General features: G+C 61.0%; 56 protein-coding genes (1 of these 56 cut by a window edge). 16 read left to right on the forward strand and 40 right to left on the reverse strand.

Features of this window, described 5'->3' with window-relative positions:
• Together dnaA and NBG89_RS00010 are read left to right on the forward strand one after the other, a co-directional pair.
• Complete coding sequence (gene dnaA, locus NBG89_RS00005) at window positions 1-1548, forward strand: chromosomal replication initiator protein DnaA (RefSeq protein ID WP_431321186.1); 1548 nt, start codon at window positions 1-3, stop codon at window positions 1546-1548.
• Window positions 1549-1667: 119 nt separating this feature from the next.
• Entirely contained in the window at window positions 1668-2747 is a 1080-nt protein-coding gene (locus tag NBG89_RS00010) for a saccharopine dehydrogenase C-terminal domain-containing protein (RefSeq protein WP_431321187.1), read from the forward strand.
• Here NBG89_RS00010 and NBG89_RS00015 read toward each other — a convergent pair.
• The 4 genes from NBG89_RS00015 to gcvA form a co-directional block, all read right to left on the reverse strand.
• Complete coding sequence (locus NBG89_RS00015) at window positions 2744-3871, reverse strand: ABC transporter substrate-binding protein (RefSeq protein ID WP_431321188.1); 1128 nt, start codon at window positions 3869-3871, stop codon at window positions 2744-2746. The genes NBG89_RS00010 and NBG89_RS00015 overlap by 4 nt on opposite strands.
• Complete coding sequence (gene fhuF, locus NBG89_RS00020; protein ID WP_431321189.1) at window positions 3868-4617, reverse strand: siderophore-iron reductase FhuF; 750 nt, start codon at window positions 4615-4617, stop codon at window positions 3868-3870. The genes NBG89_RS00015 and fhuF overlap by 4 nt, the downstream gene beginning before the upstream one ends.
• A 4-nt stretch (window positions 4618-4621) precedes the next feature.
• Complete coding sequence (locus tag NBG89_RS00025) at window positions 4622-6802, reverse strand: TonB-dependent siderophore receptor (protein WP_431321190.1); 2181 nt, start codon at window positions 6800-6802, stop codon at window positions 4622-4624.
• 136 nt (window positions 6803-6938) lie between these two features.
• Window positions 6939-7823 (reverse strand): transcriptional regulator GcvA, encoded by an 885-nt coding sequence (gene gcvA, locus NBG89_RS00030; protein WP_431321191.1) that lies wholly within the window; start codon window positions 7821-7823, stop codon window positions 6939-6941.
• Between the two features lie 216 nt (window positions 7824-8039).
• Here gcvA and NBG89_RS00035 point away from each other — a divergent pair, with 216 nt between their 5' ends.
• A complete protein-coding gene (locus NBG89_RS00035) occupies window positions 8040-8957 on the forward strand; it encodes a DMT family transporter (protein WP_431322739.1) in 918 nt (305 codons plus the stop codon).
• Here the strand turns inward: NBG89_RS00035 and hemW are convergent.
• The 4 genes from hemW to rph are packed head-to-tail and all read right to left on the reverse strand — an operon-like array spanning window position 8954 to window position 11949.
• On the reverse strand, window positions 8954-10156 hold the full coding sequence (hemW, locus tag NBG89_RS00040) for a radical SAM family heme chaperone HemW (RefSeq protein WP_431321192.1): 1203 nt from the start codon (window positions 10154-10156) through the stop codon (window positions 8954-8956). The two genes, NBG89_RS00035 and hemW, sit on opposite strands and share 4 nt — an antisense overlap.
• Window positions 10157-10164: 8 nt before the next feature.
• Complete coding sequence (gene rdgB / locus NBG89_RS00045) at window positions 10165-10809, reverse strand: RdgB/HAM1 family non-canonical purine NTP pyrophosphatase (RefSeq protein WP_431321193.1); 645 nt, start codon at window positions 10807-10809, stop codon at window positions 10165-10167.
• Window positions 10810-10816: 7 nt separating this feature from the next.
• Entirely contained in the window at window positions 10817-11233 is a 417-nt protein-coding gene (locus NBG89_RS00050; protein WP_431321194.1) for a VOC family protein, read from the reverse strand.
• Window positions 11230-11949, reverse strand: a complete 720-nt coding sequence (gene rph / locus NBG89_RS00055) for a ribonuclease PH (RefSeq protein WP_431321195.1) — start codon at window positions 11947-11949, stop codon at window positions 11230-11232. The genes NBG89_RS00050 and rph overlap by 4 nt, the downstream gene beginning before the upstream one ends.
• Before the next feature lie 175 nt (window positions 11950-12124).
• Here rph and hrcA point away from each other — a divergent pair, with 175 nt between their 5' ends.
• Entirely contained in the window at window positions 12125-13213 is a 1089-nt protein-coding gene (gene hrcA / locus NBG89_RS00060; protein WP_431321196.1) for a heat-inducible transcriptional repressor HrcA, read from the forward strand.
• Between the two features lie 5 nt (window positions 13214-13218).
• On the opposite strand, the gene NBG89_RS00065 is transcribed toward hrcA, so the two are convergent.
• Window positions 13219-13653, reverse strand: a complete 435-nt coding sequence (locus NBG89_RS00065) for a GFA family protein (RefSeq protein WP_431321197.1) — start codon at window positions 13651-13653, stop codon at window positions 13219-13221.
• Window positions 13654-13870: 217 nt separating this feature from the next.
• On the opposite strand from NBG89_RS00065, the gene grpE reads away from it, so the two are divergent.
• The gene (gene grpE, locus NBG89_RS00070; RefSeq protein WP_431321198.1) at window positions 13871-14491 is read left to right on the forward strand and encodes a nucleotide exchange factor GrpE; all 621 of its coding nucleotides are present in this window, start codon (window positions 13871-13873) and stop codon (window positions 14489-14491) included.
• Window positions 14492-14514: 23 nt separating this feature from the next.
• Here grpE and NBG89_RS00075 read toward each other — a convergent pair whose 3' ends face one another.
• On the reverse strand, window positions 14515-15459 hold the full coding sequence (locus tag NBG89_RS00075) for a nucleoside hydrolase (RefSeq protein ID WP_431321199.1): 945 nt from the start codon (window positions 15457-15459) through the stop codon (window positions 14515-14517).
• A gap of 262 nt (window positions 15460-15721) precedes the next feature.
• On the opposite strand from NBG89_RS00075, the gene NBG89_RS00080 reads away from it, so the two are divergent.
• On the forward strand, window positions 15722-16153 hold the full coding sequence (locus tag NBG89_RS00080) for an Hsp20 family protein (RefSeq protein ID WP_431322740.1): 432 nt from the start codon (window positions 15722-15724) through the stop codon (window positions 16151-16153).
• A 49-nt stretch (window positions 16154-16202) separates the two neighbouring features.
• Window positions 16203-16460, forward strand: a complete 258-nt coding sequence (locus NBG89_RS00085) for a DUF1150 family protein (RefSeq protein ID WP_088691155.1) — start codon at window positions 16203-16205, stop codon at window positions 16458-16460.
• 7 nt (window positions 16461-16467) lie between these two features.
• Here the strand turns inward: NBG89_RS00085 and trmB are convergent, their stop codons facing one another.
• From trmB to NBG89_RS00170, 17 genes are all read right to left on the reverse strand, one after another.
• A complete protein-coding gene (gene trmB, locus NBG89_RS00090; RefSeq protein ID WP_431321200.1) occupies window positions 16468-17169 on the reverse strand; it encodes a tRNA (guanosine(46)-N7)-methyltransferase TrmB in 702 nt (233 codons plus the stop codon).
• Window positions 17166-18419 (reverse strand): methionine adenosyltransferase, encoded by a 1254-nt coding sequence (gene metK, locus NBG89_RS00095; protein ID WP_431321201.1) that lies wholly within the window; start codon window positions 18417-18419, stop codon window positions 17166-17168. Before metK ends, trmB begins: the two co-directional genes overlap by 4 nt.
• Before the next feature lie 184 nt (window positions 18420-18603).
• Entirely contained in the window at window positions 18604-19023 is a 420-nt protein-coding gene (locus NBG89_RS00100; RefSeq protein WP_088691158.1) for a helix-turn-helix domain-containing protein, read from the reverse strand.
• Window positions 19024-19175: 152 nt separating this feature from the next.
• Window positions 19176-20777 (reverse strand): apolipoprotein N-acyltransferase, encoded by a 1602-nt coding sequence (gene lnt / locus NBG89_RS00105; protein ID WP_431321202.1) that lies wholly within the window; start codon window positions 20775-20777, stop codon window positions 19176-19178.
• 77 nt (window positions 20778-20854) lie between these two features.
• Complete coding sequence (locus NBG89_RS00110) at window positions 20855-22003, reverse strand: hemolysin family protein (protein ID WP_431321203.1); 1149 nt, start codon at window positions 22001-22003, stop codon at window positions 20855-20857.
• Window positions 22000-22515: an rRNA maturation RNase YbeY gene (gene ybeY, locus NBG89_RS00115; protein WP_431321204.1), complete on the reverse strand. Its 516-nt coding sequence runs from the start codon at window positions 22513-22515 to the stop codon at window positions 22000-22002. Before ybeY ends, NBG89_RS00110 begins: the two co-directional genes overlap by 4 nt.
• Window positions 22515-23567 (reverse strand): PhoH family protein, encoded by a 1053-nt coding sequence (locus tag NBG89_RS00120; RefSeq protein WP_088691162.1) that lies wholly within the window; start codon window positions 23565-23567, stop codon window positions 22515-22517. Before NBG89_RS00120 ends, ybeY begins: the two co-directional genes overlap by 1 nt.
• An 18-nt stretch (window positions 23568-23585) precedes the next feature.
• Entirely contained in the window at window positions 23586-24995 is a 1410-nt protein-coding gene (gene miaB, locus NBG89_RS00125) for a tRNA (N6-isopentenyl adenosine(37)-C2)-methylthiotransferase MiaB (RefSeq protein WP_431321205.1), read from the reverse strand.
• 48 nt (window positions 24996-25043) lie between these two features.
• Complete coding sequence (locus NBG89_RS00130) at window positions 25044-25841, reverse strand: lysophospholipid acyltransferase family protein (RefSeq protein ID WP_431321206.1); 798 nt, start codon at window positions 25839-25841, stop codon at window positions 25044-25046.
• Window positions 25842-25871: 30 nt separating this feature from the next.
• Entirely contained in the window at window positions 25872-26300 is a 429-nt protein-coding gene (locus NBG89_RS00135; protein WP_431321207.1) for a Fur family transcriptional regulator, read from the reverse strand.
• Window positions 26301-26337: 37 nt separating this feature from the next.
• Window positions 26338-26838 (reverse strand): GNAT family N-acetyltransferase, encoded by a 501-nt coding sequence (locus tag NBG89_RS00140; RefSeq protein ID WP_431321208.1) that lies wholly within the window; start codon window positions 26836-26838, stop codon window positions 26338-26340.
• Window positions 26835-27494, reverse strand: coding sequence for a tRNA (adenosine(37)-N6)-threonylcarbamoyltransferase complex dimerization subunit type 1 TsaB (gene tsaB / locus NBG89_RS00145; RefSeq protein WP_431321209.1), 660 nt, complete (start codon window positions 27492-27494; stop codon window positions 26835-26837). Before tsaB ends, NBG89_RS00140 begins: the two co-directional genes overlap by 4 nt.
• A 101-nt stretch (window positions 27495-27595) precedes the next feature.
• Window positions 27596-28162 (reverse strand): NifU family protein, encoded by a 567-nt coding sequence (locus NBG89_RS00150; RefSeq protein ID WP_431321210.1) that lies wholly within the window; start codon window positions 28160-28162, stop codon window positions 27596-27598.
• 110 nt (window positions 28163-28272) lie between these two features.
• Window positions 28273-28764 (reverse strand): universal stress protein, encoded by a 492-nt coding sequence (locus tag NBG89_RS00155; RefSeq protein ID WP_007789346.1) that lies wholly within the window; start codon window positions 28762-28764, stop codon window positions 28273-28275.
• Between the two features lie 80 nt (window positions 28765-28844).
• Entirely contained in the window at window positions 28845-29270 is a 426-nt protein-coding gene (locus tag NBG89_RS00160) for a cupin domain-containing protein (protein ID WP_431321211.1), read from the reverse strand.
• 107 nt (window positions 29271-29377) lie between these two features.
• Window positions 29378-30442: a tryptophan--tRNA ligase gene (gene trpS, locus NBG89_RS00165; protein WP_088691168.1), complete on the reverse strand. Its 1065-nt coding sequence runs from the start codon at window positions 30440-30442 to the stop codon at window positions 29378-29380.
• A gap of 97 nt (window positions 30443-30539) precedes the next feature.
• A complete protein-coding gene (locus tag NBG89_RS00170; protein ID WP_431321212.1) occupies window positions 30540-30935 on the reverse strand; it encodes a VOC family protein in 396 nt (131 codons plus the stop codon).
• Between the two features lie 859 nt (window positions 30936-31794).
• On the opposite strand from NBG89_RS00170, the gene NBG89_RS00175 reads away from it, so the two are divergent.
• Window positions 31795-32220 (forward strand): YcbK family protein, encoded by a 426-nt coding sequence (locus NBG89_RS00175; protein WP_431321213.1) that lies wholly within the window; start codon window positions 31795-31797, stop codon window positions 32218-32220.
• 17 nt (window positions 32221-32237) lie between these two features.
• Here NBG89_RS00175 and murJ read toward each other — a convergent pair whose 3' ends face one another.
• The 4 genes from murJ to mutS all read right to left on the reverse strand — a co-directional run bounded on the left by murJ (window position 32238) and on the right by mutS (window position 39856).
• A complete protein-coding gene (gene murJ / locus NBG89_RS00180; protein ID WP_088691171.1) occupies window positions 32238-33818 on the reverse strand; it encodes a murein biosynthesis integral membrane protein MurJ in 1581 nt (526 codons plus the stop codon).
• 10 nt (window positions 33819-33828) lie between these two features.
• A complete protein-coding gene (locus NBG89_RS00185; protein ID WP_431321214.1) occupies window positions 33829-36738 on the reverse strand; it encodes a [protein-PII] uridylyltransferase in 2910 nt (969 codons plus the stop codon).
• 105 nt (window positions 36739-36843) lie between these two features.
• Window positions 36844-37119, reverse strand: coding sequence for a hypothetical protein (locus NBG89_RS00190; RefSeq protein ID WP_431321215.1), 276 nt, complete (start codon window positions 37117-37119; stop codon window positions 36844-36846).
• Window positions 37120-37123: 4 nt separating this feature from the next.
• Entirely contained in the window at window positions 37124-39856 is a 2733-nt protein-coding gene (gene mutS, locus NBG89_RS00195) for a DNA mismatch repair protein MutS (RefSeq protein ID WP_431321216.1), read from the reverse strand.
• 111 nt (window positions 39857-39967) lie between these two features.
• Between mutS and NBG89_RS00200 the strand changes: the two genes are divergently transcribed.
• The gene (locus tag NBG89_RS00200; protein ID WP_431321217.1) at window positions 39968-42250 is read left to right on the forward strand and encodes an NADP-dependent malic enzyme; all 2283 of its coding nucleotides are present in this window, start codon (window positions 39968-39970) and stop codon (window positions 42248-42250) included.
• A 57-nt stretch (window positions 42251-42307) separates the two neighbouring features.
• Here NBG89_RS00200 and NBG89_RS00205 read toward each other — a convergent pair whose 3' ends face one another.
• The 5 genes from NBG89_RS00205 to NBG89_RS00225 all read right to left on the reverse strand — a co-directional run bounded on the left by NBG89_RS00205 (window position 42308) and on the right by NBG89_RS00225 (window position 48074).
• Window positions 42308-43183 carry a GNAT family N-acetyltransferase gene (locus NBG89_RS00205; protein ID WP_431321218.1) on the reverse strand — a complete coding sequence of 292 codons (876 nt, stop codon included), beginning with the start codon at window positions 43181-43183 and terminating at the stop codon, window positions 42308-42310.
• Between the two features lie 110 nt (window positions 43184-43293).
• Window positions 43294-45561, reverse strand: a complete 2268-nt coding sequence (locus NBG89_RS00210) for an ATP-binding protein (protein ID WP_431321219.1) — start codon at window positions 45559-45561, stop codon at window positions 43294-43296.
• 55 nt (window positions 45562-45616) lie between these two features.
• A complete protein-coding gene (lspA, locus tag NBG89_RS00215; RefSeq protein ID WP_431321220.1) occupies window positions 45617-46120 on the reverse strand; it encodes a signal peptidase II in 504 nt (167 codons plus the stop codon).
• Window positions 46117-46977, reverse strand: coding sequence for a TrmH family RNA methyltransferase (locus NBG89_RS00220; protein ID WP_431321221.1), 861 nt, complete (start codon window positions 46975-46977; stop codon window positions 46117-46119). The genes lspA and NBG89_RS00220 overlap by 4 nt, the downstream gene beginning before the upstream one ends.
• Window positions 46974-48074, reverse strand: a complete 1101-nt coding sequence (locus tag NBG89_RS00225) for a class I SAM-dependent methyltransferase (RefSeq protein ID WP_431321222.1) — start codon at window positions 48072-48074, stop codon at window positions 46974-46976. The genes NBG89_RS00220 and NBG89_RS00225 overlap by 4 nt, the downstream gene beginning before the upstream one ends.
• 118 nt (window positions 48075-48192) lie before the next feature.
• Here NBG89_RS00225 and NBG89_RS00230 point away from each other — a divergent pair, with 118 nt between their 5' ends.
• Both NBG89_RS00230 and NBG89_RS00235 read left to right on the forward strand, forming a co-directional pair.
• Window positions 48193-48645 (forward strand): SRPBCC family protein, encoded by a 453-nt coding sequence (locus NBG89_RS00230; protein ID WP_431321223.1) that lies wholly within the window; start codon window positions 48193-48195, stop codon window positions 48643-48645.
• A gap of 9 nt (window positions 48646-48654) precedes the next feature.
• On the forward strand, window positions 48655-49128 hold the full coding sequence (locus tag NBG89_RS00235; protein ID WP_431321224.1) for a GNAT family N-acetyltransferase: 474 nt from the start codon (window positions 48655-48657) through the stop codon (window positions 49126-49128).
• Between the two features lie 16 nt (window positions 49129-49144).
• Here the strand turns inward: NBG89_RS00235 and NBG89_RS00240 are convergent, their stop codons facing one another.
• From NBG89_RS00240 to sppA, 4 genes are all read right to left on the reverse strand, one after another.
• Window positions 49145-50050 carry a S1C family serine protease gene (locus NBG89_RS00240; RefSeq protein WP_431321225.1) on the reverse strand — a complete coding sequence of 302 codons (906 nt, stop codon included), beginning with the start codon at window positions 50048-50050 and terminating at the stop codon, window positions 49145-49147.
• Window positions 50051-50215: 165 nt separating this feature from the next.
• Complete coding sequence (locus NBG89_RS00245; protein WP_431321226.1) at window positions 50216-50548, reverse strand: DUF1049 domain-containing protein; 333 nt, start codon at window positions 50546-50548, stop codon at window positions 50216-50218.
• A 123-nt stretch (window positions 50549-50671) separates the two neighbouring features.
• Complete coding sequence (locus NBG89_RS00250) at window positions 50672-50971, reverse strand: integration host factor subunit beta (protein WP_160007056.1); 300 nt, start codon at window positions 50969-50971, stop codon at window positions 50672-50674.
• 29 nt (window positions 50972-51000) lie between these two features.
• Entirely contained in the window at window positions 51001-51951 is a 951-nt protein-coding gene (sppA, locus tag NBG89_RS00255; protein WP_431321227.1) for a signal peptide peptidase SppA, read from the reverse strand.
• Window positions 51952-52163: 212 nt separating this feature from the next.
• Here sppA and lptC point away from each other — a divergent pair, with 212 nt between their 5' ends.
• The 5 genes from lptC to hpf all read left to right on the forward strand — a co-directional run.
• Window positions 52164-52829 carry an LPS export ABC transporter periplasmic protein LptC gene (lptC, locus tag NBG89_RS00260; protein WP_431321228.1) on the forward strand — a complete coding sequence of 222 codons (666 nt, stop codon included), beginning with the start codon at window positions 52164-52166 and terminating at the stop codon, window positions 52827-52829.
• Between the two features lie 13 nt (window positions 52830-52842).
• Window positions 52843-53451: an LptA/OstA family protein gene (locus NBG89_RS00265; protein ID WP_431321229.1), complete on the forward strand. Its 609-nt coding sequence runs from the start codon at window positions 52843-52845 to the stop codon at window positions 53449-53451.
• Window positions 53452-53490: 39 nt separating this feature from the next.
• Window positions 53491-54276, forward strand: a complete 786-nt coding sequence (gene lptB / locus NBG89_RS00270) for an LPS export ABC transporter ATP-binding protein (protein ID WP_431321230.1) — start codon at window positions 53491-53493, stop codon at window positions 54274-54276.
• Between the two features lie 156 nt (window positions 54277-54432).
• The gene (gene rpoN, locus NBG89_RS00275) at window positions 54433-55992 is read left to right on the forward strand and encodes an RNA polymerase factor sigma-54 (RefSeq protein ID WP_431321231.1); all 1560 of its coding nucleotides are present in this window, start codon (window positions 54433-54435) and stop codon (window positions 55990-55992) included.
• Window positions 55993-56244: 252 nt separating this feature from the next.
• On the forward strand, window positions 56245-56431 hold the start of the coding sequence (gene hpf, locus NBG89_RS00280; RefSeq protein WP_007787745.1) for a ribosome hibernation-promoting factor, HPF/YfiA family. 389 nt of this gene lie beyond the right edge of the window; the window shows 187 of its 576 coding nt (coding positions 1-187); the start codon lies at window positions 56245-56247; its stop codon lies off the right edge, out of view.

Here is a 56431-nt window from a genome sequence, read left to right on the forward strand (position 1 = left end):
ATGCAGATGAATACAATGACGGCGGATGTCCTGGAGAGTGGGGACAATGAACCGCAGGCGTTTGGCTCTATGTGCGCCGAAGCGGCAGGGGAAAAGGGAGACATGAAGCATGGTGTACTTTTTGAGCGTGTCAGCGCCCGCCTGAAGGCGCAAGTCGGTCCGGATGTCTATGCAAGCTGGTTCGCGCGGCTGAAATTGCATTCGGTTTCAAAGAGCGTCGTGCGCCTGACGGTGCCGACGACTTTCCTGAAGTCCTGGATCAACAACCGGTATCTTGAGCTGATCACCAACCTGTTCCAGGCAGAAGACTCCGAAATCCTGAAAGTCGAAATTCTTGTTCGCACGGCAACGCGTGGCGTTGGCAAACCCGCTGAAGAGCCGGTTTCTCCAGAGCCTGTCGCCACTGCGCAGACGCGCCGCCCAGCGGCGCAGCATGCCGGCCAGATTGTACAGCAGGCGGTTTCGTCTGCAGCCGCAGCCCGTCCGGCCACTTCCGGCCAGCCGCTCTTTGGCTCGCCGTTGGACTCTCGCTTCACCTTCGACACCTTCGTCGAGGGCAGCTCCAACCGTGTGGCTCTTGCCGCTGCCAAGACGATTGCGGAAGCTGGACAGGGCGCTGTCCGCTTCAATCCGCTCTTCGTCCATTCCAGCGTCGGTCTCGGCAAGTCGCATCTTCTGCAGGCGATCGCCAATGCCGCGGTTCAGAACCCGCGCGCACTGCGCGTCGTCTATCTGACAGCAGAGTATTTCATGTGGCGTTTCGCAACCGCGATCCGCGACAATGATGCTTTGACGCTCAAGGACTCGCTGCGCAACATTGACCTCCTGATCATCGACGACATGCAGTTCCTGCAGGGCAAGATGATCCAGCATGAGTTCTGCCACCTGCTGAACATGCTGCTCGACAGCGCCAAGCAGGTCGTCGTCGCTGCCGATCGGGCTCCCTGGGAGCTGGAATCGCTCGATCCACGCGTCCGCTCGCGTTTGCAGGGCGGTGTGGCCATCGAACTCGACGCTCCGGACTACGAGATGCGTCTCGAAATCCTGAAGCGTCGCCTCGCTGCTGCTCGTGTCGAGGATCCGTCTCTGGAAATCCCGGCCGATCTGCTGAACCACGTTGCCCGTAACATAACGGCAAGCGGCCGCGAACTGGAAGGCGCCTTCAACCAGCTGCTTTTCCGCCGCTCCTTCGAGCCGAACCTGACGGTCGAGCGCGTCGATGAGCTTCTTGCTCATCTCGTTGGCTCGGGCGAGCCGCGCCGTGTCCGCATCGAGGACATCCAGCGCATCGTCGCACGGCACTATAATGTGTCGCGTCAGGAGCTGGTCTCGAACCGCCGCACCCGCGTCATCGTCAAGCCGCGCCAGATCGCCATGTATCTGTCGAAGACGCTGACGCCGCGGTCCTTCCCGGAAATCGGCCGTCGCTTCGGCGGTCGCGATCATACGACCGTGCTGCATGCCGTTCGCAAGATCGAGGAGTTGATTGCCGGTGACACGAAGCTCTCGCATGAGATCGAGTTGCTGAAGCGCCTGATCAACGAATAGTCGGGAAACCTTCTGTGCAAGTTGACGGCCGGGCATCGCTCCGGCCGTTTTCTTTTGCGCACAATCTTCTGTAGGCTGGCTTGGAGGAGCATGGGCTGGCGGTACAGGGAGGGAGCCGGATGAGTTTCGACAGGATCGCTGTTCTCGGGCTGGGCAAGGTCGGGCGATTGGCCGCAACGCTCTTGCACGAGGGAGGCTTCGACGTTCTCGGCGTCGATGTTCAGGCGTCGACGGAGGGCCTGCCGTTCGAATGCAGGAGTGAAGACATCTCCGATCCTGCTGTCATCGGCGAACTGCTATCGAGCGTCGAGGCGGTGCTTTCCTGCCTGCCCTATCACCTCAACATCGGCCTGGCGCGCGCTGCCCATCTTGCGGGCATTCACTATTTCGACCTGACCGAGGACGTGCCGACCACAAATTTCATTATCGAACTATCCAAGACCGCGCGCGGGCTGATGGCACCGCAATGTGGCCTCGCCCCTGGCTTCGTCGGCATTGTCGGGGCGAGTCTTGCGGATGGATTCGACAAATGCCGGTCCATTCGCATGCGGGTCGGCGCCCTGCCGCAGCATCCGACCGGTCTCCTCGGCTACGCCTTCAACTGGTCGCCAGAGGGCGTGGTCAACGAGTATCTGAACGACTGCGAAGTGATCGAGGGGGGCATTCGCAAGCTCGTCTCGCCGATGGAGTGGCACGAGACGATCTATGTCGAAGGCGTCAAGCTCGAAGCCTTCACAACGTCAGGCGGCCTCGGAACCATGTGCGACACCATGCTCGGCAAGGTCGAGAATCTTGACTACAAGACGATGCGCTATCCCGGGCACATGGATCTGATGAACTTCTTTTTCCATGAACTCCTGATGCGCGACAGGCGCAAGCTCGCCGGCGAAATCCTCACCAACGCCAAGCCGCCGGTCGAAGACGATGTCGTCTATGTCCATGTGGCGGCGGAGGGCACGGAGAACGGCAACCTGCGCCGCAAGGAATTTGTCCGCGCCTACTATCCGATCGAGATCGCTGGCGCTCGCCGCACGGCGATCGCCTGGACGACGTCGGCGTCGGTGGTTGCCGTGATCGAGATGGTGCGCGACGACTTGCTGCCGTCCACCGGTTTCCTGCATCAGGAATACATTCCGCTGGAGATGTTCCTGAACACGCCGACTGGCAGCCTTTTCAAGACCGGCGCGCCAGGTCGCTAGCTTCTCAGGCTCGTCCAGTATGCCCCCTCGAAGGGCACAGCGGCGAAGCGCTCGTTGATCTCGGCGAGACTGCCCAGGGGATCGACATCGCCGAACAGGTCGGGCCTTACCCAGGATGCGATGGCCTCGGCGGCCAGTACGTTCAGCGGCACGGCGTTGAAGAAGTTCCACATGCCGTGAACATTTCCCTCACGCACCGCCTTCAGCGGGGCAAGGGCGGGCGCCTTGACGGTTTCCTGCAGCGACCGACGGGCTTCTGCAGGATCGACGCCGGGACCGATCGAGAAGACGGTGTAGTTGCTGCCCGGCGAGCCTGTGGCGATATAGATGTCCGGCTCAGCTGCGATGACATACTCCGCCGTCACCGGTCCGCCCTGCGGCGGCAGGTTCTTGTCGGCGATGTTGCGTCCGCCGGCAAGCGTGATCAATTCGCCGAGGCCGGTTCGGCCGTATGCCCAGCTGCCCCGGGTTGCGCTCGGGAAGGCATCCATCAGCACCAGCGGCCCATCCTCGCCTTTCCCCGTCGCTCCCGCTCTGATGCGCTGCACCCGCTTTTCGAAAAACTGCGCATAGTTCTCAGCCTGCTGATCACACTCCAGGATACGACCAAGGAGACGGATGTCCCGCGGGGTGCTCTTCAGTGGATCGACATTGAAATCGACGACGATGACAGGCACGCCAGTCAATTGGAAATAGTCGATAGCACGTTTCCCTTGCTCACCTTCTGCCTGCCACATGCCCATAACCGCCAGATCGGCCTCCAACGAGAGGGCGGCTTCGAAGTTCATGCCATCCGCCAGGCCGTTGCTGACGAGCGGGACGTCGGCGAGGGCCGGGAACTTGCCGCGGAAGGCATCGTAGATGAACGGGTTATCCGTCTTCATGTCAGTCGCCCAGCCGGCCAGCAGGCTGACCGGATCCGGATGGATCAGCGATAGTGCGACAAGATTGAAGCCTGTGCCGAGGATGATCGACTTCGGTTTCCTCGATATTGTCACGGTTCGCCCGACGGCATCAGTTACAGTCAACGGCCATTGCATCTCGGCCTTCAGCAGAGTCGGCGCGCAGAGCATGGCGGACGCCGCACCGAGAAAGCCGCGTCTTGTAATCGTGGTGGGGATCATTGCACGTTCCTCTGGCTGGGAAGAGCACAAAGCTTGCCGCAGCTCTGAACGCCTGGCAGCATGTAGCGCAGGCAGCATATCTTCCGACGGGCGACACGCTCTCCGTCTTCCTCGACATACCGGAGGCTGCCGCAAAGAGGATTGACGCCACCATCGGGCAGGCAGCCGCGCACAAAGATCGTGAGATCCGGACTTTCAGGCGGCCGTGTCAACCGCAGCACGTAGTCGAGATACACAGCAGCATTGTTCCAGCACAGCTTGGCCGAAATGGCGGAGGTGGTGAGCTTCCTGACGGCCTCCGGAAGATGCTCTTCCAACAACGGCCCGATGGCTTCAAAGCCGTCCTCCTTGTCGCCCTCGGTATTTCGGCCGCGATGCGGCACGCCGAACGCCCGTGGCAGGCCATCGTCCTGCAATGCGATTGTCATCCCGTCGAAGGCGACGGGAAGCTGCTGCGCCGCAAGGCGGCGAGCCAGCACATAGGGAATGGAGAGGGCGGAGAAGTAGTACAACGACCACATCGAGACGATGGCGCGCCGGTCACTGTCGCCGCAGGCCTCTGCATAACGGTCAATCGCCTGCTCGAACCCACCATCGCCGAAGAACAGCGGCAGCAGTACTCCGTCGGGCAAATCGGCGGCAAGGGCCATCTTCTCACGGCACCACGTATGCTCGCCGGCAAAGGCCGGCGAGAGAACCGAGGCGCTGTGGCCCGGATCAGCGATATGGTGCCGCGCGCTTGCCATCAGCTCACCATGTGTAACGCAGGCTGCCGATCACAGTGCGGCCCTGGTCGCGGTAGCAGAAGCCAGCCGAGCAGATGGGCTCACGGCGATCGACGAGGTTGGTGGCGTTGAGCTGCAGGCTCAGGCCCTCGTATTTCTTGTCGAGCGCCGCGAAATCATAGCTGACGGCGGCGTCGAAGAGGACGCGTGAACCGTTCTGGGCCATGTTGGCGTCGCTGGTGTAGCTCTTGCCGAGATACCGGGTGCCGAAACCGATGCCGAGACCGTAGATAGGGCTACTCTCCTGGAAGGTATAGTTCGCCCAGAGCGAAGCCATGTGCCTCGGAACCGACGAGACGGAATTGCCGACCGTCCCGGTCGTTCCCTCCAGGATTTCAGTGTCGGTGTAAGTGTAAGACGCCACTAGCGACAGGCCGTTGTCGAGGCTCGTATTGGCTTCGAGCTCGAAACCACGGGAACGAATCTTGCCGCGCTGCACCTGTATATTGGCCGGTCCGGTCGCAAGGTTCACGACCTCGTAGTAGAGGCTGTTCTTCTGGTCGATATTGAACAGCGCTGCCGTGAGCAGCGTATTGCTGTTCGGCAGCAGGTACTTGACGCCGATCTCTTCCTGTTCGCTTTCCGTCGGTTTGAAGGGCTGGTCCGTCTCTTGGTTGATGCCGGCATTGGGCGCGAAGGCGGTGGAGTAGCTGGCATAAGGTACAACACCGAAATCGGTCTCGTAGCCCAAGCCGACACGGCCGGAAAATGCCTTGTCCTTTTGCGAAATGCTCGTCAGCGCATTCGTGCTGAGGTCGGTATTGTCAGTGTCCGTCGAGACCCAGTCGTAGCGACCTCCAAGGGTCAATATCCATGCGTCATAGCGGATCTGATCCTGTAAATAGGTACCGACTTGCCATTGGTCCTGGACGGTACGCGTGTCGAAATCGATCGGTGCAACGAAAGCTCCTGCCGTCGGGTTGTTGGTATCGAGCGGCGGCGAGACGCCCCGGCCATCGAGCGAGCGCCAGCGCAGCTTGGTCAGGTCCAGGCCCGCAAGCAGTGTATGGTCGACCGCGCCCGTCTCGAACTGGGCTTCCAACTGATTGTCGATGACGAAAGCCGTCAGCCGTTCGTCGAAGGTGCCGGCGCTACTGTCGAGGAGACTCGGGTTAACCGCATTGGGTGCGTAGGCGAAGGCCCAGTCGGCGTCGATGTTGAGTGTCGAGACGCGGGCGTTCTGACGGAAGATGAAGACGTCGTTCAGTCGATGCTCGAACTCATAGCCTATGCGGGCCTGGTTCTGGACCGAGTCGTTGAAGGCCGGATTGCCGGCGAAATAATCCGTGACGTTGCCGGCTGGATCATTGTAGTAGGCCGCCGTTCCGCCGGTCTTGGTTCGGGAATATTCGCCGAGAATGGTTAGTTTCGTGTCCTCGTCCGGCTTCCACATGAAGGCTGGCGCGATATAAACGCGGTCGTCGGGAACGCTGATCTGCTCCGTGTTGGCATCGCGGTAGAGGCCCGTCAGACGATAATAGAAGGGGTCCGTATCGTTAACCGGACCCGAGACGTCAAACTGGGTTTGATAGCGCTGTTCGGTGCCATACTGCAGCTGAACCTCGTGAAAAGGCTCGTCCGTCGGCCGCTTGGTGATGAGGTTGTAGAGGCCGCCTGCACCCGTCGCCCCATACAGCGCCGAGGAGGGGCCGCGGAGGATCGAGACTCCCTCGAGGCCGTAAGGCTCGGTCTTGAAGAGTGACGAACCTGCGCCGGGCTGGCGAAGGTTGTCGCGGAAGATCCCGGTATAGGTCACGTCGAAGCCGCGCACCGAGAACGAATCGAAGCGCGGATCGAAACCATAAGCGCCGACGCGCGTGCCCGGCGTGTAAGCGACCGTATCGAGCAGGGTCTGTGGGTTCCGGTCCTTCAACTGCTGCTCGGTCACGGACGAAATCGACTGCGGCACCTCGATGAAGGGCGTGTCGGTCTTCGTGCCTGTCGCGCTGCTCTTGCCGACATATCCGTCTGCCTGGATCACGCCGCCGCTGCCGCCATTGACGATGATATCTTCAAGAACCGTCGCGCCGTCCTGCTGCTGTCCCGTGGCATCCTGAGCTGCGGCTGGCGCAAGAAGATGGATGAGCGCCACGCCCGTCAATGCTGATGTGGAGAGGATTCGAGAGGAAAAGCGGAGATTATTCATTGGCTTATTGCACCGGGTATGCTCATTTGTGGATTTATCTGGAGCTTAATAGTCAAGAAAAAGCCCGAAGAAAACCCAATTTCATGAATAATCTACTCCACTTTGCGATTTGTATGACAAATCGGCCACAGTCAGCTCAGGCTTGCGCCTCCGACAGCAGCCAGCGACGGAAGGCGGCCGCGGCCGGTCGCTCCAGCGCAAGACCCGGATAGACGAGGTGGAAGGCAAGTCGGCTTGCGATGCCAAGCGGGAAGGGCGTGACCACCGCGCCTTCCTTCAGGTCGCGCTCAAGGAACGATCGTCGCATCAAAGCAAAGCCCAGCCCGGCCTTCATCGCGTCATAGGCTCCGTTGCCATGCATGAAGATCGGCCCGCGCGAGGGGTCGACCCCCTTGGCGCCTGCCGCCTCCAGCCAGAGCCGCCAGTCATGGCGATAGACGTCGTGGATCAACTGGAAACGAGTGAGCGCGCTTGGCGACGGATGGTCCCCCATTTCAGTGGCAAGCCCTGGCGTACAGACTGGCACGAGCTCGTCATCGACGAGCCGCTCGCTGATCAGGCCGTCATAGCCGCCGAGCCCGTGGCGGATTGCAAGGTCGATGCCGTCACGCTGAAAATCGAGCACGCGGTGTGATGCGCTGATACGCACGTCGATTTCAGGGTGCATCGCCTCAAAACGTCCAAGACGCGGCACGAGCCAGTAGGTCGCAAATCCCGCCGTGCAGGTGACGTTGAGAACGGCGCCGCGTCCCCGCGCCGTGATTGCAGCCGTCGCTTCCCTGACGAGACGGAATGCAGCTCTGAGCGTCGAGAAGTAGTCCGCGCCCTCCACGGTCAAGGCGAGCGCACGGGTCTTGCGCTCGAACAGCTTGACGCCAAGCGATGCTTCCAGGTCGCGGATCTGCAGGCTGACGGCGCCTGGCGTAACGTTGAGCTCTTTTGCTGCGAGCGTCATACTGAGGTGCCGGGCAGCGGCTTCGAAGGCTCGAAGCGCCGAAAGAGAGGGGAGGTAGTCACTCATGGTTTAGCTCAGCTATATCATGGATCGAGAAAGACTCGTTTGTCTCTCGGCAGACGCCGCAATAATATCAGGAAGAAAGCCGTCGCAAAAGCTGACTCAAGCTTTGTGATGAGCGAGAATAAATCGAGAATTGCCACGTCCGCGCCGCGCAACAATCGGGTGGTGGCAGCCTGTGACGGGATGTATTCCGGTGGCAGGCTGACTAGGGAGAAGATGATGCAGCAGAAACAGATGGGCTTTGCCGAGTGGGGAATGCTGCTGGTGCTCTCCCTGCTATGGGGCGGCTCCTTCCTCTTCAACGGCATTCTGGTAAAGACCCTGCCGCCGTTCACGATCGTCACGGGCCGGGTTCTGATCGCCGCGCTGGCGCTGAACGTGATCGTCCGGGCAACCGGCCACGTCCTGCCGCGCGACGGCAGGGCTTGGGCGGCCTTCTTCGGCATGGGCGTCCTGAACAACATGATCCCGTTCTGCCTCATTGTCTGGGGCCAGACGCATATCGCAAGCGGCCTTGCCTCAATCCTGAATGCCACCACGCCGCTGTTTGGCGTCGTTGTCGCGCACGTCCTGACTGCCGACGAAAAGATGACCGGCAACCGCCTGCTCGGCGTCCTCATCGGCTTTACAGGTGTCGCCTATATGATCGGCTTCGATGTGCTGCGTGATCTCGGCTCGAACGTGCTGGCGCAGCTTGCCGTGCTGGGTGCTGCACTCTCCTATTCCTTTGCCGGTATCTTCGGTCGCCGTTTTCGCCAGATGGGCATGGCGCCGCTCATTCCCGCTGCGGGGCAGGTCACCGCGTCGACGCTCCTGATGCTGCCGATCGCGCTCATCGTCGATCAACCCTGGACATTGGCCGCCCCATCATTCGAAACCTGGATAGCATTGCTGGGCTTGGCCCTGCTGTCGACCGCGATTGCCTATGTGCTGTTCTTTCGGATCCTGGCGACGGCTGGCGCGACGAACCTTATGCTCGTGACCTTCCTGATCCCCGTCAGCGCCATCCTGCTCGGAGCGGCTATTCTCGGCGAGCAGCTGCAGGCCAAGCACCTGATTGGCATGGCGATGATCGCGATCGGCCTTGCGGCGATCGACGGGCGGTTGTTCTCGCTTGGCAGAAAGCGGCCTGCCTAGCAGGCGAGATCGGCGACCACGGAATCGAGGATCAGCATCCCTGATGGCGTGCAGCGAAGCCTGGAATTGCCGATCCGCTCGATGAAGCCGTGCTCCAGCAGGAATTCTTCCCGCTTCGGATCCGGATCGCGGCCCGAAAGCTGCTGCCAGCGGGCGAGATCGACGCCTTCCTTCAGGCGCAGCCCCATCAGCAGCAGTTCGTCCGCCTGCTCCTCGTAGCCGAGTTGCTCTTGATCGAGGATGCCATGGCCGTCGCTCTCGACGAGATCGAGCCAGCTTTCCGGCTTCCGCTCGGTCGCGGTCGCGATCTTCATGCTGCCGCGCGTCAGCCGCCCGTGGGCGCCGGGGCCGATGCCGGCATAGTCGCCATAGCGCCAGTAGGTGAGGTTGTGGCGGCTTTCCGCACCCGGGCGCGCGTGGTTGGACACCTCATAGGCAGGCAGCCCTTCGCGGGCAGTGATCTCCTGCGTCGCCTCATAGAGCAGAGCCGACTGATCGCCATCTGGTACGATAAGCTTGCCAGCCTTGTGGAGGCCGTAGAAGGGCGTGCCTTCCTCGATCGTCAGCTGGTAGAGCGAGAGGTGGTCGACCGCGTAGGAGATCGCCTCCTTCAGCTCGCGTTCCCATTCGTCGACGGTCTGGTTCGGGCGGGCATAGATCAGATCGAAGGACATGCGCGGGAAGATGTCACGCGCCAACTTGATCGCCTTCAAGGCGTCGGCAACGTCGTGCAATCGGCCGAGGAACTTCAGATCGCGGTCGTTCAGCGCCTGGACGCCGAGCGAGACGCGGTTGACGCCGGCGGCGCGATAGCCGCGGAAACGCTCCGCCTCGACGCTGGACGGATTGGCCTCCATGGTGATTTCGATGCTATCGGGCACATGCCAGTGCTTGGCGATGCCGTCGAGAATGGCCGAAACCGTCGAAGGGTTCATCAGCGAGGGTGTGCCGCCGCCGAGGAAGATACTCGTCACCGTCTTCGGTCCGCTCAATTGGCGTACCGTCGCCATCTCCTTCAGGAAGGCCGCGGTGAAGCGCTCCTGGTCTACCGGTTGGTGGCGGACGTGGCTGTTGAAATCGCAATAGGGGCACTTGGCGGCGCAGAACGGCCAATGCACGTAGACGCCGAAGCCGGGTTCGCCGGTATCGGGCAAAAGAGCGGCATAGCGCGTCAAGTCAGGCTGTTCCAAAGTGTCCACGTGTGCCCTTAGGCTTCCAGGCAGGTTTCGACGAAAATCTTGAAGGCGCGGGCGCGGTGCGACAGGGCTCTTTCGTCGCCCGGCTTCCAGCCGTGCTTTTCTTCCGCGCTCATCTCGCCAAAGGTAGTGTCATAACCTTCGGGTTGAAAGACCGGATCGTAGCCGAAGCCCTGGCTGCCGCGCGGCGGCCACACGACGGCGCCTTCGACCTCGCCGCGGAAAAGCTCCGTGTGGCCGTCCGGCCAGGCAAGGCAGAGCACACTGACAAAGCGGGCGGTGCGCTGCTCCGGCGTTGAGGCGCCGGCCTTGTCCATTGCTGCCTCGACCTTTTCCATCGCCATCGCGAAGTCGCGGGTGCCGTCGGGCTTCTCGGCCCAGTTGGCGGTATAGACGCCGGGATCGCCGCCAAGCGCGTCGATGGCGAGGCCGGAATCGTCCGACAGCGCCGGCAGTCCGGCGGCCTCGGCAGAGGCGAGCGCCTTGATCTTCGCGTTTTCCTCGAAGGTGGTGCCCGTCTCATCAGGCTCCACGAAGTTCAGTTCAGCCGCTGACTTCGCCGTGAAACCGAATGGACCGATCAGGTCCTGGATTTCCCGGATCTTCCCGGCATTGTGGCTGGCAACGACGATGGTCTTGGTTTCGAGCTTGCGCATGATTGTCCTATTCGATTCCCCAGATGCGGGCTTCGGCGCATTCGAGGCTGTTGCCCGCCGGATCGCGGAAATAGATCGATCGGCCGCCTTGCGGCCAGGTGACTTCGGATTCGATGGCGACACCCTCGGAGTTCAGCCGGGCGGCAATCGCATCGAGATTTTCGCCTGAGACGCGGAAACAGGCGTGTCCTGCACCCGTCGTTCCATGCGGCGGCACCTGCAGCGCGGTGGGCGAGGGCGGCTTGATCGTTTCCTTAGGGTTGAAGATCAGCAATACGCCGGGGCCGCAGCGAAAGAAGACGTGCCGGTTGCCGCTCCGCGAGATCTTCGAAAGACCGAGAACGCCTGCATAGAAGGCTTCGGCCGTGTCGAGATCGTCCGCATAGAGCGCCGTCTCCAGCATGCCTTCCAGCATGTCGTTCATCCGGCGATCGCCTGCTTCTGCATCGCGACGAGCTCGGCAATGCCTGTTTTGGCGAGTGCCATCAGCGAGCCGAACTCCTCATCGGTGAAGGGCGTGCCTTCCGCGGTGCCCTGGATTTCGACGATGCCGCCCGCGCCCGTCATTACGAAGTTCGCGTCGGTCTCGGCCGAGGAGTCTTCGAGATAGTCGAGGTCGATCACCGACTGGTTCGCGAAGATGCCGCAGGAGATGGCCGCGACATGGTCCTTGAGCACGCGCTCGACCTTGAGCATGTTGCGGCTCTCCATCCACTTGAGGCAGTCGTAAAGCGCGATCCAGGCGCCGGTGATCGATGCCGTGCGCGTTCCGCCATCCGCCTGGATGACGTCGCAGTCGAGGGTAATCTGGCGCTCGCCGAGCTCCTTGAGGTCGACGACGGCGCGGAGCGAACGGCCGATCAGCCGCTGGATTTCCTGCGTGCGGCCGCCCTGCTTACCCGATGCGGCCTCGCGCTTCATGCGATCGCCGGTGGCGCGCGGCAACATGCCGTATTCGGCCGTGACCCAACCTTTGCCGGTGTTGCGCAGCCATGCCGGCGGCTTTTCCTCGACGCTAGCCGTGCACAGTACATGCGTATCGCCGAACTTCACCAGACAGGAACCTTCCGCGTGCTTGGAGAAATTGCGCTCGAACGAGACCTTGCGCATCTGGTCGGTTTTTCTGCCTGAGGGCCGCATACTATTCTCCTAATCGTCATGCCGAAGGCGCGAGCAGCCTTCGGATAGATCATGCGTGCTGTGGTGTTGAGAGCTTCTACGATTGGCAGCGCCCATTTGCAATTTCCCTTTTGCCGCTGCGGGGAGATTGGCTATATTTTGTCGGATCATCGTCAGCACGGGTATGCAAGGTTTCATGGAGTTCAGGTCGACGTCGGTTTCAGATGCAGTGGCTGCGCTGGATGAACGCTCTAAGGAAATCTTTCGCCGCATCGTAGAGGGCTATCTGGAAACGGGTGAACCGCTCGGCTCCCGCAACCTGTCGCGCATCCTGCCGATGTCGCTATCACCGGCGTCCGTGCGCAACGTGATGAGCGATCTGGAAGAACTCGGTCTCATCTATTCGCCGCATGTCAGTGCCGGTCGTCTGCCGACGCAGATAGGCCTGCGCTTTTTCGTCGATGCCTTCATGCAGGTCGGCGACCTCTCGGCCGAGGACCGCGCTAGCATTGACCGCCAGGTGCGCGCCGAAAGCCGTGACAATCCGATGGAATTGATGATGAACGAGGCTAGCCGAATGCTTTCGGGCATTTCGCGCGGCGCCGGACTTGTTATCACCTCGAAAAGTGATCCCGTTCTCAAGCATGTCGAATTCATCCGGCTTGAGCCAACCAAGGCGCTTGCGGTCCTCGTTGGCGATCACGACCAGGTGGAAAACCGCATCATCGAGCTTCCGGCCGGCGTGACGTCGTCGCAATTGACCGAGGCCGCCAACTTCCTAAACGCCCACATGACCGGCCAGACGCTGCCGGAACTGCGAAATGAATTAAGCCGACTGAAGGACGAGGTGCGCAGCGAACTCGATACACTGTCGCAGGATCTCGTCGAGCGCGGCATCGCTGTCTGGTCCGGCAGTGCCGACGAAGGCAAGCCGGCCCAGCTCATCATTCGCGGCCGCGCCAATCTCCTCGCCGGTCTCGCGGGCGCTGACGATCTCGACCGCCTGCGCATGCTTTTCGACGATCTCGAAAAGAAGGACAGCCTGCTGGAGCTTCTCAATCTCGCCGAGAGCGGGCCGGGCGTGCGTATTTTCATCGGCTCGGAAAACAAGCTCTTCTCGCTCTCCGGCTCGTCGCTGATTGTCGCGCCCTATCGTGATGACGACGACCGCATTGTCGGCGCCGTCGGCGTCATCGGGCCGACGCGGCTCAATTACTCACGCATTGTCCCGATGGTCGACTATACTGCTCAGCTGATGACACGATTGTCACGCGGCGCGAAGTAGGACAGCTACTCCGGCAGCATGTCGCCAGAGCCACCCATCTCAGCGGGCATGTCTCTGTATTTCGGCAGACCGTCACGGATAGGCAGTACGCTTTCCTGATAGTTCACATGCAGCGTCGGAGTGTAGTCAAGATCGGGCAGAAGTGCCGCGTAAACGTCGGTGACGCCCCAGGTGGGGTGCTCGGTGTAGAGATGCCCGCCGCACAACTCGCAGAATTTCCGCACGCTCGTATCGGACTTCTGGTAGCCCTCAACGTGCTCGCCGCCTTTGGTAACGCGGACAGTGTGCGGCTGCCAGAGCGTGAAGGCGTTGACTGGCCCCGCCGACCAATGTCGACAGGAGGCACAGTGGCAATAACCCATAGCCACCGGTTCGCCGGTAGCAACAATCTCCACGGCGCCGCAGAAGCAGCGCCCGGAATAGCTTTTCTGATCGCTCATGGTAGCAGCTCCCTGACCTGGAAAGGTCGAAGCACCAAAGATTTAGATACGGCTAAAATAAAAGAACTTTAGCACGGGCAAGTCAAGCTAGCCCTCTCGATCAACCCTGCATGAGTTGCCTTGCATCACGTGCTTTTCGGTCACGCAGACTTGATTTTTGCCCGTCAAAGCTCGATATCGGGCACATCCTAAAAGACACCAATCACCGGAGAACGTCATGACTGACGAAACGACGAAGAACGGACCAGACGCAGCCGCGGTCGAAGCCGCAGCGGACGCCGCCGCAAACGTCGAGAACGAAGCCACAGCTCAGCCCGATCCGCTGGAACTTCTGAAGGGCGAGAATGCAGAGCTGCGCGACCGCTATCTGCGCCTTGCCGCGGAGATGGATAACCTGCGCCGCCGCACAGAGCGGGAAGTCAAGGACGCCAAGACCTACTCAGCCGCTGGCTTTGCTCGCGACATGTTGGCCGTCTCGGACAACCTGCGCCGCGCCATCGATGCGATCCCCGAGGAAGCCAAGGCAGCGGCCGACGCCGGTCTGACAACGCTGATCGAAGGCGTCGAGATGACGGAGCGCTCGATGCTGTCTGCGCTCGAGCGCCACGGTGTCCGCAAGCTGGAGCCGGTCGGCCAGAAGTTCGATCCGAACTTCCATCAGGCCATGTTTGAAGTGCCGAACCCTGATGTGCCGAACAACACGGTCGTACAGGTCGTTCAGGCCGGCTACACCATCGGTGAACGCGTTCTGCGTCCTGCCATGGTCGGCGTCGCCAAGGGCGGCCCGAAGCTCGTCGAGTCCGAAGCCAATTCGGTTTTCGACCAGAAGGACGCCTGATCTCTCAGGCGCACCTATAGGCATTAGATGCGGGCGAAACGCTCGATCAGCAGATCGAAGAAGCCGTCCGCATCGACATCACGCATGACCCGCGCATTGCGCTTGCGGTCAGTGACGTGCCACCAGTCGACGACGGTCATGCCGACTGTCAGTTCCGACTTTACCTCGATCTCGACATTGCAGGTCCGGCCCTTGAAAAGCTCAGGCTTCAGCAGGTAGGCGATAACCGTCGGATCGTGCAGCGGACCGCCGTCGGAGCCATATTTCTCGACATCGAAACGTTCGAAGAATTCCAGCATCTCGACCATGGCGATGGCCGGGCGCGTGCCGAGATCGGCCATGCGCTTGACGCGGTCCTTGCGCGTCAGAAGCTTGTGCGTGACGTCGAGCGGCATCATTACGATCGGAACACCGGAACGGAAGACGATGTCGGCGGCCTCGGGATCGACGTAGATGTTGAACTCGGCCGCCGGCGTAATGTTGCCGCCTTCGAAGAAGCCGCCACCCATCATGACCAGTTCGCGGACACGCGGGATGATGTCGGGCGCCTTCTGGAAGGCCAGGCCGATGTTGGTCAGTGGCCCAAGCGTGCACAGCGTCACCGTGCCTTCCGGCTCGCTGCGCAGTGTCTCGATGATGAAGTCCACGGAATGCTGCGCCTGCAGCGGCATGACAGGCTCGTCGAGGACAGGGCCGTCGAGGCCGGTCTTGCCGTGCACGTGCTCGGCGGTGACCAGCTTGCGCGCGATCGGCTTGTCGGCGCCGGCAAAGACTTTCGTATCGGTCCGGCCACAGAGTTCGCAGACGATGCGTGCGTTGCGGCTCGTATAGGACAGCGGCACATTGCCGGCGACGGTGGTGATCCCGAGAACGGCGAGTTCCTCCGGGCTGCCAAAGGCCAGCATGATGGCGGCGGCATCGTCCTGGCCGGGGTCAGTGTCGATGATGATCTTTCTAGGGTTTGCCATTCCGATCGTTCCATCCTCGGGTGCGCGTCTTCTTGGCATGCACCGTTTGTTTATATTCCCGTCGCAAATCGGCACAGCCGGTACGGGCAGGTTTTGATGCGAGGCGGCGCTTGCTTTGTCAAGGTCGGACCCCTGCGCGCCCCCCGCGGCAGCGAGTGCGGATATCCGCCTTGCGTCCGTCGCCAGCAATTCCCATATTAGGAGCAATCGGATGCTGTTCTTCAGGTCCGGCAAGGTCGCTTGGATCAAGGACTTGAAGACGATGAGCCGCATTACGCCTTTCGCGAGCCCTTTGCTCTTGGGCTTCGACGCCATGGAAAAGACGCTTGAGCGCCTTTCGAAGGCTAGCGACGGGTACCCCCCCTACAATATCGAGCGCGTCGCCGCCAATCGCGCCTCCGGTGATCCGGAGAGGCTGCGTATAACCCTTGCCGTAGCCGGGTTCAGCGAAGAAGAACTGGACGTGTCGGTCGAGGAAAATCAGCTTTCGATCCGGGGTCGCCAAGTCGATCAGGGGGAACGTGATTACCTTTATCGCGGCATCGCTGCGCGTCAGTTCCAGCGGACTTTTGTTTTGGCCGACGGGATGCAGGTTCTGGGCGCCTGCCTCAAGAACGGATTGTTGTCGGTGGATCTCATCCGCCCGGAGCCGAACCGTATGGTGAAGAAAATTAACATTTCGGTCTCACAGTAGGACAACGGCGCAACTTGAGCCGTTGGTCCCTTCTGTTGGAGGTACAGGAATGTTGATGAAAGAAGCCAATTCTCACCTGACCAAAACCGAACTTGCCGGTATCGGCAACGGCGAGGTCGCCTACATCCGGAAAATGCGGTCTGAAGAAGTCTCCAAGTGCTTCCCTGAAGCGCCGGATATCGATCCGAGCGTTGACCTATGGGCGCTATTCGGCGCCGATGGCACGCCGATCCTGTTGACGGACAACCGCTCGAGCACCTTCTTCAAGGCTGCCGAGGATGAGTTGAAAACGGTGAGCCTGCACTAAGGCAGGCTCAGACGCGCTTGAATGTGAGATAGGCGGAAGATCTGCCTTCACGCCGCGCCTTGGCCTCGTAGCGTGTGCTCGGCCAGCCCTCGTAGGGCGTCAGCCAATCCGCAGCATTCTGGGCGAGCCATTCGAAGCCGCCGTGGTCGCGGCACTTGAGTAGCGTCCAGTTGACGTAAGTATCGATATCGGACGCGAAGCAAAACAGCCCGCCCGGCTTTAGGACGCGGTGGAAGCGGTCGAGATTGGTCTTCGATACAAAGCGGCGCTTCCAGTGCTTCCGCTTCGGCCATGGATCCGGGTAGAGCAGGTCGATGTGGTCGATCGAGGCATCAGGCAACCAATCCAGCAATTGCGTCGCATCATCGTTATAGACACGGACGTTCTTGGCGCCCGCTTTGTCGACGCTCGTCAGCAGCTTCTGCATGGAATTGATGAAAGGCTCGACGCCGATAAAGCCAGTGGAGGGCATTTCCACGGCGCGATGGATCAGATGCTCGCCGCCGCCGAAGCCAATTTCCAGGCGCAGCCTTTCGGTCGACACCGGAAAGAGAGTTTTCAGCGGCTCGGGTGGAGCCGCTGAAAGATCGATGAGGAACGCCGGAAGCAGGGTGTTCAGTCGCTCTGCCTGATGTTCGCGCAGAGCCTTTCCCTTGCGGCGACCGAAGAAGGCTTCGGTCGCGCGTCCGCGGCGTTCCATGTCGGTCATGCTGCTTCCTTGACCTTGACGGCTTCCTTGAGTGCCTTGACGAGGTCAGTGCGCTCCCAGGAGAACGAGCCGTCGCGGCCGGCCTTGCGGCCGAAGTGGCCATAGGCCGAGGTCTTGGCGTAGATCGGCTTGTTGAGGTCGAGATGACGGCGGATGCCGGTCGGCGACAGATCCATGTTCTTGCGGATAGCGGCTTCGACCTGGTCTTCCGTCACGCCCTTGCCGGTGCCGTGCAGGTCGACATAGATCGACAGTGGCTGTGCGACGCCGATAGCGTAGGAGAGCTGGATCGTGCAGCGATCGGAAAGACCGGCGGCAACGACGTTCTTCGCGAGGTAGCGGGCAGCATAGGCGGCCGAACGGTCGACCTTGGTCGTGTCCTTGCCGGAGAATGCGCCGCCACCGTGCGGAGCAGCGCCGCCGTAGGTGTCGACAATGATCTTGCGGCCGGTCAGGCCCGCGTCGCCATCGGGACCGCCGATGACGAACTTGCCGGTCGGATTGATGTACCACTTGCAATCGTCGGCGACCGGCAGATCGCCGAGAGCTTCGAGGATATAGGGCTCGACGACTGCGCGAACCTTCTTCGAGTCCCAGCTTTCGTCGAGGTGCTGGGTGGAGAGAACGATCGACGTGACTTCGGCGGGCTTGCCGTTGACGTAGCGCACCGTCACCTGGCTCTTGGCGTCCGGGCCGAGCTTGGCGACGTCGCCGTCGCCCTTCTTGCGGGCCGTGGCGAGCAACTGCAGGATCCTGTGGGAGTAGTAGATCGGCGCCGGCATGAGGTCAGGCGTTTCCTTGCAGGCGTAGCCGAACATGATGCCCTGATCGCCAGCACCTTCGTCACCCTGCTGGTCGGCGGCATTGTCGACGCCCTGGGCGATGTCGGCGGACTGCGAGTGCAGGAGCACGTCGATCTTCGCCGTCTTCCAGTGGAAGCCGTCCTGCTCGTAGCCGATGTCCTTGATGGCGCGGCGGGCAGCGGCCTTGAACTTCGAAGGATTGATGACGTCCTTGCCGTCCTTGTCCTTCTTCATCAGGCTCGGCGGCAGGCGCACTTCACCGGCGATCACGACTCGGTTGGTCGTTGCCAGCGTCTCGCAGGCAATGCGCACGCCCCAGGGGTTGACGCCGGTCTTGGCGGCTTCGCGGTAGACCAGATCCACGATCTCGTCGGAGATCCGGTCACACACCTTGTCCGGGTGACCTTCGGCAACTGACTCGCTGGTGAAAAGGTAATTCGCGCGCATTCCGGGATTCCCCTCAAAGAACAAAAGCTGCCTAGTAGGTACTCAGTTCGTACGCGAAAAACAAGCGTACAAGGACATAAATATATCTTTATATCTGCGGCGAAGTGGCAAAATATGCCCAAAAAACGCCAAAAAGCGGCCGTTGCGACCGCTTTCCTATTTTGCTCCAAATTTTGAGTGGCGATTATTCGCTGTCGGCTTCGGCGGCGAGCGCCTTCACAAGTTCGACCACTTTACGACGGACCTTGGGGTCCGTGATCTTCACGAAGGCGCGGTTGAGTTGGAGTCCTTCGGACGATGAAAGAAAGTCGACCACATAGTTCGAGCTGGAGGCCTCCGACATGCCGGATAGACCGGAAGATTGTTCGCCTGGCGCGTCCTCGAAAAAGAAGGAGACGGGGACGTTCAAAATGCTGGAGATGTTCTGAAGGCGACTTGCACCGACGCGATTGGTGCCTTTTTCGTATTTCTGGATCTGCTGAAACGTGATGCCGAGGCTCTCCCCGAGTTTTTCCTGGCTCATTCCTAGCATTGTTCGACGAAGGCGAATGCGACTGCCAACATGGACGTCGATGGGGTTCGGCCTCTTCTTGTTCTCAATCATGGTCCTGCCCTAACAATAATTTTCAACCTTGTTTAAACCGGCATGCCCAAACCCATCCCCAAAACGTCACGTTGCAAAGTCCTGATTAACCACCTTGAAACATACGCTAAGAACGCCGATCCCAACCACTATGCAATTTTAGGGGTTTTCGGTCAATTCTGCTTGAAAACAAAACCAAAACGCGAAACGAGCGCAATTGCAAACAGAAGTATTTCGATCAACCGGAAGTAAGTTTGGCGCGGGTAGCCTGGATCGCGTTCCGCGCTGAAGCTCTCAATGGTTGCGTCGATGAAGCCGGTTTCATTGAGGCCGAGTCCGGCAATGACCTCACCGCGGGCGTTCACGATCGCTGAAATTCCACTGTTGCCGTTGCGAATCAGCGGCAAACCGGTCTCAACGGCACGCAACCTGGCCTGCTGAAAGTGCTGGTAGGGGCCGGGCGTTGCACCGAACCACGCATCATTCGTGACATTGAGGATGGCATTGGCCGCGCCAAGGTCGCCTGTCATTTCATCGGGGAAAATGATCTCGTAGCAGACGAGCGGATAGAACTTGATCCCCGTCGGCAAGGTCAGCAGTTGACGCGTGGCGGCGGGTGAGAAGCCACCCGGCATCTCAACGACGTTCTGGACGCCGAAATCGTCGAGGATGCTTTCGAACGGCACGTATTCGCCAAACGGCACGAGGTGCACCTTGTCGGCGGCGCCGGCGATCTGGCCGCGACCGTCGATGACATAGATCGAATTGTAGTAGCGGGGCGGATTGCCCGGCCCCGTGTCTTCCACCCGAACGGCGCCGGCGATCAGGATCTGATTGTCGTCTAGGGTGTCCGCGATCCGGCTGAGCGCATCCTGATTGTCGGTCAGGATGAAGGGAATGGCCGTCTCCGGCCAGACGATGATGTCTGGTTTCCGCCCGCCGTCCTTCGGAGGCTCGACGGAGAGTTTCAGATGCTTTTCGAAGATAGCGGCGCGATCAGCGTCGCTGTCCATCTTCGCCGTCTGTTCGATCATCGGCTGAACGAGACGGATGACCGGGCTCTTGGAGTCGGTTGCGGGCGTCGGCTGCGGGCCATAGAGAGCATAAGCGCCGTAGCCGATATGCGCCGCGAAAAGCAGGGCTGCCAATGAGAGGCCGAGCTTCGCGCCCTGACGTGTTCCGAGAAGCGCAGGCGCGGCGAAGATGAAGACCGAGAGCGACGTTATACCCATGATGCCGATGACATGCGCCGATTGCATCATGAGAGGCACGGGCGTCATGCCGTAGCCGACAGCGTTCCAGGGAAAGCCGGTGAAAAGGACGCTCCGTAACCACTCGAGCAATCCGAAGCTCGCGGCAAGCGCCGCAATCCGCCCCATGCCGTCGGACCACAGGGTTCGCGCCAGAGCGGCAGCAGCGCCGTAGAAGATGGCGAGCACCGCAGGCAGGCCGAAAATCGCCAACGGCAGCGCCCAGGCGAAGGCCTCGGCATCGATCATCAAGGCATGGCCGAGCCACCAGAGGCCGGCGACGAAATAGCCGAAGCCGAATAGCCAGCCGACGGCGAAGGATGGCCACAGCCGGCCAAGAAACCCGCTTTCAGGAGCGGCGGCGGAGCCGTCGATCAGCCAGACAAGCAGCGTGAACGACATGAACATCGCGGCAAAGAAGCCGAAGGGAGGTAAGGCCAGAACGCCGATGGCGCCTGCAAGGACGGCCAGTACAACCCTCTTGAACCCCCAGGCCAGGATAACCCTGTCTGCAAGCCGCTCCATGCGCACTCCCATCACGCTGCGAATCAACCCGACCGCAGTCTTTCAAAAAAGCCGCCGTTTGTCGTGGTTTGCGGCAATCAGTTTGTTGTGGGAGCGTCTGTTTGCCGCTCTTCGCCGTGATCCGAGCCGGACGTGCCTTCACCGTCGATCTTGACACGACGGCGGATCGCCTGGCGCTTGCGGGTGATCCTCACGCGCTTGATCCGGCGCGGGTCCGCATCAAGAATATGGAACTCGAAACCGGGCAGGGCCTGTACGACCTCACCGCGCACGGGAATGCGCCCGAGTTCGGAGAAGATCAGGCCGCCCAGCGTGTCCACTTCATCGACCTGCTCGGTAATGTCGAAGTCCGGTCCGATCGCTTCGGCGATCTCCTCCAGTTCGACACGGGCGTCGGCAACGAAGACGTCTTCGGACACGCGCTTGAACATGACTTCGTCGTCGTCATGCTCGTCGTCGATGTCACCGACGACCATCTCGACGATGTCCTCGTGCGATGCCAGCCCATCGGTGCCGCCATACTCGTCGATGACGAGTGCCATCTGCGTGCGGTTCACCTGCATGCGGCGAAGGAGATCCGAAGCAAGCATTGAAGGCGGCACGAAGAGGATCTTGCGGATGATGCCGGCCTCTGACAGCGTCTTCTGCAGGTCGACGCGGCTGAGGTCGAAATTCGGCTTGGCAGCGCGCGTCGGCTTCTGCAGGTGCTCGAGGGAAACCTCGACCAAAGGCTCCACCGGCTTGAGTGCCTTGGTGCTGCCGCGGCGCTTGTTGCGCGCCTGCTTGGCGATGTAGGACAGGAGGTCGCGGATATGCACCATGCCGCGCGGATCATCGAGCGTATCCGCGTAAACCGGCATGCGCGAACGGCCAGACTCCTCGAACAGGATCATCAGTTCACCGATGGTGATATTCTGGTCGACGGCCTCGATATCGGCGCGCGGCACCATCACGTCGGCGACACGCACTTCGCGGAAGCGAAGGATGTTGTGCAACATCGCCCGTTCGTCGGGTGAAAACACGTCGCCCACGGCAGCGTCGGTCATCAGCGCATCGGCGATGTCCTCACGGAGGCGCGAGCCCTGCTGTGGTCTCAGGATGCGCGCTGCGCGCGACCAGAAGGATTGGGATCGTCCGGACTGCCTACTACTGCCACCCTCATCGGAGGAGGAGGATTGATCGGCGTCCTTGGCCTCAGCGGCCGGTCTCGTCGTAAAGTCGCTCATGGTTCCATTTTAAGGTCTTGACCCTCGTATGGGTCAGATAGGCCGAGTACCGCCAAAATGCGAGTCTCGAGCCCTTCCATTATCTCGGCTTCAGCGTCATTATTATGATCGTAGCCGAAGAGATGCAAGAATCCATGCACTATCAGGTGCGTCAGGTGGTCGTCAAAGCTCTTTTCGAGCTCTACCGCCTCCCGCTCCACGGTTTCTCTTGCGATAATGATGTCGCCCAACATCGGACCCGGCACCTTGCCTGGCTTTACCGGGAAGGCGGGAAAGGAAAGCACGTTGGTCGGCTTGTCCTTGCCGCGCCATTCGGCGTTGATGTCCTGGATCGAGGCGTCGTCGGTGAAAACCAGCGAGACTTCGGGGATCATCTTGGGAAAAGGCTGCCTTTCGCTCTCGCGAAGATAGGTTGCCGCCGTTTCGAGTACGCGATCCGCCAATGCATGCAACGCATCTTCGGAGGGCCAATTGCCCTCCTCGATGCTGATCTGGATATCGAGTTCCGCCATCAGTCCTGCCGGCTAACCTCTTCGGTTTCCGCTGCGTAGGTGGAATCATAAGCCCTGACAATCCGCCCGACGAGCGGATGGCGCACGACGTCCGTATCCTTGAAGCGGACGATCGAGATGCCCTCGACGCCATTCAGCAGTTGCAGCGCTTCCACGAGGCCAGACTTGACGCCCCGCGGCAAGTCGATCTGGCTTGGGTCGCCAGTGACGATCATGCGCGAGTTCTCGCCGAGACGCGTCAGGAACATCTTCATCTGCATCGACGTGGTGTTCTGCGCTTCGTCGAGGATAACGGCGGCATTGGCGAGTGTACGACCTCGCATGAAAGCGAGCGGCGCAATCTCGATGACGCCAGCGGTAATGGCGCGATCGACCTTGTCGGCCGGCATCATGTCATAGAGCGCGTCATAGAGCGGGCGAAGATAAGGGTCGACCTTCTCTTTCATGTCACCTGGCAGGAAGCCGAGGCGTTCGCCGGCTTCGACCGCAGGGCGCGAAAGAATGATCCTCTCAACGACGCCGCGTTCCAGCAGTTGAGCGGCATGAGCGACGGCGAGATAGGTCTTGCCAGTACCGGCCGGACCACAGCCGAAGACGAGTTCAGCGCGCTCCAAGGCCCTGAGATAGGCATCCTGCGTCGGCGTGCGGGCAATGATGGTCTTCTTGCGCGTGGAAACCTGGGCCATCGTCAGCTTGGCCTTCTTCTCCATTGTCGGCAGGCTTAACTGGTCGTCGGCGGCCATCGCCATACGGATCGCGCCTTCGACGTCGGAGCGTTCCACGCTGCCGCCCTTCTGGAGCTTCTCATAGAGGTAATCGAGCGTACGCCGCGCCTGATTGGTAGCGACGATGTCTCCTGAGATAACGACGGAATTGCCCCGCGCTCGCGCGTCGATGTGCAGACGCTCTTCAAGGAGCTTGAGGTTCTGGTCGAACTGGCCGAACAGTTCACTGGCGAACCGATTGTTCTCGAACGTCAGAATAAAGTGATTGGCGTCGCTCGCAATGCGTGGGTGGCGCGGTGAAGAAGAAACCAATTCTTGTCCGTTCAAGCGGTCAGGCTCCTTGGGTTAGACCTCAGCCTTTGCAATCTCGGCAAACAGGCTGTTGGTTCCGGTTCCGGTGATTCGCACATTAATAATGTCACCGATTTGCAATGCTTTTGCATCAACATTCACGGACTGAAGCCAGGGAGAACGGCCGATAAGCTGTCCTGGCATGCGACCGGGCTTTTCGAGCAACAGTTCGATCGTTTTCCCGACACAGGATTCGGCAAATTCCTGCTGCTGCTTCAGGAGAAGCGCCTGCAGGCGTTCCAGCCGTTCTGCCTTGATCTCTTCCGGCACCTGGTCCTTCAGTTCCGCGCCGGGCGTGCCCGGCCGTGTCGAGTACTTGAAGGAGAAAGCCTGCGCATAGCGCACCTCCTCCACAAGACGGAGTGTATCTTCAAAATCCTGGTCTGTCTCCCCCGGAAAGCCGACGATGAAGTCGCCGGAGAGAGCGATATCGGGACGGGCTGCGCGGATGCGCTCGATCAGCGTCAGATATTCGGCGGCCGTATGCCGCCGGTTCATCGCCTTCAAGATGCGGTCGGAGCCGGCTTGCACCGGCAGATGCAGGTACGGCATCACCGCGCGCAGATCCCGATGCGCCTCGATCAGACGATCGTCCATGTCACGCGGATGGCTGGTGGTGTAGCGCAGGCGCGCAAGGCCCGGGATCTCGGCCAGCCGGTAGAGCAGGTCGCCGAGAGTCCATTCCTGACCATTAGCGCCGACACCGTGCCAGGCGTTGACGTTCTGGCCGAGCAACGTGATCTCGCGCACGCCGCCTTCGACGAGCTTCTGCGCTTCCTCGACGATCTGGCTGACCGGCCGCGACACTTCCGAGCCGCGTGTATAGGGCACGACACAGAAGGTGCAGAATTTGTCGCACCCTTCTTGAACGGTGAGGAACGAAGTGACGCCGCGCGAGCGGATTTTCTTGCTCTCCGCGATCGGCAGATGCTCGAACTTGTCTTCGAGCGCATATTCAGTGTCGACGATGCGCTGCCCTTCCTTCGCCTTGCGCAACGCTTCCGGCAGGCGGTGATAGGTCTGCGGACCAATGACGACGTCGACGGCGGGCGCCCGGCGCAGGATTTCTTCGCCTTCCGCCTGCGCCACGCAGCCGGTAACGCCGATCATGAACTCCCGGCCCTCCTTGTTGCGCTCCTTCTTCATATCGCGCAGGCGGCCGAGCGCCGAATAGACCTTTTCGGCAGCCTTTTCGCGGATATGACAGGTATTCAGCAGAACAAGGTCTGCCTCCTCCAAGACTTCCGTCGACTCATATCCGTCGCGGGCGAGGGCATCGCTCATGCGCGTCGAGTCATAGACGTTCATCTGACAGCCGTAGGTCTTGATGAATACCTTGCGGCTGTTGCTGCCATCGCGGAGATCGGTCTCCGGGGCCTGAAGAAGGGCGCTGTCCTGGGTCATGGCCGGCTATTTAGTGGTTTTTCATGCGCGAGAAAAGGAAATCTTGTCTTACGCCGTGTTGCGGCCGCGCAGGGCTGCGCCAAGCATCGAGCGGATTCGCTGGGCAATCGTCGCGCTGACGTCCTTGCGGTTGCTGTCGGCGCGATATTCGATCGCCTCACCGAAACAGACGTCGACCTCAAAGGCGCCGCATCGCAGCATGTCTTTCAAGTGCGGAAGCATCTCGACATCGCCGGGCCACGAGGCAAGTGGGCGATGATAACGCCCCATCGGCAGACCGTGGACGCCCGTATAGGCAACCGCGACCGGCTGGACGACAACGGCACCGGTCGGCGAAGCCGGAACCGCCATGGCGGCAGCGCCAAACAGCGAGGATTTGACCTCCAGAAGACGGTTTCCATCCGAGGTCGTGCCCTCCGGGAACAATACGACGATCTCGCCATCCGCCATGCGGGAGGCAATCTCGTTCGCCTGATGGCCGGTCTTCCGCTTTTCCTCGCGCACCACGAAGACGCTCTTCTGTAGCTTCGCCAGAGTGCCGAAGATTGGCCAATCGCGCACCTCGATCTTGGCGATGAAGGCAACGTCGGCCACAGCCGACAACACCATGATGTCCATCCACGACGAATGATTGGCGCAAAGCATCAAGGGTCTGTGCGTTTCCATCTCGCCATGGACGCGGATGCGGATGCCGAAGCAGAAACAGACGATGCGATGCCAGATGCGCGGCAGCCAGCGCCGCAGCTTCCAGTCGAAGCGGAGCGCCAGGAGTTGCCAGGGCATGAGCAGGATGCTGGCGAAAAGAATGACGATGCCGGCAAGCGCCACGCGCAGCCAGGCGATCAAGACGAAGACTCCGCGACTGCGATCATGGCCTCAGCGCTCGTCCGGCTTGAGCGGGATGCCATAAAGCTCGAGCCGGTGATCGACCAGCTTGAAGCCGTGCTCGCGGGCGATGCGTTCCTGCAGCGCCTCGATCTCAGCCGAGTGAAACTCGATAACGACACCCGACTTGAGGTCGATGAGATGGTCATGATGCTCTTCCGGCACGGTCTCGTAACGCGAGCGGCCGTCTCGGAAGTCGTGGCGTTCGATGATGCCGGCATCCTCGAACAGCTTCACGGTCCGATAGACGGTGGAGATCGAAATCTTCGCGTCCACCTTCACCGAACGCCGGTAAAGCTCTTCCACGTCGGGATGGTCGGCGGATTCTTCGAGAATACGCGCAATCACGCGGCGCTGTTCGGTCATGCGCATGCCGCGTTCAGCGCAAAGCTCCTCGAGGGTCTTGGCGACGTCAGTCATGGGCTGCCTTCCGATAGTCAACGTTTAAGCAACGGAACTAGCGAAGAACGCGCTTCATGACAAGCGCTGTGGAAATGGCGCCCTTGGCATCCTTGTAATATCCCTTGCGTTCGCCGACTTTCTCGAAGCCGAGCTTGCGGTAGAGCCCGAGCGCTGCCGCATTGCCATCATCGACCTCCAGAAAGATGCTTTCGCCACCGCGCAGCTTCGCTTCGCGCATCGCGGCCTGCATCAGCCGCCAGCCGAGGCCGGCGCGCGCGACCTTCGTCTGCACGGCGATCGTCAGGATTTCCGCCTCGCCGGCGACCTGGCGCGCCAGCACGAAGCCCGGCAACGGCTTCTTGAGGAAGGCGTTGGTCTGGCGGGCCACGAAGCCGAAGACGGTGTCCTGGCTGAGCAGGCTGTAGAACTCGCCATCGCCCCACGGGCGGGCGAAACGCTCGCCGTGCAGCGCGGCGACCGCGCGGCAATCATCGGCATCCATCGCGACGATTTCGAATTCCGGCTTCAACGTCAAATAGGATTCCAACATGGTCATACTCGCGCAATTGCAAACCCGGCCTGCGGCTTGGCGTCGGGTCCACGCAGATAAAGAGGCTTTGGCTTTCCGGCAGAAGGATCGGCGGTGGCGCCGATGCGTGCCACAATGGAAATCGGGAAATGGTTGGCTTGGTCGCCGGTCGCGTCCGGCTTCAGGAGAGGCGTGGCCGAACCGGTGAGTTCGCCCTCGAACGCCGCGGCGAACGCCTGCGCTTCCTCGACGGTCACGGCGCGCGCTTCGTCGAACGGTTCGCCGTCGACATTGAACGCCTGCAGATAAATCTCGTTTCGTTTGGCATCCATGGCGGCGAGCACCGGACGCCCCGGCGTTTTCAGCCGCTGCGCTTCGGCCATCACCGCAAGCGTGGTCACCCCGACCGCCGGAACGCCGAGCGACAGCGCAAAGCCGCGCGCGGCCGCGACACCGACGCGAATGCCGGTAAACGAGCCTGGACCGATGGTGACAGCAATGCGATCGACAGCCGAAAGCGACATATCCGCCTGCTCCAGCACGCGGTCGATGATTCCCATCAAATGCTCAGCATGCCCCTTGCCGATCATGTCCGATGCCTCCCCCAGCATCGTATCCCTGCCGCTGTCATAGAGAGCGGCAGCGCAATCCACACCTGCGGTGTCGAGCGCCAGTATGATCATGGCATCAATTTCCGAATAAAGCGTTCCTGAGCGTCCATACCTTCACCCTGCCGCGCTTGCAAATGCTGCGCCAGGACGAATGCCGGGACGGAGTGTCGTCGTCAGGCGGCGACGACTTCCTCGACTTCCGGAACGAAATGGCGAAGCAGGTTCTGCACGCCATGCTTCAGCGTCGCCGTCGAAGACGGGCAGCCGGAGCAGGAGCCCTTCATGTTGAGGTAAACCTTGCCGTCCTTGAAGCCGCGGAAGGTGATGTCGCCACCATCCTGCGCGACGGCCGGGCGTACACGTGTGTCCAGCAGTTCCTTGATCGTCAGAACGATCGACTCGTCGGCTTCGTCGAAGAACTCGCCGCCGGCATCGAGATCCTCGGAAAGAACCGATGCATCGCCCATCACAGGCTTGCCCGACATGAAGTGTTCCATGATCGAGCCAAGGATGGCCGGCTTCAGGTGTTGCCACTCGGCATTGTCCTTGGACACGGAGATGAAATCGTAGCCGAAATAGACACCGGTCACGCCAGGAATCTCGAACAGACGGGCGGCAAGCGGCGATGCCTGAGCCTCGTCGGCGCTACGGAATTCGGCCGTTCCGCTCTCCATTACGACCCGACCCGGCAGGAACTTCTGCGTGGCCGGATTCGGCGTGGCTTCGGTCTGAATAAACATGTCGCTCTCCGTGCGGCGGGCAGTGGCCCGGGCCGTCTTTAGAATTCTTCAAAAAAGAAAATAAGCCGATTGGCAACTCTATTCAAGAGACTGGCACTCAAGAAATGGCTTTATGCGAGGGCATCCAGTTCCTCGTCCGTCAATGTATCAGGCAGGACGGTGACGGGGATGGGAAATGTCGCACCACGCCCGGCGATCGACGACACCAGCGGTCCTGGACCTTCCTTGGCCGAGCTTGCGGCCAGCACCAGGATCGCGATATCGCGGTCTTCCTCGATGACGGCGTTGATCTGCTCTGTGGCGCTTCCCTCGCGGATGACGATCTCAGGGTCGATGCCGATCGTTTCGCGAACCACATGTGCCGCCTTGGCGACCACGGCTTCGGCTTCCTCGCGCGCCTCGGCACGCATGATCTCCTCTACCCCTAGCCATTGCTGAAAGTCGCCCTCCGGAATCACGTACATCAGCACAAGGCCGCCATTCGAGTTCTTGGCGCGCCGGCCGGCATAGTGAACGGCGCGGGAGCATTCGGGCGTATCGTCAATGACCGCCATGAATTTGCGGCGATGACCTTCGAGCCGGGAGAGTCGTTTTGATACCATGCCGCGGACTCTGACACCTGAACCTGAAAATTTGCAAGCCCTCGTTTTTGATCCCTCGAGGGGCTCTGTCGAGGTCTACGTCAGACCGGAACCAATCCGTAAAGGCGCATGATTGCCTTCACATGTTCGATATCCGGCTTGCCCTGAACATTGATGGCCAGAGCCATCTCCTCGAAGTAGCGTCTGCCGATCAAGCCGGGTGTCATGGTGATCAAAGCCTTGGCGGTTTCGCCGTGCAGATTTTCGTGGGTGTGGACGCAGCCACGCGGGATGAAGAGGGTACCCCCCGGTGCGATCTCGTGTTTGCGCCCGTCCAGTGTCGTGGTCATCGTGCCGGACAATCCGTAGATCACTTCGTCGACGTCACGGTGATAATGGGCGGCCGGGACACGTGCCTGAGGTGGGACCGTGAATTCGAACATCACGAGACTTCCGGCGCTCTGGTCCTCGTCGATCAGAAGCCGGATCTCCATGGCGCCGATCTGGATGAGGTTGCGATCTCGCACCGAAGCCTCCTGACGGTCTGTTTAGGAACAGTACGCCGCAGGTAGAGGTTCGACAAGTCCGGGGCCGCATGTACGCCGCCCCGGACGATTTCGGCAGAGCCGGGATCTCAGTACAGGAAGCCGACGATGTCGCGCACTTCCTTCATCGTCACTTCGGCGCGGGCCCGTGCCCGCTCGCCACCGTTGCGCAGGATCGCGTCGATGTGGCTGGTGTCCGACATCAGCCGGCGCATCTCGGCGGTGATCGGCGAAAGCACGTTGACCGCCAGGTCGACCAGTGCCGGCTTGAAGACGGAAAACTGCTGGCCGCCGAACTCGGCAAGCACGTCCGCTTTCGATTTGTCGGCGAGCGCCGCATAGATGCCGACCAGGTTGTCCGCCTCCGGACGGCCCTTGAGTCCATCGACTTCGCAGGGCAAGCCTTCCGGATCGGTCTTGGCCTTGCGGATCTTCTTCGAGATTGCGTCCTCGTCATCCATCAGGTTGATGCGCGAGAGATCCGACGGATCCGACTTCGACATCTTCTTGGTGCCGTCGCGAAGCGACATGACGCGCGGCGCCGGACCATCGATCAGCGGCTCGACCATCGGGAAATAGGCGTGCACGGGCTCATCGCCGACGGTGATGTCGATGCCGTAGCCCGTCTTGCGGATATGCTCCGCATAGTCGAGGTTGAACTTCATCGCGATGTCGCGGGCGAGTTCAAGGTGCTGTTTCTGATCGTCACCGACCGGGACATGCGTGCCGCGGTAAACGAGAATGTCGGCAGCCATCAGGCTCGGATAGGCGTAGAGGCCGAGCGAGGCTTGCTCACGGTCCTTGCCGGCCTTGTCCTTGAACTGCGTCATGCGGTTCATCCAACCGATGCGCGCGACGCAATTGAAGATCCAGGCAAGCTCGGCATGCTGCGGCACGGCCGACTGGTTGAAAACGATATGCTTTTCCGGATCGATGCCGGACGCGATGAAGGCTGCGGCGATCGAACGGATCTGGTTCGGCATGTCGTCATGGACGAGCTGCGCCGTCAGAGCATGCATGTCGACCACGCAGTAGATGCAGTCGTTGCCTTCCTGCAGTGCCACGAACTTGCGGATTGCGCCGAGATAGTTGCCGAGATGGAGATTGCCGGTCGGCTGGACGCCGGAGAATACGACTTTCTTGAATTCGCTCATTATGTCCTCGATTAGGCTGGTGGAGGGCCCCAGGGTCTGTAACCCATGTTGCTAACGTCGCGGCTTATGCACGCGCGCGATACGGCAATCAAGGGGTTCAGCCTGCGGCGTGTTCGATCAGATCGAAGGTGTTGCCGTAAGGATCCGAAAACACGGCGACGGTCCCATAGACTTCGAGTCGCGGCCTTTCGAGAAATTGCACGCCCTTGGCCAGCATCGACGCATGGTCACCCGCAAAATCATCGGTCTTGAGGAAGAAGCCAACCCGCCCGCCTGTCTGGTTGCCCATCGCCGCCATTTGCCGGTCGTTGGCAGCCTGCGCGAGCAGAAATGCCGCTCCATCTTCGCCCTTCGGCCTGACCACGACCCATCGCTTGCCGTCCGGCTGGACGTCGTCCTGAAGGCAGTCGAAGCCGAGCGCGCCGCAGTAGAAGTCCTTGGCCCGATCGTAGTCGTCGACGATGAGTGTTACGAGAAAGAGCGATTGGGACATTACAGGGCTCCGATTTGCGATGTGGTGTTGTTGCCAAGCACGGGCGGCCGGTCAAGGGAGAGCGGGCTGCCGTCGTTCGGCCCATGTGCTTGCGTCATGCCGGGCTTGATCCGGCATCCAGCAACGCCGCGTCTGCGGCGCAGATGAGTCTTTCGCGCTCAAGGACTTGAGCGCGAAAGATCCCGGATCAAGTCCGGGGTGGCGGGGGAGAGGCGATCGTGAGGGTAGCGGCGCGCACCTTCGCCTTCACGCGATCCTTTTGGCCCGTGGCTTGATCCTGCGTTGTCACTCGGACGGGGCGCTGGAAATTGCCTCGTTGAGTAAAACGATATGGCGCTTCCCAGCGCCCCGTTCGGCGGTTTGTGCCCGCAACTCCGGTCCCTCTGCGGCCTTTCCCGAGGAAGGTCTTGCTTCCCCTGGGGGGCCATGTGTGCCACACAGGCACGTCCGGGGCTCAACTCGACGCCGCATTCGCGCAGACGCCGCCGTCCCCGGAGGGAGACCATTTTCTGCGGACCCCTGATGCGCACGCTCACGTCCTTCCTCCGCACCCGGCGCCGGTCCCGCCTCGCCGCAACGCCTTGCGGTGTATCCGCGACGGGACGATCCTATTGTAGGAGGAGCTCACCGAGCGGGGAGATTTGGTGACAGATTTTTTCTGTGAGTATTTCTCACAAATTTACGTGAAGGGAAATTTATACCTCTTTTTAGGTATCTCAAATTCGTCAATTAGCGGTAAATTATGACATTCTTCCGTTGCGTAAGGTAAACAATTTCACAAAAAGGCCATTTTTAGGGAGAGCGTTCCATCCGCCAGAAACTTACCCGGTCGCCCGGTGTATTTCGAGGGGAGGGAACCATGCAGTCCGCATTTTCCATCGCACTCGCCGGCCTGTTCTGTCTGTCGTGTTTCGACAGTGCCGACGCCCAGAATGCCAGAAGAGTTGCAATACCGCCGCTCAAGTATAAAGAAACGCTCGCCTATTCTCTGCAGACCGTCAGCGTCAAGGCGAACTGCTTCCCGCCGCAACTGCGCGGCGTTCTTGCCTATATCGCCGCCAAGACCGGTCGCCGTCCAATGGTAACCTCGGGGCTCCGGTCGCACGGTAGATCACATTCCCAGCATCGCTATTGCGCAGCCGCCGATATTCGGATCCCCGGCGTATCGGAGCGCACGATCATTGCTATCGCTGAATCGGCACCGGGAATTGGCGGAATCGGTCGCTATTGCAACGGCATCGTCCATGTGGACGTAGGTCCAAAACGACGATGGACCTACTGCTGAAGCGCTGCGTCGGACCGCTAGCCGTCCACCTTTGCAACCGGCTTGCGGTTCAGGTTGCGCCGGATCATGCCGAGGCTTGCGCCGCCGATCAGGAACGCGGTCGCGAAGTAGACAGCCATGGCGATGACGATCAGCAGACCGAGCGTGCCGACCTTGGTCGTCAGATGCGCAGTTGAGGCGAGCCACGGTTCCCAGCGGTGCTGCAGGTACATTATTACGCCGCCCATGACACCAGCGGAGACGACGAGCAATGCTGCGCGTCGCGCCAGAGCCCATTCCCAGGTGAGATGACCGCGGCGGAGCAGCGTCGTGAAGAGTAGGACGGTGCTGATCCAGCCGGCCGTTGCTTCCGCAACCGCAATGCCGGGAGCGCCGAGGAACGGGAAGAGCGTCAATGCCGTCGCGCAGTTGACGCCAACGGCAATCGCCGAAAAGCGCATCGGCGTCTTGGTGTCTTCGCGCGCGTAAAATCCCGGCTGCAGTGCCTTGATCAGCACGAAGGCAGGGAGACCGACGCCATAAACGGCGAGGATGGAGCCGACGATCGCGGTATTTTCCTGATGGAAGGCGCCGCGTTCGTAGAGCACGCGGATGATCTCGTCGGAGAGGATCCAGAGCGCAAAGGCGGCCGGGATAGTCAGGAACAGCACGAATTCCATCGACCGGTTCTGCAAATTCGCTGCCTCGCGCAGGTTGCCGCCCTTCAGCGCCCGCGCCAGTTCCGGCAGCAGCACCACGCCAACAGCAACGCCGACGACGCCGAGCGGCAGCTGGTAGATGCGGTCCGCATATTGAAGCGCGGCGATCGCGCCTTCGCGCGAGGAGGCAATTGCCTGGCCGATCATCTGATTGATCTGGGTAATGCCGCCGGTGACGGCAGCAGGCACCGCCAGGATCAGCAGGCGCTTGACGTTCGGCGTGATGCGGGGAAAGCGAAAACCGATGCTCATGCCGGCATGCAGGACGCCGACATAGACGACGACGAGCTGCAGGATGCCCGCAACGAGCACGCCCCAGGAGAGATACCAGGCGGTCTGAAGCGGTTCGGCGCCGGTATAGAGCGCATAAAACAGCGCCCCGATCATCACCACGTTGAGGAAAACGGGCGCTATGGCCGCCGCGAAGAAATGATGCAGCGAATTCAGCATCCCGCTCATCATCGCCGTCAGCGACATGCACATGAGATAGGGGAACATCACCGCCGCCATGCGCACGGTGATCGAGAATTTCTCCGCATCGTTGGCAAAGCCCGGCGCGATGACGAAGCGCACGAGCAGCGGCATGCAAAGCTCCATCACGATGGAGATGAGCAGCAGCACCGAAAACAGCACGCCGAAGACCTCTTCGGAGAAGCGCTTGGCGCCATCCGTTCCGTTCGCCTCGATCTCCTTGGCGAACAACGGCACGAAGGCGGCGTTGAACGCACCTTCGGCAAAGAGCCGGCGGAACAGGTTTGGAAAGCGGAAGGCGGCATAGAAGACGTCGGCCATCGGACCGGTGCCAAGGGCTGCCGCCATCAGCGTTTCACGGGCGAAGCCGAAGATACGGCTGCCAAGCGTGGCGCCGCCGACGGTGGCGAATTTTCTGACGAGGCTCATGCGTTTTGGCTCATGCGGGCGAATCCGCCTTCTTTTCTGTCTGCGGCGCGGCGCGGGCCGTGGTCGGCGGCGCGATGATGCCGGAGGGCATGCGCTCGCGCAGCTCGTCCTGCTCCTCGGCCATCACCGCCTTCAGGCGCGCGGTGATGTTCGAGCGTTTACTGTCGCCCGAGATTTTCTGGCCGACGAGGTCGGTCACGTAGAAGGTATCGATGACCTTCTCGCCGAAGGTGGTAATGCGGGCCGATTGAATGTCGAGCGACAGGTCCGAAAGAACCGCGGTGATTTCTGACAGCAGGCCCGGTCGGTCGAGGCATTCGACCTCGATAACGGTGAACTTGTTTGACAGGCTGTTGGAGATGTTGACCGACGGCGGGATGACGAAGGCCTTGCTCTTCTTGCGGTTCTTGGTCCGCGTCGCAATCACTTCGGGCAGCCGCTTGCGGCCGGAAAGCACGTCCTCGATCATGCGTCCGATGGTGCCAGCACGGCGCAGCTCGTCGGCGTCGTCCTTGAACTCGCGGCTGACATGGATCGTATCAAGCGCACGGCCATCCGAGGTCGTGAAGATCTGCGCGTCGACGATGTTGGCGCCCGCCGCGGCACAAGCGCCGGCGATGACGGCCAGAAGGCGCGGATGGTCAGGCGACAACACAGTGATCTCGGTGATCGCGTGGAAGCTGTCGGTGCGAACCATCGTCGCCAATGCCTGGCCGGCCTTGTCCGCCTGTCGGATAAAGCCTGCATGCCGGACCTGGTCTTCCAGGGGAACGGAGAGCAGGTAGGGCTGATAGTGCAGCTTGCTGTAGATCTTGCGGTCCTTCTGGCTCCAGTCGGAGAGCGCGTTGTAGAGCGCTTCGGCCGCGAAGTTGGCGCGCTCCTTGCGCGAAACCTCCGAGAAGCCGCCGGCAAGCAGCAGTTCCGTTTCATAATAGAGCGTGCGCAACAACTGGCCTTTCCAGCCGTTCCAGACACCGGGACCGACGGCGCGGATGTCACAGATCGTCAGGATCAGCAGCATCTTCAACCGGTCGAGTGATTGCACCACATCGGCAAAGTCGGTGATCGTCTTGCGGTCGGTAAGATCGCGCGTCTGCGCGACCATCGACATCGCCAGATGTTCTTCAATCAGCCAGACGACCATTTCGGTCTGCTTCTGCGACAGGCCGAACCGGGTGCACAGCTTGCGAGCGACGCGGGCGCCGGCAATCGAGTGGTCCTCCTGGCGGCCCTTGGCAATGTCGTGCAGCAGCACGGCGACATAAAGTGCCTCGCGGTCTTCGATGCCGGGCATCAGCTTGTTCGCGAGCGGGTGCAGGTCGTCGGCCTTGCCCTTGTCGATCTCCGATAGCACCTCGACAGTGCGGATCAGATGCTCGTCCACCGTATAGTGGTGGTACATGTTGAACTGCATCATCGCGACGATCTTGCCGAACTCGGGGATGAAGCGCCCGAGCACGCCGGCCTCGTTCATGCGCCGCAGGATCAGCGCCGGATCGCGCTTCGAGGTCAGGATCGACATGAAGAGGCGATTTGCCTCGTCGTTCTCGCGCAGATTGTTGTCGATCAGACTGAGCGAGCGGGTCACGCGCTTCAGTGCGTCCGGATGGAATTCCAGCCCATTGATGTCGGCGACATGGAACAGGCGGATGATACTGACCGGATCATTCTTGAATACATCTGGGCTTGCGAGCGCGATACGGCCGCGATCCTCGACGAATTCGGTGCTGCCGGCGATCTTGCGGCTGCGGTTCGCAAAGCGGCTGATGACGCCGGTCAGACCCGGCGTCGATTTCGCCTGCTGGTCCTCGAGCGCCGCGCAGAGAATGCGCGTCAGGTCGCCGACGTCCTTGGCGACGAGGAAGTAGTGCTTCATGAAGCGCTCGACGGCCGAAAGGCCGGGACGCGAGTGATATCCGAGCGCCTCGGCGATCTCGCGCTGGATATCGAAGGACAGCCGCTCTTCGGCTTTTCCGGTCAGGAAATGCATGTGGCAGCGCACCGCCCAGAGGAAGTCGTCGGCCTTCTGGAAGACGTGGTACTCGTGCTTCGAGAGAACGCCCAGCGGCACGAGCTCAGCCGTGTCGCGGACATGGTAGTAGTATTTCGAGATCCAGAAGAGCGTGTGTAGATCGCGCAGGCCGCCCTTGCCTTCCTTGACGTTGGGCTCAACGAGATAGCGCGTGTCACCGGCCTTGCGGTGGCGCTCGTCGCGCTCGGCAAGCTTGGCGGCGATGAATTCCGGGCCGGTGCCGGTGACGATCTCCTTGTCAAAACGCGTCTCAAGCTGCGTCTCCAGCGAGCGCAAGCCGCAGATGTAGCGCATTTCAAGGATCGCGGTACGGATGGTCATGTCTGATTTCGACAGCGCGATGCATTCTTCAATCGTGCGTGTCGCGTGGCCGACCTTGAAGCCCATGTCCCAGAGGACGTAGAGCATGAATTCGACCGCCTTGTGCGTTTCCTCGGCAGGCTTCGGCTGGAACAGGAACAGGAGGTCGATGTCGGAGCCCGGCGCCAGCGTGTCGCGGCCATAGCCGCCGACGGCCGTGACGGCGAACTTGTCCTTCTGTTTCGGGAAGACATGGGCGCAGACGAACTCGTAGAGAACCGTCGTAATCTGGTCCTGCAGCCACGAAATCCGCCGGGCGCAATTGATGCCACTGCCATCGGCCGAAAGCAGCGCGCGCGCCTTCTGGCGGCCTTCGCTGCTCGCCTTCTTGAGGGTCGCCAGCAGATCCGACCGCATGACGTCGGGCCGTGTCTTGTTGGCCTCGGCCACGGCGTCGCACATCTTCAGGAGATAGTCGGTGTCGAGGATATCGGAGAAATCGATTTCGTTCGTCGTCGCCATGCGCGGGGCGGCTTCCTGTTCGCGCGGCGCAGCCGTTTCCTGCTGCACCTCTCGTTTCGTCTGCATGCGCTATAGCCTCTTTGCCCGCCGATGACACGGGCTTTCCTACTGCAGAACCCTTAATTTTGGCAAAAAGGTGTTGCTGTGCCCGAAACTGTCGGCATGCGGCAATCAGGCAGCCACCTGTGCCTGCACGGAATAGAGTACCTGACGCGTCTCGCTGGTGATCGCCTCCAGCGTCTCTTGGTCGCACTCGCGGTAGCCGGCTTTGGCCACGCAAGACGATAGCTCCAGAATCCTGGCGCAGCAGCGGATGATCTGCAGCAGGCCGAAGGGCGAGGCCCAGCCGCGCGGCATGCCGCGCTCGTCCGCAAGCCGCAGCGCTTCAAGCGCGCTGAAGATCGCCGCAAGCCTCTGGGTCTCGTTGAACAACCGGTCGATGAACATTTGATCAGCCTTGCTTTAGCTTCTTCTTGAGTTCGTAGAGCGCATCCATTGCCTCGCGCGGGGTCATGTCGTCGAGGCTCATGCCTTTCAGCGCTTCCTCCACCTTCGAGGGGCCACGGCTGGCATCGTCGCGACGCACCGCGACCTGGAACAGTGGCAGGTCGTCGATGAGTTGGCTCGCCGGGTTCTTGCGGTCGGCATCTTCGAGACGCGTCAGCACGTCGCGGGCGCGCGCCACCACCGAGGCCGGCAGGCCGGCAAGCCGGGCGACCTGGATGCCGTAGGAGCGATCCGCAGCACCGGGGCCGACCTCGTGCAGGAAGATCACGTCGCCGTCCCATTCCTTTACGCGCATCGTGGCGTTCGATAGCCGCGCAAGCTTTTCCGAAAGCACCGTCAACTCATGGAAGTGGGTGGCGAAGAGGCCGCGGCAGCGGTTTGCCTCGTGCAGATGCTCGACGGCTGCCCAGGCGATGGAGAGGCCATCAAAGGTTGCAGTGCCACGGCCGATTTCATCGAGAATGACCAGCGAACGGTCGGTCGCCTGGTTGAGGATCGCCGCCGTTTCGACCATCTCGACCATGAAGGTCGAGCGGCCGCGCGCGAGATCGTCGGAGGCGCCGACACGCGAGAACAGCCGGTCGACGATGCCGATATGGGCGGAGATCGCCGGCACGAAGGAACCCATCTGTGCGAGGATGGCAATCAGCGCGTTTTGGCGCAGGAAGGTCGATTTGCCGCCCATGTTCGGGCCGGTCAGCAGCCAGATCGCGCCATCCTTGCCGTCGGAGACCGGCGAGAGATCGCAGTTGTTGGCGACGAACGGGCCTGATGATTGCCGCCGCAACGCCTGTTCGACGACAGGATGGCGCCCGCCCTCGATCGCAAACATCTTCGAGCCATCGACGAGCGGCCGGCAATAGGCCTGTTCGTCGGCCAGAAGCGCAAGGCCGGCGGCAACGTCGATGACCGCGAGCGCGCGGGCGCCTGCCTTGATTGCCTCGGCCTCGGCGACGACGGCTGATGTCATGTGGTCGAAGGCCGCCAGTTCGATCGCGAGCGCCTTGTCGGCGGCGTTAGCGATCCGGCTTTCCAGATCGGCAAGCTCCGTCGTGGTGAAGCGCATCGCGTTCGCCATCGTCTGGCGGTGAATGAAGCGGCCCTTTGCCTCCGGCGTATCGGTCATCGGCCCGGCATTGCCGGCAGTGACCTCGATAAAGTAGCCGAGGATATTGTTGTGCTTGATCTTCAGCGATTTGATGCCGGTTTCCTCGGCATATTGCAGCTGCAGGCCGGCAATGACACGACGCGATTGATCACGCAGCGCCCTGACCTCGTCGAGTTCGGCATTGGCGCCGTCCCGCAGGAAGCCGCCGTCGCGCTTCAATAGCGGCAACTCGTCGCCGAGGGTCTCGGAAAGCAGCGCTGCGAGGCCGGAGGGGAGGGCCTGGAGGCTGGAAAGCGCAAGCTTCAGTTCTTCGGGCAGCAGCGCTTCAGCAAGCAGCCGAGCAAGATCGCCCGCGGCATTCAGACCTTGGCGGATGGCGGCGAGGTCGCGCGGCCCGCCGCGGTCGAGCGCCAGGCGCGAGAGCGCGCGCGGCATATCCGGCACATGCTTGAGGTGGTGGCGCAAGTCGCCGCAAAGCGACGGCTCCTCCATCAGGAAGCCGATCGAATCCAGCCGCTCATTGATGCGGACGGGATCGGTCAGCGGCGACATCAGCCGTTCGGCGAGCAATCGTGCTCCGCCACCGGTGACGGTGCGGTCGATGGCCTTCAGCAGCGAGCCGTTGCGGTCGCCTGACAGTGTGCGGGCAAGTTCGAGGTTGGCGCGGGTCGCCGGATCGATGAACAGGGTGGAAGCGCCGCTTTCACGCTCCGGCCGTCCGAGTGGCGGGCGTTCGGCGATCTGTGTTTTCTCGACATAGGCGACGGCTGCCGCCGCCGCAGCAAGCTCGGCGCGCGAGAAGGTGCCGAAGCCATCGAGTGTCGAGACATTGAAATAGCGTGCGATCCGCCCTTCGGCGGTGGCGCTGTCGAAGAGCACGGCCGGCTGCGGAACGGCGGTGCGTCCCAGCACGTCGAAAACAGGCTTCAGTTCGGGATCGTGAAAGATCGTATCGGGCACGATCAGTTCGCGCGGGTCGATGCGCAGGATATCGGCGAGCAGGCGTGAGTTTTCGGTCTCGGCCAGCCGGAAAATCCCGGTCGAAATGTCGATCCAGGCAAGCGCCAGCACAGGCTCGGCGCTGGCGCGAATCCGGGTAAGCGCCATCAGATAGTTCGATTCCGATGGCGAAAGCAGCTTTTCCTCGGTGATCGTGCCCGGGGTCACCAGGCGGATCACGTCGCGCTTGACCACGGATTTGGAGCCGCGCTTCTTGGCTTCCGCCGGGTCCTCGACCTGCTCGCAGACGGCAACCCGGAAGCCGAGCGCGATCAATTTCTGCAGGTAGTCGTCGGCCGCATGCACCGGCACGCCGCACATTGGAATATCCTGCCCCATGTGCTGGCCGCGCTTGGTCAGCGTGATCCCGAGCGCGCGGGAGGCGTCCAGCGCATCCTCGAAGAACAGTTCGTAGAAATCGCCCATGCGATAGAACAGCAGCGAGTCAGGGTTGTTAGCCTTGATCTCGATGAATTGCTCCATCATCGGTGTCGCCGAGGCGCGGCTTTCTTCCGTGGCCAGCTCGGCAGCCGAAAAGGCTTCTATTCCAGTGTCTATTCGTTCGTTCACGGAGATGCATTTTTTCCAAAAAAGAGGTGCCAACCCTAGCTGCCCACAGCTATAGATGACAACCGCGATTGAGGAAGAGCAAGGCGTCACCCACAAGACGTTGGAGGAAAAATGCCCGATACCGAGAAGAAGCAGCGGCCGGTTACATCAGTGACCGACAACGAGGCTCTTGAGTTCCACGCCATGGGGCGGCCCGGAAAGCTGGAGATCAACGCCACGAAGCCGATGGCGACGCAGCGCGATCTGTCGCTTGCCTATTCGCCGGGAGTTGCCGTTCCGGTGAAGGCAATCGCCGCCGATCCCGCCACCGCCTATGATTATACGACGCGCGGCAACATGGTCGCGGTCATCTCCAACGGTACGGCGATCCTTGGTCTCGGCAATCTCGGCGCATTGGCCTCCAAGCCCGTGATGGAGGGCAAGTCGGTGCTCTTCAAGCGCTTTGCCGACGTCGACTCCATCGATCTCGAAGTCGACACCGAAAATGTCGACGAGTTCATCAACTGCGTCCGCTACCTCGGCCCGTCGTTCGGCGGCATCAATCTTGAGGATATCAAGGCGCCGGACTGCTTCATCATCGAGCAGCGCTTGCGCGAGTTGATGGACATTCCGGTTTTCCATGACGACCAGCACGGCACTGCGATCATCGCGGCCGCCGGCCTCATCAACGCACTGGAACTGACGGGTCGCGACCTGAAGACGACGAAGCTCGTCTGCAACGGGGCGGGTGCCGCGGCCATCGCCTGCGTCGAACTCATCAAGGCGATGGGCTTCGCGCCCGAGAATATCGTCCTTTGCGACACCAAGGGCGTGATCTATCAGGGCCGCACCGAGGGCATGAACCAGTGGAAGTCGGCGCACGCGGTCAAGACCAAGGCGCGCACGCTCGAGGAGGCCATGAAGGGCGCCGACGTGGTCCTTGGCCTCTCGCAGAAGGGCGCCTTCTCGGAGAAAATGATTCGCTCGATGGCCGACCGACCGATCATCTTCGCGATGGCCAATCCCGATCCTGAGATCACGCCGGAAGAGGTCGCCCGCATCCGCGACGACGCCATTATGGCAACGGGCCGATCCGACTATCCGAACCAGGTCAACAATGTTCTCGGCTTTCCCTATATCTTCCGCGGCGCGCTGGATGTTCGAGCCACCACCATCAATGACGCCATGAAGATCGCCGCAGTCCAGGCGCTGGCAAACCTGGCTCGCGAGGACGTGCCTGATGATGTCGTTGCCGCCTACCAGGGCAACCGTCCGCGCTTCGGCGCGCAATACATCATTCCGGTACCGTTCGATCCGCGCCTGATCTCTGCGATCCCGGTTGCCGTAGCGCAGGCTGCGATTGACAGCGGCGTCGCCCGCAAACCGATCGCCGACATGGCTGCCTATGCCCGCGAACTTTCCGGCCGCCGGGATCCCATCGCCTCGACGCTGGCGAGCCTCTACGAACGAGTTCGCCGCCGCCCGAAGCGGGTGGTCTTTGCCGAAGCCGAAGAAGAGCAGGTCATGCGTGCGGCAATGTCCTACGCCAACCAGCAGCTCGGCACGGCGATCCTTCTCGGTCGCGAAGACCTGATTCGTGCGACCGCCGAGCGCGCCGGCATCGATCTCAATCGGCCGGGACTGGAAATCGTCAACGCACGCATTTCCACCCGCGTCGAGGCCTATATCGACTACCTCTATGCGCGCCTGCAGCGCAAAGGTTACCTGCACCGCGATGCCCAGCGCCTGATCCATCAGGACCGCAACCACTTCGCTGCCTGCATGGTGGCGCTTGGCGACGCCGACGGGATGGTTACGGGCATCACCCGAAACTATTCGACGGCGCTCGAAGATGTGCGCCGCTGCATCGACATGAAGCCGGGGCATCAGGTGATCGGCGTTTCGGTTGCGCTCTGCCGCGGCCGCACCGTCTTCGTCGCGGATACCGCCGTACACGATATGCCATCGGCCGCCGAACTCGCCGATATCGCCGTGGAAGCCGCGGGTTTCGCGCGCCGCATGGGTTATCAACCGCGTGTCGCCATGCTTGCCTATTCGACCTTCGGCCATCCCTCGGGCGAGCGCTCCGAGCGCGTGCGCGAGGCCGTAAAGATCCTCGACAAGCGCCGCGTCGATTTTGAGTACGACGGCGAGATGGCGGCCGACGTGGCGCTGAACCGCAAGGTGATGGAGCAGTATCCGTTCTGCCGCCTGTCGGGGCCGGCGAACGTACTGGTCATGCCGGCCTTCCACTCGGCCTCGATCTCAACGAAGATGCTCCAGGAGCTCGGCGGTTCGACCGTCATTGGCCCGATCCTCGTCGGCCTCGACAAGGCGGTTCAGATCACTTCGATGGGTGCGAAGGATTCCGACATCGTCAACATGGCCGCAATCGCAGCCTACACTGGATCGTGAAACAGAAAATGGAGCGGGAGGCATCCTCCCGCTCCATCCTTCCATCGATGGAAAAAATCAGCTCGCGAACCGTCCGGCGTCAGCGCCGTAATAGTTCAGGTAACGATCGGAAATGCTGGCGATCGGCAAAACGATCAGAACATCCGTCGTGTTGAAAGCCTTGTCGACGACGGCAGTCGAACCGACCATGGCGCCGAGGCGGAGATAACCCTTGATCAGCGGCGGCAACGCCATCAAAGCCCGCTTCGGGTTGACCGCTTCAACCGGCATCAAATCCATGTCGCGGGCCAAGTGTGGAAGGGCGGCAACGGCCCACTCATCCTTGGCGGCAACGTTGTGATGCAGGAATGACAGCGCCAGCGCGTGGCTTTCCGGGTGGATGCCGGGGAAAGAGGCGCAGCCGAACATGGCGCTCATGCCATGCTTCAGCGCATAGGCCCAATTGCCCTGCCACAGAAGTTCGACGGTACGCTTGGTGCGGTAGTCGGGCAGCACGCACGAGCGACCGAGCTCCATGAACCGCTTATCCGGATGGCGGGCAAGCAGTTCGTCGATCGCGAATTCCGAAGCCGAGTAAAAGCCACCATTCGCCATCGCGACTTCCTGTCGCAGCAGGCGATAGGTGCCGACGATCTGATCCTCGCCGTCGCTCTCGATCGAGCGATCGAGCACCAGGAGGTGGTCGCAGAATGCGTCGTAGGAATCGAAATCACGTTTGCGGCGCATGGCTTCCGGTGAAAGCTGTGCACCCATTTCTTCGACGAAAACCCGGAAGCGAACAGCCTGGGCGGCATCGATCTCGCTGGCTGTGCGGGCAAGCCGGGTCTCGAGATTGCCGATGCGGCCGAGGATATCGCCGTCCTTTGGCGCAAGCGTGCTCGACGGCCGATGAACCTCGGCGACGACGTCACAGTTGAGGGCGTCTACTGACATGGCGATTCTCCCGTTGCCGGCTTTTGACACGCCATAAAACACTTATATGCGACAGGAAAGTGACATCATATACCCGGTCACACGCAAGAAGCGTGCCGGTTGTTTGATGGCTACCGCGCCTCCGCGCGGCGGGCCGAAAGCGCAGCAACAGCTTGGACTTCCGTCAGCAACCTTATCGGGTCAACCGGCTTTACCATGACGCGGTTTGCACCATTCAGCAAGACTTGTCTACGGGATTCGTCGCGCTTGTCGGCCGTCAGTACGATGATCGGGACGGGTGGAACATCGAGCCGGCGTTCATGGCCGCGTAGCCGGCCAAGCATATCGATGCCGTCGCCCCCGGGCATGGAAAGGTCGCTGATGACGATATCGGGGCGCACGCTTCCCTCAGACAGCGCACGGTCGAGGAGCGTTTCGAAATGTTCGACATGCTCGACCGTGTGGCCGGCTTTTTCGAGCATCGCGCGAATGAGCATCGCGTTGATCGGATCGTCCTCCGCCAGCAGGATCCGCAGCCCGCTCTGGATTCCGGCATCAGGGATGGCAACGCTGAACCCGGGCTGGTTGTCGTTCAGCGCATCGCGCTTCTCCATGCCGCGCATCCGTCCACGCAGCACGTCGATCAGCGACTGTTCGCGCAGCGGTCGTATCAGCCAGGCGTCGAACAGGTCGAGCGCATGGGCGTTGCGCTCCTCGGGGTTGACCAGGAAGATCTTGCGCAGACCCAATGCCGCGATCTCGGCCCGGTCGGCGAGGTGGTCGGCAAACTCCGCTGACATGCGGTGGTCGACGATAATGTCGGTTGGGCGGCGGCCGCTCGCGGCCATGGCGAGCAGCATGTCGTGTGCGCTCGCGCCATCCGTGACCAGATGGCAATCGCCGCCGAGTGTTGCGATCGTCTCCGATATCGCCATGCGCGCCGCGCCGGCAGGAGCCAGCAGCAGCACGAGGCTGCCGGCAAGCACGCCATTGCGGCTGCCGCGGCTTTCCTCCGGTATGTCGATCGGAAACCGAATGATGAATTCGCTGCCGGTTCCTTTTTCGCTGGCGACCGCAAGGGAACCGCCGAACTCGCGCATGATACGCGCGGAGATGGAGAGACCTAGGCCCGTCCCGGCGCTCTTTTCGATCGGCGTTCCGCCTTGCTCGAATTCACCGAAGACGCGGTTCTGTTCTTCCCGAGTCATACCCGGCCCGGTATCGTTGACGCTGATCAGGACGTCGCTGGCCTCCAGCGAGGCTCGCACGAAAACACCGCCTGCCTGGGTGAATTTCACGGCGTTGCCGATCACGTTGAACAGCACCTGACGCAGGCGCGCCGGATCGAAGCTCATCAGTTCAGGCAGGTTGGAGGAAACAGTGGCACCGATCTCGATACCCTTGTCATGGGCACGGTGGGAGAGCATCTCGACGACGCTCTCAAGCAGCTTTCGCAGCGATTCGGCCCGCGGCCGCAGCTGAAAGCGGCCAACCTCGATGGTCGAGAAGTCGAGCAGGTCCTCGACCAACTGTGTCAATGCATAGCCGGATTGGCGGATGCCTGTGAGATAATTCTGCTGTTCCTGCGTCAGTCGGGTTTCGGTCAAGAGATGCGTCATGCCGAGGATGCCGGAAAGCGGTGTGCGGATTTCATGGCTGACTGTGGCAAGCAGGCGTGACTTGGCCGCGCTGTTATACTCAGCCTTTTGCCGAGCCTCCTCGCGAGCCTGTGCCGTCAGCCGCTCTTCGGTGACGTCGCGGGCGATGCTCTGCAGTAGCAATCGTCCATCGCCAGGATCGCGGGTAACGACGTCACGCCAGAAGTAGATGCGCTGACCTTCGGGCGTCGAGATCTCCACTTCGAAGCGATGCGGTGCCGGGCCGGGACGAAAGGCGATCCCGATCTCCTCACAAGTCAGTCCCTCCGGATTGAGCCTGCCGGTCAGCCGACGAAATACCTCGTTGGCGCCGACGATACGCCGGTCCATGTTGCGCGTGACTGAAATGTCGCCAAGCGCGTCATGGATATCGGCGAAAAGAGCCGCCCCCTGGCTCCATACGGATGAGACGCCGCTGGGATGTTTCCGCGCGGGTCTCCGCCTCGCGGTCGAAAGGACTGCGAGAAGGACGACAAAAGACAATGCGGCAAAGCCTAGGCCGATCGCCAGCAACAGCGGGCTGCCCGCCTGGGCCATGGCAACAAGGACAGAGCCGGCAACAACGCCAAGGCCGCCCAACCACCATGACAGCAACTTGCGGCCGACGCGGTCACGCTGGAATGGCGAAACGACCGCGGTTTGGGGCGCAACAGCATTCGAAACCCGCTCGCCGTCGCGATGAGCGGTATGCCGCCGGAAAGCTGCGGCAAGTCTTTCGTGCAATTGACCGAGACCGTGCATGGTCCCGTGATAGCATAGCGGCGGTTCCAAATGCCTTCAGCAAACCGCTAAGATTTTAGCGGTTTGCGTTTTTAGGTTGTATCAGCTCGTCCAGAATCACGCATCCCGCGCCGATCGTGATGAAACTGTCAGCCAGGTTGAAGACGGCAAACGACCATGTCTCGGTATGAAACAGGATGTAGTCGATCACATGCCCGTAGAGGAAGCGATCGATCAGGTTGCCGAGCGCCCCCGCAATGATCAGCGCATAGCCAAGATGGGCGAAGGTGCGCTGCTTGCCTGTGCGATGCCACAGCCAGATCACGAAGGCGACGATAATGAGGCGCATTCCGACAATGAACCAGCCGTCCATGCCTGAAAGCATCGAGAAGGCGACGCCGAGATTGTAGGTCCGGTAGAGCGCCAGCATCGGGATAAGATGCACCGGCTCCTGCAGTGGTAACGTGTGGTCGACGACGATCTTGACGATCTGGTCGAGCACGACGGCAATGACGATGAAGATCAGGATCGGCAGCGGACGGGCAAACAGGGTCGGTCGTTCAAGCGTCTGTTCGGTCATTTGGCCTCGTCGAGTGAGAGGAGATGGCGGCGTGCCTCGAACAGCATGACGGCGCTGGCGACGGCCAGATTGAGCGAGTCGGCGCGGCCCTGCTGCGGAATACGGGCAAGCGCATCGGCTTCCTTGGCAAGATGCTCCGGCAGACCGGACTGCTCGTTGCCCATCAGGATGACCACAGGCCTCTTTTTGTAGTCGATCGTCCGGTAATCGACTGACCCGGCCAGATGCGTGGCGACGACGGAAACGCCGGCGTGCCTCTTCCAGGCAATAAATTCTTCCGCCGTGGCGCGCGCAACGGGAACGGCAAACACCGAGCCCATGGTGGCGCGCACGGTTTCCAGCGAGAAGGGATCGGTTGTCTCGCCGACGAGGATGACGCCGGAGGCGCCGGCAGCGTCAGCCGTGCGAATGATCGTGCCGAGATTGCCGGGGTCGCGGACGCGGTCGAGCGCAATCCAGGTTTCACCCTGTTTCGGATGGATCTCGCGCAATGGCCTCCAGCGGCTCTCGAAGATACCGACGACCATCTGCGGATTGTCGCGGCGGGTGATCGAGGAAAGCACTTTCTCGCTGACCTCGAGCACCAGTCCACCCGTGGCGATAGTCCTTGCCGCCATCTGTTCGACGAGCGGCTTGCCCTTGGCTGCCTTGGCGTAAACCAGCGTACGGATCGTCCAGCCGAGCTCGATGGCATCGATCACCAGCTTCAGCCCTTCGGCCATGAAGGTGCCGCTCTGCTCGCGCGTCTTCTTGTCGCTGAGCCCCTTGATGTCCTTGATGATGGGATTGGCGAGCGAGGTGACCTCTTTCACGTGCCCGACCTTATGCGGGCCGTGGCCCTTGTGCTCATGGCTCATTTCGGCACCCAGCGGGAGAAGAGGGATGTGGAGAGCGCGCGGCCCGGCGCCTTGCCGTCCAGCCCGGCCTCGCGAATGACCAGCTCGCCTGACTCGACGACACCACCGGCTCCGCGCATCGTCTCGCGCATCAGCTCATGGATCGAATAGAAGCTGGCGCGGATCGAATAGGCGGTCAGCACGAGCCCGACTGCCTTCGGCGACAGGATTTCGCGGCAGATGTCGAGCATGACAGGCAGATGCTCGAAGAGGTGCCAGACCTCGCCATTCGGCCCACGGCCGAACTTCGGCGGATCTGTGAGGATGATGTCGTATTTGTTGCCGCGGCGTTCCTCGCGCTGGATGAACTTCATCGCGTCTTCGCAGATCCAGCGGATCGGCGCCTTCTCCAGCCCGCTCAAGGCCTGGTTTTCGCGCGCCCAGCCGATCGCCTTCTTCGACGCATCGACATGCGTAACCTCTGCGCCTGCCGCTGCCGCGACGAGAGAGGCGACGCCGGTGTAGCCGAAGAGGTTCAGCACCTTCAGTGGTCGTCCAGCGGCTTCAACCTGCTGCTTCATCCAGGTCCAGTGGACGATCTGCTCGGGAAAGACGCCGACATGCCGGAAGGAGGTAAAACGGCCAAGGAAATCCACGCCGAGCAGGTTGAGCGGCCAGGTCTCGCCAAGTGCCTCCTTGGGAAAGCGCCAGCGCCCTGTGCCTTCCTCGTCGGTATCGCCGGTGAAGACGGCGTCGACCTTTTCCCAGACCTGCTTTGGCAAGGATGGCTGCCACAGCGCCTGGCCTTCCGGGCGCACGATCCGGTAGGGGCCGTATTGTTCGAGCTTTTCGCCATTGCCGCTGTCGATCAGATGGAAGTCACCCGCGCCAAGGGATTCGAGAATGACGGGAACGCGCTCAGCCGGACGTTCTCCGGTGCGCACCATCAGCTGCCGCTCAATCGCCGTCGGCACGGACGCCGGTTCGCGGACCTTCTCGCGAGCCTGCGCAGGCTTTGCAGCGGGCTTCGTCGGGCGCGGGCTGCGATCGTCGGCGCGGCGTCCGCCGGAGGGGCCGGCGGCGGGTTTCTGGCCTGGCCGGCGTTCTTTCTGTCTCAACGTGATTTTCCGCGTGCTTCAATTCGATAGAGCTCGTGCAAATAGCATTCCGTTTCACCTTGGCAAAGCGCTTTCCGGCTGTGATAAATTGAGCCAGGTCGAAATGGGAGGATTTCGGATGGACTTGACCGGCGAAGAACGGATTATGGCGCCGCGGGATGTCGTATGGGCCGCGCTGAATGATCCTGAGATACTGAGGCAGTGCATTCCGGGCTGTCAGAGCCTGGAGATGAAGTCGGCGACCGAGTTGGCGGCGGTGGTTAAGGTGAAGATCGGCCCCGTTTCGGCGACCTTCAACGGCGAAGTCACGCTTTCCAATATCAACGTGCCGGAGAGCTACACGATCTCAGGCGAAGGCAAGGGCGGTATCGCTGGCTTTGCCAAAGGCGGGGCTGATGTCGTGCTGAAGGACGACGGCGGCGAAACGGTCCTGCAGTACGAAGCAAAAGCGCAGGTCGGGGGTAAAATCGCGCAGCTCGGAGCGCGATTGATCGACTCGACATCCGCGAAGCTGGCGCAGCAGTTCTTCTCCAATTTCAACGCCGCCGTCAGTGCCAAGGCGGCGGAGTAAGGGTCCGAATTGACAGATTTCTCCGTCCAAACCCAGCCGCAATCCGTAAAGTGGACAATCAGATCGCCACGTCCGTCAGACCTGGAAATTCTGGCCGACATTTATCTGGCCGTGCGTCGCGAGACCTTCGTGTGGGTCGATCCCTTAAGCTTCCGCCACGAAGATTTCCAAGCGCACACGCAAGGCGAACACCTGTGGCTCGCGGAGGCTCCGGATGGCGAGACCGCGGGCTTCATGACGCTGTGGCCGCCGGACGATTTCATTCACATGCTCTATGTCAGCAAATCCTGGCAAGGGCAGGGTGCCGGTGCCGCGCTGCTCGCGGCGCTGCCGGACTGGCCGCACAATAAGTATCGTTTGAAATGCCTGGTGAGGAACAGCCGCGCGAATGCCTTCTATCGTTCCAAGGGATTCATCGTTACGGGATCAGGCACATCAGCGGAAGGCGATTACGAAGAGATGAGCTTTTATCCGGGCGGGTAAGCGACCCTCGCCGACCCTACTGCAATTGCGGTTTCTTGAGGAACGCGTTGCGATCGGCGGACCTGACGCGCAGCCACGCCTCGCGGCCATCGCGCAGTACACGCATCGGGATTTCCGCGCCTGCGGGGCCGCTGCTCCAGACCTTGCGATAGAAATCGGCAAGTCCATCGACTTCGCCATCGCGGATTTCGGAAATGATGTCGCCTCGCCGCAAGCCGGCGTCAGCCGCCGGGCTTCCCTCGGCCACGCTCATCACGACCACATCGCCATTGCTTTCCGCGGAGAAGGCGCCGAGCCACGGCCGCGGCGGCTTGTTCACGCGGCCCCGAGTCGTCAGATCGTCGAGAATTGGTGGAAGCAGGTTGATCGGCACGATCATGTTGATGTCGGCAACCTCGCCGTTCTGGCTCATCTGCAGGCGCAGGGAGCCGATCCCAAGCAACTTGCCCTCGGCGTCAATGAGTGCCGCGCCTCCCCAGGAGGGATGCGCGGGTGTCGTGAAGATCGCCTCCTCAAGCAGATATTCCCAATAGCCGGCGAACTCCTGCTTTGCCACGATCCTGGCTTCCACGAACTGGCCGATGCCGTCCGCCAGCACGACGGGGTCGCCGAGGCTGGCTCCCGTGCCGTCGCCGAATTCCAATGCCGGCAGGCCGAGGTCGCCCAGCGCCTGAAGCAGGCCGAACCCGGTCTCTTGGTCATAGGCGAGCGGATGGGCCGCGATGACACGCCCGTCAAGCGAGGTCAGCCACACTTCCTCCGCCTCGGTGATCAAGTAGCCAATCGTGAGGACCAGTCCAGACTCCCTGATAACGACGCCGCTGCCTTCCCGGCGTGTGCCGAGTGTGCCGGCCGTAAAGGCGTCTTCCGGAATTGAGGAGCTAACGGCCACAACTGACCGCAGGATTTCGTCGATATTCATGGTCTCATCCTCGCAAGGCGCGGCGCGTGTGTCGCGAAACGACTGTGCCTGGCAGACGTGCAGTGGGGCCTATCTCATATAGCTATGGAGGTGGGCTTGTGGCTGCAAGTGCTTGCGCCCCGGAATTTCAGCCTGCGCCATGGCCTTTGTGCGCTGGCGAGCGCGTTACCGCGACGGCAACTGCCCGACAATTTCCTCGGCGCGGGTCTTATGGCGGTCCGCCTCTGCCTGCCAGCGAACGGCTTCCTTGGCCTCGGTGCGAGCGCGCTTGCGGTGTTTGCCCTGGTTTAGCCAGGTGGCGGCCGAGCCAACGACCATGCCGATGATCAGCGCGATGAAGATGAACACAAAGAATGGTGCCGACAGCGAGAGCACCCGGTCTTCCGGCAGGAATGGATTGAAGGCAAGCGTCACAACCTGTCTGTTGGCGACGCAGAAGATGACGAGGATGATTCCGAGTGGCAGAAAAATCAATAGGTTGGTGATCTTCTTCGCCATGCTCGGCCTCCGTATTTCAACGCTCGCCATCTTCGACGCAGCGCTTTGATCTGGTCAGCAGGATAGTGGGCCGGGAGCCAAGTTCAAGTGCGGTGTTGCCGCACGCAGCCGTGAGAGCGAGGATCAATCCTCTTGGTCGGCCTGTCCCGGATTGAGGCGCTCGCGAAGCTCCTTGCCGGTCTTGAAGAAGGGAACCCACTTCTCCTCGACGAAAACGGTATCGCCGGTGCGCGGGTTGCGGCCGGAGCGGGACGGGCGATTTTTCACCGAGAACGCACCGAATCCGCGCAACTCGACGCGGTTACCCGCAGCGAGCGCGTCGGTGATCTCGTCGAGCACCGCGTTGACGATATTTTCGACGTCGCGATGGTAAAGATGCGGGTTGCGGGCTGCAACTATCTGCACCAGTTCGGACTTGATCACGTTCGCCCCCTTAAATTATTGATTTCTTATCAGTCATGGCCAACCTGCCAAACTGAAAGGAGCCCGTCAAGGAGCAACTTTTGAGGCAGGATTCCGCCGAGATCGCGAGCCTTGGCAAGATTGTCGTAGCCAAACAGCGTTAGTATCTGAGACGCGCTGTCTGCGAGCAGGAATGGCGTGCTGCTCTTCCTGTCCCAATCGACCTCAGGCAGGCTCTTGCTGACCTTGCGTGTCTCAAGGTAGGCCCTGATCTCGTCATCGCCGCCGATCTGGTCGATCAGCTTGACTTTGAGCGCCTGACGGCCGGTGAAAATCGTGCCGTCCGCAAGCTTTTGGACCTCGTCACGCGGCAGCTTGCGCCTCTCGGCGACGAGATCGACGAACCAGCCATAGCTGTCGACAATCATATTGTTAATCATGGCCTTGGCCTCTTCGCTCGCGGGGTGGAACGGCGAGGGTTCGGCCTTCAACGGCGACGATTTGATTTCTTCCAGCGAAACGCCGATCTTGTCGAGCAGTGGCTTGACCTGCGGGTATTGGAAGATCACCCCGATCGAGCCGGTGATGGAGCTGTCTCCGGCAATAATCATATCGCCGGCGGTCGCGATCATATAGCCGGCGGAAGCGGCCAGCGTGCGCACGTCGGATACGACAGGCTTCTTGGCGGCGATGGCGCGGATCGCCTTGAAGATCCGCTCGCCGCCATAGGTCGTACCCCCCGGGGAGGAGATCGAGACGACCACGGCCTTCACCGCATCGTTCTTCTCGATCTTTTTCAGCCGTTCCAGCAGTTCGTCATCATCGGTAATCAACCCGGAAATGGTCACATGGGCGACGTGCGGCCGGCTGGTTGCAATATCGCCGACGAATAGCCGGTAGGCTGCGAATCCCAATACCACCAGCAGCAGTACCGCAACGACGCGCCAGAAACCGACCTTGCGGCGAAGCCTGCGGCGGTCGGCGATCATCGAACTGTCCATTCATTCCTCCAGGGGTGGCGAGCACGCGGGATCCCGCAAATCTAGGATTCCGGCGCCTTTCGGACGCGTTGATTTACCACGCGTCGGCACCTTTCTTGTTTGTTGCAGAAAAAAATCCATATTGGCAAGTCAGTGTAATAATGCGAAACGAACTGTGATCGGGCGCGACAATGCCTATATACGCTGCCTGATCACCGAGATGGACCTTGTTTATGCTCAACACTTTGAACACCACCGGGGAGGCTGACTACGTGAGGCCGGAGCGAAGCGCCTATGGCGCCGCGCGCTTCCATTCCGCGCGCGTGCGCCGCCTGAAGATCATTCTTCCAATCGCCGCCGTCGTGGTGTCCCTGGTCTTTATTGGTGTTTCCGTAATCCGCACTTATCTACCGGAGAACATCAAGATCGAGGGGGCGAAGATCGAGAACGGCAAGGTAGTGATGGAGAAGCCCGCGATCTCCGGTCGCAATTCCGATGGGATCAACTATTCGATGCTGGCCGAACGGGCGCTTCAGGATATCAAGAATCCGAACTTGATGACGCTGGAGAACATCAAGGCCGCGGTGCCGATGAAGGACGATCTGATCGCCCGCGTCGAAGCCACGGCCGCAGATTACGACCGTGCGACCGATAATCTCGATGTCAAATCACCTTTTGCGGTCCTTTTGAGCAACGGGCTGACGGCCAAGTTCCAGAGCGCCAAGGTTGACATCAAGGGCGGGAAACTCACGAGCGAGGATCCCGTAAGTATTCAGAAAGATAGCGCGTCTATTGTTGCGCGCTCGATCAAGATGACGGATAAGGGGCAGACGATCACATTCGAGGGGAATGTACGTATGAATGTCGATCCGTCCGCTATTCACAAACAGGGCACTTAACAGCCGGGTCACCATGACAAACGATTGTCGCATTTCTACCCGCAAGGCGGGAGCAGTATTTCTTAGTGGTGCAGTCGCGCTGCTGTTGTTGGCCGGAGGCGCCCTGGCGCAGGCAACAACCAGTCAGATGGATGGCCTGAAGCTGAACAGTGACGAGCCGATCCAGATCGAGAGCGACAAGCTGGAGATCCATGATCAGGAGCACACGGCCGATTTCACGGGCAATGTGAAGGTGGTGCAGGGCAAGACGACGCTGCAGGCCGGACATATGACGGTCTATTACAAGCCGAAGGTAGACGATGCCAATGCGGCTCCGGCGGCTGGCGCCAAGACCGCTTCGGCGTCGATTTCGTCGGGAAACGCCGATATCGATCACATTATCGTCACGGACAAGGTGTTTCTGAACTCCGGTACGCAGACGGCCACGGCCGACAACGGCTCTTTCGATATGGCCAAGCAACTTTTCATCCTCAAGGGCGACAAGGTGATCCTTACTGATGGACCGAACGTCTTCACGGGCTGCCAACTGACGGTGCACATGGAGACGGGACAGGCACAGTTGGAGAGCTGCGGGGGGCGCGTCCAGATTCAGCTTGATCCGAAGTCACAGAAACAGAACTGACCCCGGCCTTACCACGTGAAGTTATTCTCGCTATCGACCATGTTCGGCAGGTCCGGGGCCCAAGTGGCTGCTGGGACCCCCGCCGGTGACAAGAGCCGTTACCAGGGCACGCTGATTGCGCGCGGTCTGACAAAGACCTATAGCACGCGGCGTGTCGTGAACGGCGTGTCGCTGGTCGTTCGACGCGGCGAGGCTGTTGGCCTGCTGGGTCCGAACGGCGCCGGCAAGACGACCTGCTTCTATATGATCACCGGGCTTGTGCCCGTTGACGAGGGTACGATCGAGATCGACGGCAACGACGTGACGACGATGCCGATGTATCGCCGCTCGCGGCTGGGCGTCGGCTATCTGCCGCAGGAAGCATCGATCTTCCGGGGATTGACCGTCGAAGAGAATATTCGCGCCGTTCTGGAAGTGCATATCAACGACAAGGCCGCACGCGAAAAGAAGCTCGACGAACTGCTCGATGAGTTTCACATTCGCAAGCTGCGCAAGAACGCGGCCGTGTCGCTTTCCGGCGGCGAGCGCCGTCGCCTCGAAATCGCCCGCGCGCTGGCGACCGATCCGACTTTCATGCTCCTCGACGAGCCCTTCGCGGGCGTCGATCCGATTTCCGTGGCCGACATCCAGCACCTTGTGCATCACCTGACGGCACGCGGCATCGGTGTGCTGATCACCGATCATAATGTGCGCGAGACGCTCGGCCTGATCGATCGCGCCTATATCATCCATGCGGGTGAAGTCCTGACCCACGGTCGTGCCAACGACATCGTCAACAACCCCGAAGTGCGCCGCTTGTATCTGGGCGACAATTTCAGCCTTTGACGCGCTCCGCCGCCGCGGAAATTCACCTTCTGTGACAGTTCCGCTTGACCAAATAGAATAAAAAAGCAATTTTTGGGCCAACTTGGATTTCCGTGGCCTGAGCCCGTGGCAGGACGCGGTTTCCCGGAGGAGACGAACGGGAGTTTCGCGTCCGCTATGGCACTGTCGGCCAATCTTTTCCTGCGCCAGAACCAGTCGCTGGTCATGACACCGCAACTGATGCAGTCCATCCAGTTGCTGCAAATGACGCATTTCGAGCTGACGCAGTTTATTGCCCAGGAAGTCGAAAAGAACCCGCTGCTCGAGATTCCGTCAAATGATGCGGAATCAGGCAGTGAGCGCGGCGGCACGGAAGAAGAAACCTACGCGCCGCAGGTGGAAGAGCCCGGCGACGGTGGCTACGACAGCCGAACCGAGGTCTTGTCGGGCGATTGGTACGAGAGCGGCAACAACAGTGGTGCCAGCCGCCTCAACGACGAGCTCGATGCCAACTATGCCAACGTCTTTCCTGATGACGGCGTTCCGCAGCGCGCCGATGCTCCCGAACTGATCAGCCAGTGGAAGTCGATGCCGGGTAATAGCGAAGGGGCCGACAGCTACGATCTCGATGACTTTGTTGCCGGTCAGATATCGCTTCGCGATCACCTTGCCCAGCAATTGCCCTTTATCCTGCCTGATATGTCCGATCGCTTGATCGCCCAGCACCTTGTCGATCTGCTGGACGAGGCAGGCTATCTCCAGGGCGATGCGACGGAAGCGGCCGATCGACTGGGCGCAAGCGTCGACGATGTCGAGCGCGTGATCGCCGCTTTGCAGACGCTTGATCCGCCCGGTGTTTTCGCGCGCAATCTGGCCGAATGCCTGGCGATCCAGCTTCGCCAGAAGGACCGCTTCGACCCCGCCATGCAGGCGCTGGTCTGCAATCTCGAGCTTCTGGCCCGGCGCGATTTCGCGACGCTGAAGCGCCTCTGTGGCGTGGATGAGGAGGACCTTCTCGACATGCTGGGCGAGATCCGCCAGCTCAATCCGAAACCGGGCGCCGGCTTCGAGGCGGGAATGTCGGAAGCGATCATGCCCGACGTCGTCGTGCGGGCAGGCTCCGACGGCGGCTGGCTGGTCGAGCTCAATCCCGACACGCTGCCGCGCGTTCTCGTTAATCAGGCGTATTTTTCAAAAGTCACGAAGAATGGTGACGACCATGCCTTTCTGTCGGAATGTCTGCAGACCGCCAACTGGCTGACCCGGAGCCTTGATCAGCGCGCCAAGACGATCATGAAGGTGGCAAGCGAAATCGTGCGCCAGCAGGATGCCTTCCTGATGCACGGTGTTGATCATCTGCGCCCGCTCAACCTGAAGACGGTGGCCGATGCCATCAAGATGCACGAATCCACCGTCAGCCGCGTGACTTCGAACAAGTATATGCTGACACCGCGGGGGCTGTTCGAGCTCAAGTATTTCTTCAGCGTTTCAATCAGCGCCGTTGAAGGCGGCGACAGCCATTCGGCCGAGGCCGTGCGCCACAAGATCCGGACGCTGATCTCGCAGGAAAGCCCGGAAGCCGTGCTTTCCGATGACGACATCGTCGATATCCTGAAGCAGGGCGGCGTCGACCTTGCCCGTCGAACGGTGGCCAAGTATCGCGAGGCGATGAACATCGCTTCGTCGGTCCAGCGCAGGCGGGAGAAGCGGGCTTTGGCGAAGGTCGCCGGCTTTTGATAGTTGTCTGAAGCGACTACTGCGTGTATTCCGTAGTCCTAATGCATGTGTCTGTTGACATTTTGGTAACTTCTGGCTAGAAGCGCGCCGCAATTGGCGCTGTGGACAGCGTTGGAGTTATCCCCATCATCCTCAGGGTGCCTGAAGCCGGGAACTTCGGCCGATCTTGCTTGGGATCGCGCGAAGTGCTTGGATGAGGGTGAGCCTTGGCGTAGACTGGTACTCGCAAACCATCATAAGAAGGGAAACTCCATGAGTGTGCGTGTATCCGGTAAACATATGGAAATTGGTGACTCGTTCCGTCAGCGGATCGAGGACCAAATCGGTGTCGCCGTCACGAAATACTTCGACGGAGGGTATTCCGGTCAAGTGATCGTGCAGAAGGCCAACGCCCGGTTTTCCGCCGACTGCAAGCTTCATCTCGATAGCGGAGTTGTAT

It is taken from the genome of Rhizobium sp. YTU87027, assembly GCF_050644135.1.
Lineage (GTDB): Bacteria > Pseudomonadota > Alphaproteobacteria > Rhizobiales > Rhizobiaceae > Rhizobium.

Coding starts and splice junctions, on each gene's coding strand:
- dnaA (WP_431321186.1), top strand. CDS start 1: ATGCAGATGAATACAATGACGGCGGATGTCCTGGAGAGTGGGGACAAT.
- NBG89_RS00010 (WP_431321187.1), top strand. CDS start 1,668: ATGAGTTTCGACAGGATCGCTGTTCTCGGGCTGGGCAAGGTCGGGCGA.
- NBG89_RS00015 (WP_431321188.1), bottom strand. CDS start 3,871: ATGATCCCCACCACGATTACAAGACGCGGCTTTCTCGGTGCGGCGTCC.
- fhuF (WP_431321189.1), bottom strand. CDS start 4,617: ATGGCAAGCGCGCGGCACCATATCGCTGATCCGGGCCACAGCGCCTCG.
- NBG89_RS00025 (WP_431321190.1), bottom strand. CDS start 6,802: ATGAATAATCTCCGCTTTTCCTCTCGAATCCTCTCCACATCAGCATTG.
- gcvA (WP_431321191.1), bottom strand. CDS start 7,823: ATGAGTGACTACCTCCCCTCTCTTTCGGCGCTTCGAGCCTTCGAAGCC.
- NBG89_RS00035 (WP_431322739.1), top strand. CDS start 8,040: ATGCAGCAGAAACAGATGGGCTTTGCCGAGTGGGGAATGCTGCTGGTG.
- rdgB (WP_431321193.1), bottom strand. CDS start 10,809: ATGCGCAAGCTCGAAACCAAGACCATCGTCGTTGCCAGCCACAATGCC.
- NBG89_RS00050 (WP_431321194.1), bottom strand. CDS start 11,233: ATGAACGACATGCTGGAAGGCATGCTGGAGACGGCGCTCTATGCGGAC.
- rph (WP_431321195.1), bottom strand. CDS start 11,949: ATGCGGCCCTCAGGCAGAAAAACCGACCAGATGCGCAAGGTCTCGTTC.
- hrcA (WP_431321196.1), top strand. CDS start 12,125: ATGGAGTTCAGGTCGACGTCGGTTTCAGATGCAGTGGCTGCGCTGGAT.
- NBG89_RS00065 (WP_431321197.1), bottom strand. CDS start 13,653: ATGAGCGATCAGAAAAGCTATTCCGGGCGCTGCTTCTGCGGCGCCGTG.
- grpE (WP_431321198.1), top strand. CDS start 13,871: ATGACTGACGAAACGACGAAGAACGGACCAGACGCAGCCGCGGTCGAA.
- NBG89_RS00075 (WP_431321199.1), bottom strand. CDS start 15,459: ATGGCAAACCCTAGAAAGATCATCATCGACACTGACCCCGGCCAGGAC.
- NBG89_RS00080 (WP_431322740.1), top strand. CDS start 15,722: ATGAGCCGCATTACGCCTTTCGCGAGCCCTTTGCTCTTGGGCTTCGAC.
- NBG89_RS00085 (WP_088691155.1), top strand. CDS start 16,203: ATGTTGATGAAAGAAGCCAATTCTCACCTGACCAAAACCGAACTTGCC.
- trmB (WP_431321200.1), bottom strand. CDS start 17,169: ATGACCGACATGGAACGCCGCGGACGCGCGACCGAAGCCTTCTTCGGT.
- metK (WP_431321201.1), bottom strand. CDS start 18,419: ATGCGCGCGAATTACCTTTTCACCAGCGAGTCAGTTGCCGAAGGTCAC.
- NBG89_RS00100 (WP_088691158.1), bottom strand. CDS start 19,023: ATGATTGAGAACAAGAAGAGGCCGAACCCCATCGACGTCCATGTTGGC.
- lnt (WP_431321202.1), bottom strand. CDS start 20,777: ATGGAGCGGCTTGCAGACAGGGTTATCCTGGCCTGGGGGTTCAAGAGG.
- NBG89_RS00110 (WP_431321203.1), bottom strand. CDS start 22,003: ATGAGCGACTTTACGACGAGACCGGCCGCTGAGGCCAAGGACGCCGAT.
- ybeY (WP_431321204.1), bottom strand. CDS start 22,515: ATGGCGGAACTCGATATCCAGATCAGCATCGAGGAGGGCAATTGGCCC.
- miaB (WP_431321205.1), bottom strand. CDS start 24,995: ATGACCCAGGACAGCGCCCTTCTTCAGGCCCCGGAGACCGATCTCCGC.
- NBG89_RS00135 (WP_431321207.1), bottom strand. CDS start 26,300: ATGACTGACGTCGCCAAGACCCTCGAGGAGCTTTGCGCTGAACGCGGC.
- NBG89_RS00140 (WP_431321208.1), bottom strand. CDS start 26,838: ATGACCATGTTGGAATCCTATTTGACGTTGAAGCCGGAATTCGAAATC.
- tsaB (WP_431321209.1), bottom strand. CDS start 27,494: ATGATCATACTGGCGCTCGACACCGCAGGTGTGGATTGCGCTGCCGCT.
- NBG89_RS00150 (WP_431321210.1), bottom strand. CDS start 28,162: ATGTTTATTCAGACCGAAGCCACGCCGAATCCGGCCACGCAGAAGTTC.
- NBG89_RS00155 (WP_007789346.1), bottom strand. CDS start 28,764: ATGGTATCAAAACGACTCTCCCGGCTCGAAGGTCATCGCCGCAAATTC.
- trpS (WP_088691168.1), bottom strand. CDS start 30,442: ATGAGCGAATTCAAGAAAGTCGTATTCTCCGGCGTCCAGCCGACCGGC.
- NBG89_RS00170 (WP_431321212.1), bottom strand. CDS start 30,935: ATGTCCCAATCGCTCTTTCTCGTAACACTCATCGTCGACGACTACGAT.
- NBG89_RS00175 (WP_431321213.1), top strand. CDS start 31,795: ATGCAGTCCGCATTTTCCATCGCACTCGCCGGCCTGTTCTGTCTGTCG.
- murJ (WP_088691171.1), bottom strand. CDS start 33,818: ATGAGCCTCGTCAGAAAATTCGCCACCGTCGGCGGCGCCACGCTTGGC.
- NBG89_RS00185 (WP_431321214.1), bottom strand. CDS start 36,738: ATGCAGACGAAACGAGAGGTGCAGCAGGAAACGGCTGCGCCGCGCGAA.
- NBG89_RS00190 (WP_431321215.1), bottom strand. CDS start 37,119: ATGTTCATCGACCGGTTGTTCAACGAGACCCAGAGGCTTGCGGCGATC.
- NBG89_RS00200 (WP_431321217.1), top strand. CDS start 39,968: ATGCCCGATACCGAGAAGAAGCAGCGGCCGGTTACATCAGTGACCGAC.
- NBG89_RS00205 (WP_431321218.1), bottom strand. CDS start 43,183: ATGTCAGTAGACGCCCTCAACTGTGACGTCGTCGCCGAGGTTCATCGG.
- NBG89_RS00210 (WP_431321219.1), bottom strand. CDS start 45,561: ATGCACGGTCTCGGTCAATTGCACGAAAGACTTGCCGCAGCTTTCCGG.
- lspA (WP_431321220.1), bottom strand. CDS start 46,120: ATGACCGAACAGACGCTTGAACGACCGACCCTGTTTGCCCGTCCGCTG.
- NBG89_RS00220 (WP_431321221.1), bottom strand. CDS start 46,977: ATGAGCCATGAGCACAAGGGCCACGGCCCGCATAAGGTCGGGCACGTG.
- NBG89_RS00230 (WP_431321223.1), top strand. CDS start 48,193: ATGGACTTGACCGGCGAAGAACGGATTATGGCGCCGCGGGATGTCGTA.
- NBG89_RS00240 (WP_431321225.1), bottom strand. CDS start 50,050: ATGAATATCGACGAAATCCTGCGGTCAGTTGTGGCCGTTAGCTCCTCA.
- NBG89_RS00245 (WP_431321226.1), bottom strand. CDS start 50,548: ATGGCGAAGAAGATCACCAACCTATTGATTTTTCTGCCACTCGGAATC.
- sppA (WP_431321227.1), bottom strand. CDS start 51,951: ATGGACAGTTCGATGATCGCCGACCGCCGCAGGCTTCGCCGCAAGGTC.
- lptC (WP_431321228.1), top strand. CDS start 52,164: ATGCTCAACACTTTGAACACCACCGGGGAGGCTGACTACGTGAGGCCG.
- NBG89_RS00265 (WP_431321229.1), top strand. CDS start 52,843: ATGACAAACGATTGTCGCATTTCTACCCGCAAGGCGGGAGCAGTATTT.
- lptB (WP_431321230.1), top strand. CDS start 53,491: ATGTTCGGCAGGTCCGGGGCCCAAGTGGCTGCTGGGACCCCCGCCGGT.
- rpoN (WP_431321231.1), top strand. CDS start 54,433: ATGGCACTGTCGGCCAATCTTTTCCTGCGCCAGAACCAGTCGCTGGTC.